Origin of the sequence: Micromonospora sp. CPCC 206060 (assembly GCF_036906895.1) — a bacterium.
GTDB lineage: Bacteria > Actinomycetota > Actinomycetes > Mycobacteriales > Micromonosporaceae > Micromonospora.
The window spans coordinates 114,295-171,804 of the sequence record NZ_JBAKHU010000004.1 but is presented as its reverse complement, the minus strand read 5'-3'; the positions used below and the strand labels follow the sequence as shown (position 1 = coordinate 171,804).

The following is a 57,510-nucleotide window of genomic DNA, read 5'->3' as shown; positions in this document are numbered from 1 at the left end:
GGATCGGACGGGTACGGCGGGGAGGAGCCGCCGGCTCGGCTGCACGGCGACCTCTGGCCGGGCAACGTGCTCTGGGGCCTCGCCGGGCAGGTCTGGCTGGTCGACCCGGCCGCCCACGGTGGCCACCGGGAGACCGACCTGGCCCAGCTCGCGCTCTTCGGCGGCCTGCCGCACCTGGACCGGGTACTCGCCGCCTACCAGGAGGTCCACCCGCTGGCCGACGGGTGGCGGGAGCGGGTACCGGTGCACCAACTGCACCTGATGCTGGTGCACACCGCGCTCTTCGGTGCCGCTTGGCGGGATGTGGTCGCCGCCACCGCCCGGTCCGCGCTCGGTACGCGCTAACGTCGAGCGGTGAACAGCGTCCCGATGGGTACCGGTCCCCTGGTCGACCGGTTCGGTCGGGTCGCCACCGACCTGCGGGTGTCACTGACCGACAAGTGCAACCTGCGCTGCACGTACTGCATGCCGGCGGAGGGCCTGCCCTGGCTGGCCGGGCCGGATCTGCTCAGTGACGACGAGGTGGTCCGGCTGGTCCGGGTCGCAGTCGAGCAGCTCGGGGTGACCGAGGTGCGGTTCACCGGCGGGGAGCCGTTGATCCGCCCCGGCCTGACGGGCATCGTGGCCGCCGCAGCCGCCCTGAGCCCACGCCCGCAGCTGTCCCTGACCACCAATGGCATCGGGCTGGACCGGTTGGCGGGTACGCTGCGCGCAGCCGGGCTGGACCGGGTGAACGTCTCCCTCGACACCCTCCAGCCGGACCGGTTCACCACGCTGACCCGGCGGCCCCGGCTCACCGACGTCCTGGCCGGGCTGGCCGCCGCGACGGTCGCCGGCCTCACCCCCGTGAAGATCAACTCGGTGCTGATGCGGGGGATCAACGACGACGAGGCGCCCGCCCTGCTCCGGTTCGCCCTCGACCACGGTTACGAGCTGCGGTTCATCGAGCAGATGCCGCTCGACGCCCAGCACGGCTGGGACCGGTCGACGATGGTCACCGCCGAGGAGATCCTCGCCACACTGCGACAGGAGTTCACCCTGCTCGACGACCCGGTCCAGCGCGGGGCGGCACCCGCCGAGACCTGGGTGGTGGCCGGTACCGAGCCGGCGGCCCGGGTCGGGGTGGTCGGCAGCGTCACCCGCCCGTTCTGCGGGAACTGCGACCGTACCCGGCTCACCGCCGACGGTCAGGTCCGCAACTGCCTCTTCGCCACCGAGGAGGCGGACCTGCGTACCGCGCTCCGGGCCGGCGCGGACGACGCGGAACTGGCCCGGCGCTGGCGTACCGCGATGTGGGGGAAGCGGGCCGGACACGGCATCGACGATCCGAACTTCCTCCAGCCGGCCCGCTCGATGTCGGCGATCGGAGGCTGAGGTGCAACCGACGACGGGTACGACGTTGACCGTGCGCTACTTCGCCGGGGCCCGGGCGGCGGCCGGCGTGGCCGAGGAGACCGTTCCCGCCGGGCCGGGACTGGACGAACTGCTCCGGGAGCTGGCCGGACGGCACGGCGCCGGCCTGGCCGCCGTGCTGCGGATCGCGAGTTACCTGGTCGACGGCGTGGCCTGGCATGATCGCGGGGCACCGTTGCCGGCCGGGTCGACGGTGGACGTACTGCCCCCCTTCGCGGGCGGCTGAGGAGGATCCTTGCTGGCGACCCTGGCGTTCGTGGCCACGATGGCCCTGATCACCGGTCTGATCCACCTCTACCTGTGGAAACGGCTGGTCAGGGACACCACCCACCCGGGCCGGTGGCGCCGCATCGGCGGGATCACCATGCTCGTGCTCGCCGTACTCGTGCCGGTGACCATGATGGGCACCAGAGCCCAGCTCTACTGGCTGGCCTGGCCGGGGTACCTCTGGCTCGCCCTGATGTTCTACATCCTGGTGCTCCTGGTGGCGTTGGAGATACCGATGCTGGTCGCGAAGCTGGTGCTGCGCCGCCGGGCGGTGGCGGCCGAGCCGACCACCGCCGCGCCGGAGCCGGCCCTGGTCGGCGCGGCCGGCACCGCCGACCCGCCGGCCGCCGCTGCGGTCGGCCAGGACGACCACGACCCCGGCCGTCGCCTGCTGCTGGCCCGGGGGGCGGCCATCTTCGCCGGGCTCACCGCCGCCGGGACCGTCGGGTACGGCGTCCGCACCGCCCTCGGCCCGCCGCAGCTCGACCGGGTGCAGATCCCGCTGGCGAAGCTGCCCCGGAGCATGGACGGCCTGCGCATCGCCACCGTCTCCGACATCCACCTCGGTCCGCTGCGCGGTCGGGCACACACCGAGCGGATCGTGGCCGCCATCAACCGGCTCGACGCCGACCTCGTGGCCGTGGTCGGTGACCTGGTCGACGGCTCGGTCGCCGAGCTGGGCGAGGCGGCGGCACCCCTGGGCGACATCCGGTCCCGGTACGGCAGCTTCTTCGTCACCGGCAACCACGAGTACTACTCGGGTGTCGATGAGTGGGTGCAGGAACTCGACCGGATCGGCCTGAACGTGCTCCAGAACGAGCGGCTGGAGATCCGTACCCCGCAGGGCGTCCTCGACCTGGCCGGGGTGAACGACCCGACGGCCGGCGGTACCGGGTTGGCCGCACCGCCGGACTACGCCGCCGCGCTGGGCGACCGGGACCGCAGCCGGCCGGTGGTGCTCCTGGCCCACCAGCCGGTGGCCGCCGTCGAGGCCGCGAAGTTCGGCGTCGACCTGCAACTCTCCGGGCACACCCACGGCGGCCAGATGGTGCCGTTCAACTACCTGGTCCGGTTGCAGCAGCCGGTCGTCGCCGGACTCGGCGAGGTCGACGGTACGAAGGTGTACGTCACCAACGGTGCCGGGTTCTGGGGGCCGCCGGTCCGGGTCGGGGCCCCGCCGCAGGTGACCCTGGTCGAGCTGCGCTCGGCGTAACCGCGACGGGCGGTGGCCCGTCGCACCCGCCCAGCCGGCATAGCGCAGCTCACCTTCGCGCGTGGCGCCGAGCGGGCCGGGACCCGGTCGTGACAGGATGCGGCGTGTCTCCGTTCAGCGTCGCACCCCCCGGCGGCTCCTCGCCGTTCGTCGCGGACCTGCACATCCACTCGAAGTACTCCCGGGCCTGTAGCCGCGACCTGACCCTGCCCAACCTGGCCTGGTGGGCCCGGCGCAAGGGCATCGGGCTGCTCGGCACCGGCGACTTCACCCACCCCGCCTGGTACGACCACCTCCGCGAGACGCTGCACCCGGCCGAGCCGGGGCTGTACCGGCTCAGCCCGGAGGCGGAACGGGACATCGCCCGGCGGCTGCCGCCCCGACTGGCCGACGCCGCCGAGGCCGATCCGGTGCGGTTCATGCTGAGCGTGGAGATCTCCACGATCTACAAGCGGGACGACCGTACCCGCAAGGTGCACCACCTGATCTACCTGCCCGACCTGGACGCGGTGGGCCGGTTCAACACCGCGCTGGCCCGGATCGGCAACATCGCCTCCGACGGGCGGCCCATCCTCGGGCTGGACTCCCGGGACCTGCTGGAGATCACGCTGGAGGCGAGCCCGGACGGCTACCTGGTGCCGGCACACATCTGGACGCCCTGGTTCTCCGCGCTCGGTTCCAAGTCCGGCTTCGACGCGATCGCCGACTGCTACGCCGACCTGGCGGGGCACATCTTCGCGGTGGAGACCGGTCTCTCCTCCGACCCGGAGATGAACTGGCGGGTCGCCAGTCTCGACGGGTACCGGCTGGTGTCCAACTCGGACGCACACTCGCCACCGGCGCTGGGCCGCGAGGCGACCGTCTTCACCGCCGCCCGGGACTACTTCGCGGTCCGCGAGGCGCTGCGCACCGGGGTCGGGCTGGGCGGGACCATCGAGTTCTTCCCCGAGGAGGGCAAGTACCACGCCGACGGGCACCGGCTCTGCGGGGTCAACTGGTCCCCGGAGCAGACCCGGGCGGCCGGTGGACGCTGCCCCGAGTGCGGGAAGCCGCTCACCGTCGGGGTGCTCGCCCGGGTCGAGGAGCTGGCCGACCGGCCCACCGGGTACCACCCGGAGGGTGCACCGGAGGTGACCCACCTCGTACCGCTCGCCGAGATCCTGGGTGAGATCAACCGGGTGGGCGCGAAGTCGAAGACGGTGGCCGGGCAGCTCAACGACCTGGTCGCCGCGCTCGGCCCGGAGCTGGAGATCCTCACCCGGGTTCCGGTGGACGCCGTCCGGCAGGCCGGTGGGGAGCTGCTCGCCGAGGCCATCGAACGGTTGCGTCGGGGTGAGGTGCGCCGGGTGCCCGGCTACGACGGCGAGTACGGCGTGATCACCCTCTTCGACCCGGCGGAGCTGCGCCGCTCCGGTGCGGGTGGGCAGGCGGAAACGCTGTTCGACGCGGCGGGGACGCTCTTCGACGTACCCGTGCCGAAGCAGCGCCCGCCCGCCGAGCCGGCAGCGAACCCGGCGGCCCGGCCGGCGGCGAAGGCCGAGCCGAAGCGCCGCCCGGCGCGGACGGCGAAGGCGCCCACCCCGGCACCGCCGATCGCCCCGCCGCCCTCCCCGCACGAACCGTTCGAACCGATGCTCGCCGGCATGGAGGAGGTCGGCACCGGGCTGCTGGACCGGCTGGACGCCATGCAGCGGGTGGCGGCGTCGGCACCGGGCGGGCCGCTGCTGATCGTGGCCGGGCCGGGTACCGGCAAGACCCGCACGCTGACCCACCGGATCGCCTACCTCTGCGCCGAGCTGAACGTCTTCCCGGAGCACTGCCTGGCGATCACGTTCACCCGGCGGGCCGCCGAGGAGCTGCGGCACCGGCTGGACGGGCTGCTCGGCCCGGTCGCCGACGACGTCACGGTCGGCACCTTCCACTCGCTGGGGCTGACCATCCTCCGGGAGAACGCCGGCGCGGTCGGGCTGCCGACGGACTTCCGGATCGCCGACGACACCGAGCGGACCGCCGCCCGCACCGAGGCCGGGGACGACGACACCCGGTACGCGGCGCTGCTGCGCAAGTCGAACCTGGTCGACCTGGACGAGCTGCTCACCCTGCCGGTACGCCTGCTCCGCGACGATCCGGCGCTGGTGCAGCGGTACCGGGACCGGTGGCGGTGGATCTTCGTCGACGAGTACCAGGACGTCGACGCCGTGCAGTACGAACTGCTGCGGCTGTTGAGCGCGGCGGACGGCAACCTCTGCGCGATCGGCGACCCGGACCAGGCGATCTACTCGTTCCGGGGCGCCGACGTGTCGTACTTCCTACGCTTCTCGCAGGACTTCGTGGACGCCCGGCTGGTCCGGTTGACCCGCAACTACCGGTCGTCGGCGCCGATCCTGGCCGCCGCCGTGCAGGCCATCGCGCCGTCGTCGCTGGTCCGGGGTCGGCGGCTGGACCCGGCCCGGCTGGACCCGGAGGCCCCGCTGGTCGGCCGGTACCCCGCCGCGTCCGTCGCCGACGAGGCCGACTTCGTGGTACGCACCGTCGACGACCTGGTCGGCGGCCTCTCGCACCGGTCGCTGGACTCCGGCCGGATCGACGGCCGCACGTCCACTGTCTCCTTCTCCGACATCGCGGTGCTGTACCGGACCGACGCGCAGGCCGCCCCGATCGCGGACGCGCTGCGCCGGGCCAACATCCCGGTGCAGAAGCGGTCCCACGACCGGCTGCGGGACCGGCCCGGGGTCGACGCGATTGCCCGGGAACTGCGGCACGCGAACGGGCTGAGTGGTTCCCTGCCGGCCCGGGTCCGACTCGCCGGGCAGGTGCTCGCCGATCGGTACTCGGCGCCGACCCTGGACTCGACCGGTCAGGTGGGGCCGGAGGACGTCCGCGCGGCGGTGGACCTGCTCACCCCGCTCGCCCAACGCTGCGGCGACGACCTGGGACTGTTCCTGTCCCAGCTCGCCACCGGCGCGGAGGTGGACGCGCTCGACCCGCGCGCCGAGGCGGTCACCCTGCTGACCCTGCACGCCGCGAAGGGCCTGGAGTTCCCGGTGGTGTTCCTGGTCGGCTGCGAGGACGGGCTGCTCCCGCTGCGCTGGCCGGGTACGACACCGGACGATGACGCGGTCGCCGAGGAACGCCGGTTGTTCTTCGTCGGGCTGACCCGGGCCCAGGACCGGCTCTACGTCAGCCATGCCGGGCGCCGTTCCCGGTACGGCAAGGAACGCGACTGCGTTCCCTCCCCGTTCCTCGACGCGATCGACCCGGGGCTGTTCGAACGGTTCGGCGACACCGGGCCACGCCGCCCGAAGGACCGCCAGCTCCGCCTGCTCTGAGGTGTAAGGAAGGGCCCCCTATTAACGTTTTCGGTAGAGGAAGGGCCCCTTATTAACACCTCAACTTGCATCACGACCTCAAAAACCGGGCAGCCGTCCAGCGCCACGAGGGCCAGGACGAGCGCGAGCGGCGCCGGCCCTCGTGGCGCGTCAGTCGTGATCGGGGAAATCTTGATCGTTTGTCGTTGAGTGGTGTGACACGCCGACCGAAGTGCAGCTGAGCTGCAAACGATCAAGGGCCGATGACGGCGGTCCGTCGCAATCACTGGAAGGTCGTCTCTGGCAGTTTGTCCCTGTCAGTTGGCGGCCGATGTAACCCCTGGGCGATCTCGGTGGGACGCGGCAGGTCAGAGTGACCGGCAACAGGACTGGCGCGGCCACCACCGCCCTATTACCGGGCGCGTGAGCAGTCTGGGCTGTCCGGCCGACCGTCAATGAGAACGATGAAAGTGGCGTCGTGTTCGGGGGTGCCGTCGGCCATGCTGCTCACCTCCAGCCGCGCAGTCATCCCGTTGATCGTCTTGCAGTACCGCAGGAAGGCCCCGCCGGGATTACCCCGGTGGATCACGAAATGCCAGCCAGCCGCCGTGACGCTCGGCCCGACGAGGGCGATGAGTTCGTCCGACGTGTATCCGCGCTCCACGGTGTACTGGCGCCAAACGGTCGCGAACTCTGGTCCTGCCGACTCTTCCCGTTCCCAAGAGCCCGGCCGATAGTCACAGGCGCGCGTCTTGGACATCTCCTCGAACAGCCGGCCGTTCGGCGGAGCCAGCAAGAATGCGGGGTCCTTCCGGTAGGCCGCTACTGCGGCGGCCTGGTCGCCGGGTGTGAAGTTGCAGCCCCACCAGCGGGTCGTCCGGACTGCCATGCCCGTCAGCGTCAGCAGCGTCGCAGCCACCAGAACTCGGACGACGATCCGGCGGCGGCGTGACGGGGCGCTTGGGTCGGCGTCGTTCTTCGCCGATTGATCGCCAGGTTGGGAAGCACGGGGGGCGGTTTCGTTCATCGGGATCTCCGAGGGGGGAGTCGCCATAAGTGTGTGGATGAGCGAGGTGGTGGCTGGACGATGCCGCTTCGCACTGTTGAGGTGACCAGGTCACCACTCCCGCTCACCGATGCTCAGGCGTCGAACGAACCGGCCTTGATGCTCCCAACGAAATCGGTCCATTGATCGGCCGTGAAGGACAGCACCGGCCCCTGCCGATCCTTACTGTCCCTCACCTGCGCATTGTGGTCGACGTACCGGGCCTCCACGCACTGGCCGTTACCGCCGCTGCGGGTGCTCTTGCGCCACTGGGCATCCATGGCGTGCCTCCCTCAATCGTGGTGCTCCGTCTCGCGGATCTTTCTGATCATCGCAGTCGAGTCCGTGGCCGAGAGGGCTGACGCCCGGAGGCTGTTGAAGACGACGGCACATCGACCCATGTCCTCACCCTCGGCGTAGAGGTCGCCGGTCAGACCCTCGATGTAGACCACACCCGGGCCTTCGTCGAGGTTCAGGATGGCGAAACTCGACAGCATCGAGGCGTAGGCACCCTCGCGGAACGGGATGACCTGGATGGTGACCTTCCACCGCTCCTGCGCGTCGAGCAGAGCGGTGAGCTGCTTGGCAATGACCTCCAGGCCACCGATCTGCCGGTGCAGGACTGCTTCGTCGAGGACAGCCACCATGCGGAGTCGACCCTCTGTGATGAGCTTCTGCCGTTCGACCCGTGCAGCAACCCGCTGCTGCACCCCTTCCGGGTAGGCCGGGTTGCCTCGCCACTCACGACAGCGCGGACGTAGTCCTGCGTCTGAAGGAGGCCGGGCACCACCACGGTCTCGAAGTTCTGGATCTCTGACGCCGCCGACTCCAGCCCGATGAACTGCCGGTACGAGTTCGGCAGGTCACCGTACTTCGCCCACCACCCCCGCTGCTTGCCACTACGGGCCATCGACAGCAACGTCTCGCGCAGCTCGGCATCGGTCGCGCCGTACCGGTCGAGCAACACGTTCAGCGCCGGTCGATCTTCGTCCAGCCAGCCGGACTGCGGTCCGTCCCGGAACCCACGGTGGCCGGGCGACCGGGGCAGAGAAACATCCGGGCGGCCGGGCCAGCCGTCAGCGGAGCAGAACGGCGAGCAGCGCGCCGGCCAGCAGCGCCGGCCCCAGGGGCAGTGGGGTGTCCCGACGCACCCGACCGGTCGCCAGCAGTACGAGCACCGCAGCGCCGTTGAGCAGGTGCGGCAGGACCAGCCCCAGCAGGACCGCGCGCCAGCCGTACCAGCCGAGCAGCAGCCCGAGCACGGCGGCGAGCTTCACGTCCCCGAAGCCGAGCCGGGAGCTGGGCAGCAGGGCCAGCAGCAGGTAGGCGGCGACGGTGAGCAGCGCACCGCCGAGCGCACCGGCCAGCCGGCGCGGGTCCCCGGCGGCCAGAGCCGCCACGGTCAGTCCGGTGCCGGCGAGCAGCGCGACCGACCCCACCAGCGGGTCGGGTAGCCGGAGACAGGCCAGGTCGACGGCGCCGAGTACCAGCCCCAGCGCTGCGGCGGCGAGCAGTGTCGGCAGCACCGGGTCGGTGCCGACGGAACCGGCGAGCCCGGTGAGGACCAGCGCGCCGAGGACGGTGGTGACCCGGGCCGACGGACCGAGTCTGGCCCGGCAACCCGGGCAGCGGTCACCGGGGCGTAGCCAACCGGCCGGCCCCGGATGGAAGGGACGCGCGCATCCGTCGCAGCCGGCCCGGCGCGGCAGACCCGGGGCGACCGAGAAGCGGTACGCGACCCGGGGCGTGACCAGGCCGGCAAGGGTACCGGCCAGCAGGGCGGCCAGGAGTACCGGAAGTGCGGGAAGTACCGGAAACACCTGGACCGGAAGTGCCGGAAGATCGGGCGGCATGGGGCGGGATGCTACCGCCGGTGGTCCGCCCGCTGGCGACGCTGCGTGGCCTGACCGGGGCGCTCGGTGGCAATGACCAGCGCCACCCCGAACACGATGACCGCGCCCCCGGCGATCACCTGGGCGGTCACCGGTTCGGCCGCCAGCAGGGCGCCGAGCGCGACCGCCACCGCCGGGTTGACGTAGGCGTACGTGGCGACCAGGGAGACCGGCGCGTGGTGCAGCAGCCACACGTACGCGGTGAAGGCGACCAGGGAGCCGGCGAGCACGAGGTACCCGAGGGCCAGCCAGGAACGCGCCGACACCGCAGCCGGATCGAACCGGGCAGGTTCACCCCGGAGCGCGGCGATCAGGGCGAGAGCGGCGGCACCGGCGAACATCTCGTAGACGGTGGCGACGAACGGGTCAGCGGGCATGCTGATCCGCCCGGACAGGAACGAGCCGAGCGCCCAGGAGGCGGCACCGGCGGTCACGGTCAGGGCACCGGCGACCGGTACCGCACCCGGTCCATCGGACGGCAGGACCAGCAGCACCAGGCCGAGCAGGCCGACCGCCACGCCGAGCAGGCTGAGCAGGCCGGGCCGGTCGCCGGTGACCATCCGGAGCAGCACGACGAGCAGGGGTACCCCGGCGACCAGGAGCGCGGCGATCCCGGACGGCACGGCGACCCCGGACGGCCCGGACTCGGCGAGCACCACCAGGCCGTTGCCGCCGGTCAGCAGGAGTACGCCCACCAGCGCCGCTCCGGCGAGTTGCCGACGGTCGACCCGCAGCGCGCCGGCGCCCCGGCGTACCCGGAGGATCACGGCGAGCACGATGGCGGCGGTCGAGAACCGCGCGGCGGCGGAGAGCAGCGGCGGCACGGTGTCGACAGTCACCTGGATGGCCAGGTAGGTGGACCCCCAGACCAGGTAGACCACCGCGAGGGCGGTCCAGATCAGGGCGGAGCGGGTGACCGGAACGGCGCCCGGAACCGTCTTGCCGGACGGGGCAGAATCCGGCGAAGTGGACGTCTGTGGTCCGGGGCTCGGTGTTCCGGTGGATGAGCTCATCAGTCAGCCACGCTACGGTGACCACGGCGTCGCCGTCCCACTTTGGTGGTCGGCCTCTCACCGATCGTGCCCAGGAGGGCCTGCATGGCTAACTACGGACCACCGGGCGGGCCGGAACCGTGGCCTGGCCGCCGCCCGAGCGATCCCTACCGGTCCCCGACCGACCCGTGGGGGACGGGGGAGCAGGCTGACGGCCCGGGGTGCCCGGAGCAGGGACAACCCCCGTACGGTCGGGAATCCGGCCGGCCACCGACCGGCCCGGAGTACGGCTCCCGGTGGGCGCCGGAGCACGGTGCGGCACCGTACGACCCTGGTTACGGTCCGCCACCTCGGGACGGCGGCTACGGCCACCCGGAGCCCGGCCCACCGCAGTACGGGCCGCCGGGATACGGGCCGCCGGGATACGGGCCGCCGGGATACGGGCCGCCGGGATACGGGCCGCCGGGATACGGGCCGCCGGGATACGGGCCGCCGGGATACGGGCCGCCGGGATACGGGCCGCCGGAGTACGACCGGCCGCGACCGGGGTACGGCCGGCCGGAGCACGGGCCACCGGAGTACAGCCGAACGGAGTACGAACCACCGGACTACGGGCCACCGGAGTACGCCCAGCCACGACCGGAGTACCGGCGGGAGGCCCACCCGTCAGCGGGTCACCCGTCCCCCGGGCAACGACCGGAGTTCGGGCCCCCGCCCGGCCACCCCGGGGCACCCGGGGACGGCGACTGGGCGGTTACGGCGCCCGGTCCGGGATCCCGGCGGGGCCGGGGGCCGTTGCTGGCCGTGCTCGTCACCCTGGCGGTACTGGTCAGCGGAGGTGCAGCGGCCATCTACTACCTGCGCGGCCAGGACGGGCCGACCCCCTCGACGGCGGCCACCAGTGCGGTACCGGACGCTCCGCCGACCGCGGCACCGCAGTCGAGCGCCGAGCCGGCATCGACCGAACCCACGGTCGAATCGTCGACCGACCCGCGGTTCGTCAAGGTGGGGCAGTGCGTCCGCAACGTAGGCCCGGCGGACGGGCAGCCGAAGCTGGTCATCGCCCCCTGCGGGGCCGGGACCTACCAGGTACTACGCCGCTTCGACGGCGCCACCAGTGGTGAGAAGGACGCCGAGGCCAAGTGCGCCAAGGTGGAGGGCTACACCAACTGGTACTTCTTCAACAGCCCTCTGGACACGCTCGACTTCGTGCTCTGCCTCAAGTCGCGCTGACTCCCGACCACCCCTTGGGGAGAGAATGACAACCTACGGATCACCCGGATCGGGCAACCCCGACGACCCGTACCACCGGCCACCCGTCACACCGTCCTCCGGGGGAGGTTATCCACCGCCGTACCAGGGTGGTGGCTACGAGCCGCCCGCGCCGCAGTGGGGGCCGCCGCCCGGCGGTCAGGAACCACCGAACGTGCCCTGGGGGCAGCAGCCCGATCCGGGGTATCCGGGGCAGCAGCCGGGCTTCGGTCACCCGGCGCCCGGGTCGGGCTATCCCCCGGCGCCCGGGTCGTACCCACCACCGGCCGGACCCGCCGCCTCCTACCCGCCCCCGTCCGGGTTCGGCAACGAGCCCCCGGCCGGACCGCAGTGGGGTGGCCCGCCGCCGGGTGTCCCCTACGGGGCACCGATGGCCCCACCGCCGAAGAGCAGCAACAGGGCGCTGCTGATCATCCTGCTGGTGCTGCTGCTCGTGGTCTGCCCGTGCCTCGGGTTCGGCGGCTGGGCCCTGATGAACGCCGGGGACGATGACGACCCGCAGGCCGGACCGACCGCGACGGCCGCGCCGAGCAGCCGGCCGAGCGAGCGGCCCAGCCCCAGCCCCAGCCCGAGCCCGTCGCCGTCCCGCACCAGCGGCAGCAGCGGATTCGTCAAGGGCGACTGCGTGGTCAACGACGGTACGGCGAACGACGCCGAGCTGCGCAAGGTGAAGTGTGCGCCGGGCACCTACAAGGTGCTGCTGCGCATCCCGTTCACCTCGGACGGCAAGCAGTGCGAGACCAAGGCTCCGAAGTCGACGGCGAACTACGTGCACGACAACTCGATCGACGCCCTGGACTACGTGCTCTGCCTCCAGAAGCTCTGACCAGCAGCTAACCGAAACTAGGGCTGTCTAGCGATATCGCTAGACAGCCCTAGTCTTCTGTCGAGACGCCGGGCGACCACCGGCGGCGACACGCCGGTACCGTCCTCTACCTGTTTCTAGCCAGGCAGCTAGACGGGCCGATACGGTGCGAGACGTGGACCCGGTGCGCAACCCGTACGCCCCCGGTGCCGGCCAGCGACCGCCCGAACTCGCCGGTCGGGGCCGGGAACTGGACGTCTTCGACATCGTGCTGGAGCGCATCGCCCGGGGGCGCCCCGAGCGCAGCCTGATGCTCACCGGGCTGCGCGGGGTCGGCAAGACCGTCCTGCTCAACACCCTGCGCTCGCAGGCCATCGGTCGGCTCTGGGGCACCGGGAAGATCGAGGCCCGGCCGGACCAGTCGCTGCGTCGTCCGGTGGCCGCCGCCCTGCACATGGCGATCCGCGAACTGGCCCCGCACCACCGGGCGCCCGAGCGGATCGACGCGTTCCTCGGCGTCCTCAAGGCGTTCGCCCAGCGGGCCACCCCGACCGGTCGCGGTTCGACCGCACCGAAACTCCGCGACCGCTGGCAGCCCGGCATCGACGTACCGGCGAGCAGCGGCCGGGCCGACTCCGGCGACATCGAGATCGACCTCGTCGAACTGCTCAGCGACGCGGCCAGCGTCGCCACCGACGTGGGAACCGGTATCGCGGTCTTCATCGACGAGATGCAGGACCTCGGTCCGGAGGACATCTCGGCGCTCTGCGCCGCCTGCCATGAGCTGTCGCAGCTCGGCGCGCCCCTGATCGTGGTCGGGGCCGGCCTGCCGCACCTGCCGGCCGTCCTCTCCGCCGCGAAGTCCTACTCGGAGCGGCTCTACCGCTACCAGCGGATCGACCGGCTCGACCGGCTCGCCGCCGATCAGGCACTCTGCGCGCCCGCCGGGCGCGAGGACGTCGAGTACGAGCCGAAGGCGCTCGACCTGCTCTACGAGAAGTCCGGTGGCTACCCCTACTTCGTCCAGGCGTACGGGAAGGCCACCTGGGACCACGCGCCCCGCTCGCCGATCACCGCAGCGGACGTCCGGGTCGCCGCCCCGGAGGCGGAAGCCGAACTGGCGGTCGGTTTCTTCGGCTCACGCTTCGAGCGGGCCACCCCTGCCGAGCGGGAGTACATGCGGGCGATGGCGACGCTCTCCCTGCCGGACGGCACCGACGGCACGGCGGCCCGGGACGACATGGATCTCGCCGTGCCGACCGCCGACATCGCCCGCTCCCTGGGCCGTAAACCGGCGAGTCTCTCCCCCGCCCGGGACGCCCTGATCAAGAAGGGACTCATCTACTCGGGGGAACGCGGCACGGTCGCCTTCACCGTGCCGCACTTCGGCCGGTACCTCCGGACCCAACCGGCCTGACCGGGCCCGGACCCGCGATCCGGCCGGACAGGATCGGGCCCACAGACCTGACCGGGCAGGCTCAGACCCGTGACCAGGTCGGCGGGAAGACGACTTCACCGCCAGGTGGCGCCGGGGCACCGGCCACCTCCGGCGGCAGGACCAGCGCCTGCCACGGGTCACCGAGCCCGGACCAGGGGCTGGTCAGCCGGAACCGGGCCGCCGGCTCGAAGCCGAACCGGTGGTAGAAGGCCGGGTCACCGAGGACCACCACGAGGCGCTCACCGAACTCGGTCGCCGCGTCGAGCACCGCCTGCACCACCGACGTACCGAGCCCGATGCCCTGCCGGTGCGGCGCCACCGCGACCGGCCCGAGGGTCAGCGCCGGCCAGCCGCCGGAGTCGATCCGGACCCGGCTGAGCAGGGCGTAACCCACCACCTCGCCGCCCCACTCGGCCACCATCGACAGGTCGGGGAGCCAGGCGTCACTGTCCCGGAGCGCGTCCACCAGCCCGACCTCGGGTGGCGCGCCGGCGTCCGGCCGGTCGTACGCCGCCGCGACCACGCGCCGGATCGGTTCCACGTCGGCCGTTTCCTCGGGACGTAACCGCAGTGTGGTCACCCGGGCACGCTACCGCCGACCGGCGCGTCGACCGGCCCATTCGGCCGGCGTGGCGCGGGACGACCTGCTTTCGGGGCACCACGCTGCGTACTTCAAGGCCGGCGCCTACACCCAGGCCACGTGCTGCACGGGGGCCGGGACGGTACCCGTACCGCTCCGGACCGGGCAGAACGGCGGATGCGGAGGTAAACCACCCGGCGACGGGGTATGACTGGTACATGAGACCCGTACGCAGCCTCGCCCGCGTCATGCTGAGCGGCATCTTCGTGATCTCCGGAGCCCGGGCCGTACGTGACCCGGCGCCGCTGCTGCCCCGGGCCCGGCGGATGACCGACCGGGTCGGTCCGCTCCTGGAGAAGGTCCATCCGCAACTGCCGACCGGGGCCGAGCAACTGGTACGGGTCAACGGGGCGGTTCAGCTCGCCGCCGGCCTGCTGCTCGCCACCGGACACCTCACCCGTCCGGCTGCCGCCACGCTCGCCGGGACACTGGTGCCGACCACCTTCGCCGGTCATCCCTTCTGGACCGTCGACGACCCGGGCGCGCGGGCCAACCACCAGGTCCACTTCATGAAGAACCTCGGTCTCCTCGGCGGGCTGCTGCTGGCCGCCGCCGACACCGAGGGGCGGCCCGGTCTGCGGTGGCGGGCCGGCCACCGCATCGGTCACAGCCGGCGATCGGTCCAGCGGGCGGTCCGCACCGCCCGGCGGGATGCGCGGATCGCCATGCGATCCGCCGCCACGGCCCGTCGACTGCCCGGCTGACCTGCGTCGGTCCCGCCCCACCCCCCACATTCGCCGGTCCTGCGCGGGCAGAGGCCACGAATTACCTGAACCCCCCGCCAGGCGTTAACGCGGTGGAAATGTCAAAAACTTATGTGGGATCGGACACGGTCGGATAACGCGGGAGGCATCGGGGTGAGGCGCCGTTCTAGGCTCCAGTCAGGAGCGGGACGGGCATTACGATCTTGGTACGGGGGTGGCCACACCATGCCGGCGACCGTCGGGAGACGGGTGGAACGCCTCGCCCCAGTCCGCCGCCTCACCCGTGGCATCGACCGCAGGACGGTCGTACGGATCGGCATCGTGGCCGCCGCCGCGTACGCCGCCTGGCTCGCCATCGGCGCGTTCGGCCGGCCGTACAACTTCTTCGACATGCGGATCTACCACGGTGCGATGGTCTGGTGGGCCGGTGGCGAGCCGCTCTACCAGTTCATCGCACCCAAGACCACGCTCGGGTTCACCTACCCACCCTTCGCCGGGCTGGCCATGCTGCCGATGGCGCACCTGCCGATGGCGGTCGCCGGCTGGCTCAACGTGATTGGCAGCATCGCCGCCCTCACCGTCGTCCTGGCCGCGCTGCTGCGACCGATCGTCGACCGGCTCGGCTGGCCGCTCTGGTTCACCGTCGGCATCGCGGTACCCCTCGCGGTCGCCACCGAGCCGGTCCGGGAGACCCTCGGCTACGGCCAGGTCAACCTGCTGCTCTTCGCGCTCATCATCGCCGACCTGGTCGCCCTGCGCTGGCGGGCCCGGCGGGGCACCCGACACCGGTCCGACGACGGCCCGCTGCGCCGGTTCGTCCTCAGTGGTGTCTGGGCGGGCGCGGGCATCGGGCTGGCCAGCTCGATCAAGCTCACCCCGGCACTGTTCATCGTGTACCTGATGCTCACCCGCCAGTGGCGGGCCGCGTTCACCGCCATCGGTACCGCTGCCGGGGTGACCCTGGGCACGTTCGCGGTCGCGGGGCGGGACTCGGCCACCTACTTCACCAGCGTGCTGTGGCAGACCGAGCGGGTCGGTGCGGCGGACATGACGCCCAACCAGTCCCTCGCCGGGGTGCTGGCCCGGCTCTACGACTCGATCGAGACGCCGGGGCTGCTCTGGCTGTCGTTCTCGGTGCTGATGCTCGCCCTCGGCCTCTCCCGGGCGATGAGCGCCCGCGCGGACGGCGACGAGCTGACCGCGTTCACCCTGGTCGGGCTGACCACCAACGTGATCAGTCCGATCTCCTGGTCGCACCACCTGGTCTGGGTCATCCCGGCCGTCGTCGTGCTCGCCGACGCGGCGGTACGCCGCCGGGACGCCAGCCGTGGCCTGCTCCTGCGGGCCGGGCACCTGGCCGGCAACAACACCCCGCCCGGCGTGACCGGGCTGCGGACGCCGATCTGGTTCCCGACCCTGACCGGTCTCCGGCACGCGGTGGCCGCCCTCGGGCTCTACCTGCTCTTCGTGATCTCGCCGATCTGGCCGTACGAGCACCAGCTTCCCGAGGTCTCGCACTACCAGGACGGCCTCTTCGGCGCCCTGATGGAGAACTCGCTGGCGCTGGCGCTGATCGTGCTGGTGGCCGCACTGCCCTGGCGGCCGGGTGCCGAGCCGGCCTTCTACGCCGACCGGCTGCACCGGGCCGGCCTGGCCCGCGCCGGCCGCTGACGCGCCGGCTGCTGACCCGACGCCCGACACCGGCAGACGGAGAACCTCCGGGTGCCGGCGGGCCGGCCCGGTCAGGGGCAGTTCACCCACTCCTCGGTGCCGTCCGCGAAGACCTGATGCTTCCAGATCGGCAGCCGCGCCTTCACCTCGTCGACCAGCCGGGCACAGGCCGCGAACGCGGCGGCCCGGTGGGCCGTACTGACCGCCGCCACCAGTGCGGCGTCGCCGATGGCGAGCGGACCGATCCGGTGGGACACGGCCACCGCGTAGACGTCCGGGTCGGCGGCCAGTTCGTCGGCCACCTCGCGCAGCACGTCCGCCGCGCTGGGATGGCCCTCGTACTCCAGCGAGACCACCGTACGGCCGTGGTCGTGGTCGCGGACCACGCCCTGGAAGGAGACCACCGCCCCGGCCCGGGGGTCGGCCACTGCGGCCTCGTGCGCGGCGAGGTCGAGCGGGGCCGAGGTCACCTCGGCGTACCTGACCTGGACGGCGTGACCGGACCGGGCGCCGGCCGGCGGGGTCACGCCCGCTCCCCGGGTAGCAGCGGCAGCGGTACCACGGGCACCCGGGAGCCGGGCTCCCCCACGGTGCCCGGCCGGATCACCGCGAAGCCGTCGGCGACCGACAGCCCCCGCAGCATCGCCGAGCCGACGTGCCGGACCGGGTGGGCGGTGCCGGCCGCGCGGTCCAACCGGACCAGGGCGAGATGGGTGTAGTCCCCCCGGCCGGGGATCCGCTCGGCCAGGGTGGCCTGCGGGAGCATCGGCATGGCCCGGCCCCGCATGCCGGCGAGCAGCGGCGCGACGAGCGAGACCATGGCCACGATGGCGGACTGTGGGTTGCCGGGCAGACCGGCGACGAAGCGGGGCCGCCCGTCGGGACCGACCAGCCGGGCCAGCAGCATCGGGAAACCGGGCCGGACCGCGACGGTGTTGACCACGTAGTCCGCGCCGAGCGCGTGCAGGGCGGGGTGCAGGTGGTCGACCGGCCCGTGCATGGTGCCACCGGTGGTGCAGACCAGGTCGGCGCCGGCCAGCGCCTCGGTCAGCGCCGCGACGTGGGCGGGGAGGGTGTCCGCGACCGGGCCGACCACGTCGGACGTGCGGACCGTGCAGCCGTACCGGCGTAGCCAGGCCGGCACCGCCGGGCCGAGTGCGTCCCGGACCCGCCCGACGCCGGGCGGACCGGCGGTGAGCAGCTCGTCGCCGAAGACCAGCAGGGCGGCGCGCGGCGGGCGGCGTACCTGGAGGGTGTCGTGGCCGCAGGAGGCGGCGAGCCCGATCACCGCCGGGTCGACCGGGGTACCGGCCGGCAGCAGTTCCTCACCGGCCTCCGCCTCCTCGCCGGGGAGCCGCCACTCCGGGTTGGGCCGGGGGGTGCCGGTGACCCGGCCGTCGTCGGTCCGGCTGGACTCCTCGATCCGGACGATCGCCGACGTCCCCTCGGGCACCATGGCACCGGTGGCGATCTCCACCGCAGTGCCGTCCTCGGCGAGCGCCGGGGGGCTCGCCCCGGCGAGTACCCGACCCACCACCCGCCACGGCGCCGGTCCGCGTACCGCCCAGCCATCGACACTGGAGGTGGGGAAGGCGGGCAGCGGGGTCCGGGGGGTCAACGGTTCGGCGAGGGTGTACCCGTCGGCGTCGGCGAGCGGCCGGGTGGTCTCGGGCAGCGCGGCGGCCAGGCCGACCGCGTAGACCCGGGAGCGGGCCTCCTCCCAGCCGGCCGGGGGCAGGGCGGCGGCGGACTCCTCGACGGCAGCCGTGTCTACGCTCACCTGCCTGAGCCTAGCGGGAGGGCTCAGATCCGTTTCAGTGGTCGCCACCACGCAACTGGTCGACGGTGTGCGCCAGGACCGGCCCGAGGACGGCGAGGCCGTCCCGCGCTCCGCCGGTCGACCCGGGCAGGTTGACCACGAGCATCCGGCCGGACACCCCGGCGAGGCCCCGGGACAGGACGGCGGCGGGTACCCGGTCCCGGCTGTACGCCCGGATCGCCTCGGCGATGCCGGGGATCTCGTAGTCCAGCAGGGCGCGGGTGACCTCCGGGGTCCGGTCGGTGGGCGTGACCCCGGTGCCCCCGCTGGTCACCACCACGTCCATCCCGTCGGCCCGGGCGGCGCGGACCGCCTCGGCGACGGGTTCACCGTCGGGCACCACGACCGGGTCGTCCACCTGGCAGCCCAGCTCGCGTAGCCCGGCGACCAGCAGCGGGCCGCTGGTGTCCGGGTACACCCCGGCGGCGGCCCGGTTGGAGGCGACGATGACCCGGGCCCGGATCACGGCCGGTCCACGGGTCGTACCCATTCGCCGTTCTTCCCGCCCTCCTTGCGGAGCACGCGTACCCCCTCGACGGAGGCCGCCGGGTCGACGGCCTTGACCATGTCGACCAGGGCGAGCCCGGCGGTGGCCACCGCTGTCAGTGCCTCCATCTCGACGCCCGTCCGGTCCGCGGTCCTGGTGGTCGCGGTGATCTCGACGGTCCGTTCACCCAGCTCCAGGTCGATGGTGACCCCGTGCAGCGCGATCGGGTGGCAGAGCGGGATCAGGTCGGGGGTGCGCTTGGCGCCCATGATGCCGGCGAGCCGGCCGACGGCGAGCGCGTCGCCCTTGGGCAGGCCGTCGCGGCGGAGCAGTTCGATCACCTCGGGCGTGGTGTGCAGCCGACCGGCCGCCACCGCCAGGCGACCGGTGACCGGTTTGGCGGTGACGTCGACCATGCGGGCGGCCCCGGCGGGGTCGACGTGGGTGAGCTGGACGGGATCGGTCACGGCGGGGAGCCTACCCCGACCTCCGGCCCCCATCGGGAATGCCATGGACCAACCTGAGCCGGCGGACAGCGGGGGACCTTATGAAAGGGAAAGTCGCGCCCGCTGGTACGCACTCGTGGTGCGGTACCGGACACGGCGGTAACAGACCCGGAATGCGGCTGGCGAGGAGCCGATGACGCTGCGGAGTACCGCCTATCTTCGGTTGCCGGAAGGGGCCCGTATGGCCCATCCTTCTTGCCGCGCCGACACACAGGTGTTCTGCTGACAAGTAGCCGTACGGGGACGACGTGACATCTCTCCGTACCACCTTCGGATGCGCTGGGTTTCGCTTCCGACGCGCCGGGTGACGAATCACCTAATAGTTACCTGATAGTGCGCATAAGGACATTTATGTGTTCTTATCCAGACATTCCTTCCTCTAGGCTCATCGACATCGAACGAGGCATCGGTGGTGCGGTTGCGGGGACGCACCCAGAGGCGAGGGAGAACGACATGCGTTCCAACGAGTGGGGCTGACGAAGCTGTTGCGCCGACGCAACCGGAAGTAGTCTTGCGACGCGCGCAGCGATCGGTGACGACGCAGGGACCATGGGTGGCTCGACAAGACCGACGAGATAACGGGACCGATCGGCGGCTGATGCCGCTAGTCGGTCTCGTCGTCGTTGCGGCCACCATTGCCGGCGGAATATCCCTTTACCGTTTTGTCGTCAATTTTCCGGGACCCGGCGAAACGCTCACCCTCGGAATAGCGATCACGTCTCTGGTTGCTGTCGGCTTCACGGTGAAGGTACGGGTACGTATCCGGGCCGGTCACCATTTAATCGCCTGGACCGAGACCGCGATTATGATCGGTCTCGCCGTCGCACCCGCGTCACTGGTCGTCCTCGCGACCGGTTGCGGACTGGCGATCGCCACCGTGCTGACCCGCATGCCACCGATCAAGGCGGTCTTCGGTACCGCGAAGAACATGCTGGTGGCCGGCGCGGCCGGGCTCACCCTGCACCTCGCCGGCTGGACGGAGCAGAGCGACGACGGCTCCTTCGTCGGCCCGCTCGCCCTGGCGTACTTCATCGCGGTGGTGCTCGACGAACTGATCACCATCCCGGTGATCGCGCTCGCCACCGGGACCGGACGGCGGGACCTGTTCCGGGCCGACTGGGATCTGCGGTTCGGTGCCGCAATAGCCCGGTTCGTGGTCATCGCCGGCACCGTGGCCATCCTGCGCAACGACAACGACAACCGGCTCCTGCTGGCCGTACCGGCGCTGGTGTTCAGCCTCCACCTGTTCCATTCCAACCGGGTCAACGCCCGCACCGAGCAGCAGGCCTGGCAGCGGCTGGCCCGGACCACCGACGCGCTCAACGTCGTCGACCTGGACAAGGTACTCACCACCGCCGTCACCCAGGCCACCGAACTCTTCTCCGCCGACGAGGTCGAGATCGAGCTGCGGGAGACCGGTCGACTTGTCCGGGGCAGCACCACGGTCAGCTACGACGGACCGCCCGGCGGCATCCCGAGCACCGTCCACGGCGCGGTCATCGTCGCCCCGTTGGAGGGCCACGACCATACCGCCGACATCGGCGTACTCCGGCTCCGCTTCCGGGGCCCGGTGAAGCTCTCCGAACGGGAGCGGTACACCCTGCGTACCTTCGCCTCCGCACTCTGCACCGCAGTCCGCAACGCCCAGGCGTACGCCGAGTTGGCCCGCGCCGCCGAACAGCACGCGTACGCCGCCGCACACGACGCGCTCACCGGCCTGGCCAACCGGCGGCAGCTACTCGACCAGGGAAACCTCCAGCTCAGCCACCGCCATGCGGACGGGGTGACCGCCCTGCTGCTGATCGACCTCAACCACTTCAAGGAGGTCAACGACACCCTCGGGCACGCCGCCGGGGACCGCGTCCTCATCCAGGTCGCGGAACGGCTGCGCGACGCCGCACACCCGGACGACCTGGTCGCCCGCCTCGGCGGTGACGAGTTCGCCGTACTCCTGCGCGGGCTGCCGGCACCCGCGATGGCCGCGCACCGGGCCGAGAGCCTGCTCAACGCGCTACACGAACCACTCGACCTGGACGGCATGCGGATCAGCATCGAGGCCAGTGGCGGGATCGCCGTCGCACCGAGCAGCGGCGGCATGGCCGAGTTGCTGCGCCGCGCCGACGTGGCGATGTACCAGGCCAAGCGGACCGGCCAGCGGACCGCCACGTACGCCCCGGCCCGGGACAGCGCGGACCTCGGCCGACTCACCCTCGGCGGCGACCTGCCCCGGGCCGTGGCCGACCACGAGTTCACCGTCAACTTCCAGCCCATCGTCGACCTCGGCACCGGCGAGGTGGTCTCCGCCGAGGCACTGGCCCGCTGGCACCACCCCGTCCACGGCACCATCGACCCGCTGCGCTTCCTGGAGGCCGTCGAGCGCTCCGGCCTGCTCCCCGCCTTCGCCGAGGCCGTCCTCGACCAGGCCCTGATCGCCGCCGGCAGTTGGCGGGAGGCCGGCTTCGACCTGCCGGTCGCGGTGAACGTCTCCCCGCGCAGCCTGCTCGATCCCCGCTTCCCCGGCTCCGTCCTGGCCCGGCTGCGCGCCCACGACCTCCCCCCGGACCGGCTGCACCTGGAGCTGACCGAGACGCTGACCCTCAGCCAACTGGAAGTGGTCGACCGGGTCCTCGGCAAGCTCCGCGACGAGGGGATCCGGCTCGCCCTGGACGACTTCGGCACCGGCTACTCGTCGCTGTCCCTGCTCTCCCGCATCCCGGTGCACGAGCTGAAGATCGACAGCACCTTCGTGACCACCATGGAGACCTCCACCGAGGCCGCCGCCGTCATCCGGTCCACCCTGGACCTCGGACGCAGCCTCAACCTGATGGTCGTTGCCGAGGGGGTGGAGAGCGAACCACAACGCCGGGCCCTCTGGGAGCTGGGCTGCACCGCCGGCCAGGGGCACCTCTTCGGCCGGCCGATGCCCGCCGGGCAGATGCTCGCCACCCTGCGCCGGGGGACGGGCGGCCGACCGGGCGCCCTGGCCCCGGCCCTGCACGACACCGGCGCGGTGATCCGGCTCGCCCCCGGACGACGCCCGAACGGCCGTGGCCGAGGGGACCGTCTGCCACACTTGCCGGCGTGATCCACGCCGATTCGCCACCCGCCCTCCGACCGGCGGCGGTCACCCCGAAGTCCCGCACCGACCGGGGCAGACGGGCCTGGCAGCGGCTGGACCGGGCCGGCGGAGGCCTCCACACCGACCTCGGCCTGTACACGCTCTCCGCGATCTTCGCTGCGGTCACCGCAACGACCTCCACCCTGCTCCCGCACCGCGCCTGGGGTGCCGTCGCCGCCTTCGGCTACCTGGTCGCCGCGCTCGCCGTCGCCGGCCAGGTGCTCGCCCGGCGCGCCAACCGGGACTCCCCGCTGGCGGGTACCGCCGCCCGGGGCTGGGTCACCGTCCTGACCTGGGTGACCACCGCACTGCTCCCGCTCGTCATGCAGAGCGTCCAGCGGGCCGCCGGGCGGGGCGACCGGGCACAGGAGGAGGTGGTCGTCATCGAGCAGGCCGGGATCCGGCTGCTCGACACCGGCACCCCGTACCTCAGCCGCGACCACATCGCCGCCCTCCCGGCCGGCGAACAGCTACTCGGGTACACCCCGTATCAGCCGGGCATGGCTCTGTTCGGCCTGCCCCGGGCCGCCGGAACCGCCTGGTGGACCGACGCCCGACTGATGTTCGCCCTGGTCACCGCAGTAACCCTGATCGTTGCCGTGGCCGTGCTACGACGACCGGCCCCCGGCACCCCGGCACCCCGACCCGCCGGGTCCACGCTGGTCCGGGCGGTTCAGGCCGCCACCGTACTGCCGGTCTGCGCGCTCACCCTCGCCACCGGTGGTGACGACCTGCCGGTACTCGCGCTCTGCCTGCTCGCCCTGGCCCTGGCCGCCACCGGACGCCCCGGCGGGGCCGGCCTGGCGGTCGGGCTCGCCGCCGCCCTGAAGCTCCTCGCCTGGCCGGTCGCCCTGGTGTTGATCGTCTGGGCGGCCACCCGGGGCCGGCGGGACGCCCTGCGGCTGGCCGCCGGCGCTGTCGGCCTGCCGGTCGCCGCCCTCGTGCCGGTGCAACTGGTCGACTCCTCGGCCCTGGTCGAGAACGTGCTCCGGTTCCCCCTCGGCCATGGGCTGGTCAGCAGCCCCGCCGCATCCCCGTTCCCCGGGTACCTGATCGCCCAGACGCTGCCCGCCGGCCGCGCGGTCGCCGCCGCCGCGCTGGTCGCCGCCGGACTGGCGATCGCCGTCCACCTCGCCCACCGACCGCCCCGCACAGCCGCAGCCAGCGCCGTCATCTGCGGGTACGGCCTGCTCGCGGCGATCCTGCTGATGCCCGCCACCCGGTTCGGCTACCTCCTCTACCCGGTCGCGTTCCTGGTCTGGGCACCCGCGCTGGCGCCCGACCGGCAGGCGCCGGAGCACCCCCGGGCCGGCACACCGTCCTCCGGGTCCGGCTGATGACCGGAGCGTCCGCGCGGGTGCCGGGGGACGTCGTCGCCGCCGTGGCGGTCGGTGGCGCGCTCGGCGCGGTGGCGCGGTACGGGCTCGCCGTTGCCTGGCCGACCGCACCCGGCGCCCTCCCCTGGGCGACCCTGGCCACCAACCTCGCCGGATGCGCCCTGCTCGGGGCGCTGATGCGGGTGATCGCCGGACAGATCGCCCCGCACCGGCTGATCCGCCCGTTCCTCGGCACCGGCCTACTCGGTGGTTTCACCACCTTCTCCACCTACGCCGTGGAGACCCGGGAACTGCTGTCCGCCGGGCGCCCCGGCCTCGCCCTGGGGTACGTCCTGGGCACCCTCGTCGGCGGACTGGCCGCCATCCTCCTGGGTGACCGCGTGGTGGCACGGGTGTGGCGGTGACCGTCCTCCTGGTCGTGCTCGGTGGCGCATTCGGCGCGGTGAGCCGTTTCCTGATCGACCGGGCGGTGACCGCACGCACCGTCGAGGGACAGCTGCCCACCGGCACCCTGCTGGTCAACCTGGCCGGTTCGCTCCTGCTCGGTCTGCTCGCGGGGGCCGGTAGCACCGTCCCCGGCTGGCTCGGACTGTTCGTCGGCACCGGGTTCTGCGGGGCGCTGACCACCTGGTCGACCTTCGGCTACGAGACGGTCCGCCTCGCCCGGTCCGGGCCGGCGGGCCGGCGTTGGGCGGTGGTCAACGTCGCCGTCACGCTCGGCGCCGGGCTGACCGCCGCCGCTGCCGGCTGGGCGGCCGGTAGCCGGCTCTGACCGCAGCCGGGGCCACCCGCGCCGGGCCGATGCGCGGGTTCGGCATCTGGGCCGAAGACCGGGTGCGCCGCCCGATGAGGGCGTACACCTGAAGCATGACGACCTATCACGATCGCGCACACGCCGGGGAGACCCTGGCGGGACTGCTCTCCGGACTGGCCGGGCGCCCGGACGTCACCGTGCTCGGGCTGGTCCGGGGTGGCGTACCGGTGGCCGAGGTGATCGCCGACCGGCTGCAGGCACCGCTGGACGTGCTGGTGGTCCGCAAGCTCGGCATGCCCCTGGCCCCCGAGGTGGCCTTCGGCGCGCTCGGCCCCGGAGGCGTCCAGGTGCGCAACGAGTCCCCGGCCGCCCAACTGCCTCCGGAGCAGGTAGCCGAGGTGGTCCGCACCGAACAGGCCGAACTGGACCGGCGGGAACAGCTCTACCGGGCCGGCCGGGCACCGCTGGACCTGGACGGGCGCACTGCGGTCATCGTGGACGACGGGCTGGCCACCGGGGCCACGGCACGGGCCGCCGTCGCGGTGGCCCGGCAGATGGGGGCGCAGCGGGTGGTGGTGGCGGTACCGGTCGGCTCCCCCGAGGCGTACGACATGCTCGCCGCCGAGGCCGACGAGGTGGTCTGTCCCGAGCGTCCCCCAGGTTTCGGCGCGGTGAGCCGGTACTACGACGACTTCCATGAGGTGTCCGACCGGGAGGTCACCGAGGTGCTACGAGCGGAAGGGTGAATCGACCGGGTACGGTCGAATGATGCATCTCACCTGTCCCAAGTGTCACGGAGACATGCGCCAGTACGAGCGCAGCGGCGTGACGGTCGACCAATGCACCGAGTGCCGGGGGATCTTCCTCGACCGTGGCGAGTTGGAGAAGCTCTTCGACGCGGAGGCCAACTGGAACCGTACGCAGGGCGCCCCGGCACCCGCCCCGCAGGCTGGCGGTTACGCCCCGCCACCACCGCCGCCACCCGCACCGGCCCCGCACCCGGGTTACGGAGCCGTGCCGCCGCCACCGCCCCCGGCACACGGTTACCCGCCGGCCCCGGCGTACGGCCACCAGCAGCAGCACCATCACCATGACTACCACGGGCACTACCAGCGGAAGCGGCAGAAGAGCTTCCTGAACGAGCTGTTCGACTAGGGTACGGCTATTGCGCGGTCGACCACGTCCATCCTCGCGTCGATCATGGAGTTGTGGTGGGGCTTTCCGCTCGATATGCGGCTTCTGCGGGGCACCATAACTCCATGATCGACGAGCGGTCGGTCAGACGATGGCCATGTCGACGAACCGGGACAGGTGCAGTTGGGCCGCGACCGTCACGGTGTCCGTCGGACCGTTTCGGTGCTTGGCGACGATGAAGTCCGCCTCGCCGGCCCGGGGTGACTCCTTGTCGTAGTAGTCATCCCGGTGCAGAAGAATGACAACGTCCGCATCCTGCTCAATCGAGTTGTGCGTAGCGATCCCATTGGCGATGAAATTATGCGTACCGAGCACTGTGGCGTCATACACCTCACGTTCACCCAACGATTCGATCGAGGTGATCTCGTCCCAGAAGACGTCATTGGTGGCATGAAGATCGAGATCAGCAGTGTCCAGGACGGCGGCGACACGGCTGAGGCGGGCTCGGCTCGGCGCACGCTTCCAGAGGGTGCTCCCGCAGAACTGCGTGCCGATCGCGTTCGCGAATTCGCGGTGACTCATTACTTGTGCGGTGAGGATCTCCCGGACCCGGCCCCATACTTCCTTCGGTATGGTGTCGACGTTGGTATTGCTGGTGAGCTGCTCCAGCACGGTACGGAGGCGCTCGCAACCGTCAGCACGCTCCCCGTGCACCCCGATTTCTCGGAGGAAGCGCAACTGATCGTCACGTCCGGATACGTCCAGCGTGTACTGAGGGCGATGACCGCGCACCGTCACCGCCCTGAGCCGGGCGATAATGCCGTAGCGAAGCAGCAGACGCGATATGTCTTCCAACAAACGGATGCTGGTCGAGGCGTAGTAGACCCGTCCACTCCTGCCGTTCTTGTTGACCGTCACCGAGCCGTCGGTGGCCCACAGGTGCCGGAGAAACAGCGTGATCTGATCCTTGGGCAGCGAGAAGACTCCCTTGGGAACAAACTTCTCGTGTGACCTCAGACCGAAGAGGCCCAGCTCATCGAGCCACTGGGCTATTGGATTACGGCGTCCGTGAGTCAATCGATACGGTGCGGGCAGACGGAGCGTGGTGACCCGCGCTGCGGCATACTCGTCCCGGACCGCGGTGATTCCGAAGTGCCGGGCCGATTCGGTGACTGCTGTGAGGTTCCGTTCATCGCGACTGGCGTACCTGATCGGCTGCCTGCGGACGAAAGAGCCATCGCCGATAAGGTGCGCGAGCATCACGATCTCCGCCTCTGCCCACCGCTCCACGTTCAACGGAGGCGGAATGTGACGCGGCGCGGCGACCCGTGACCCTACCGCCAGGTCGCCCAGGGGACGCCAGCCAGCAAAGGTGAGGAACGGATGGTTTGCGGTAGCGTCGATCTGCTTTCCGGACGCGAGGGTCATCCGGAAGATCTCCCGGGTGCCGCTCGGAAAGACATGGGTCATCGTACGTGGGCTGTACATCAGCCTCTCATCGAGCGCCCAGACCGGAATGTCCCTGGCTCCAGCGGCAAGCAGTTCACCGAGGGTCACCTCCGTATTGTCGTCCGCTCGGATCACCCTCGTCTCTGCCGTAAGGCAGCCTGACTCCCGCAGGTCGGACAATTGGGGTCGCTTGTCGGTGCGCTGCTCCGGACCACGGTTCAGCTGACTGACCGCGATCACCGGGCACTCGACCTCCTTGGCCAGCAGCTTGAGGCCACGGGACAGTTCGGCGACCTCCTGCTGCCGGCTCTCGGTCTTCTTCGGCGAACTCATCAGCTGGAGATAGTCGACCACGATCATCTTCAGGTCGTGTCGCTGCTTGAGCCGTCGCGCCTTGGCCCGGATCTCCATCAGGTTCATGTTCGGTGTGTCGTCGACGAAGAGTGGCGCCTCACTGATCTCACCCATGCAGCGGGCCAGCTTGGTCCAGTCGTCGTCGGAGAGCTGCCCGCTACGCAGTACGTGCAGCGGCACCCGGGCCTCCGCCGAGAGCAGTCGCATGACGATCTCGACCTTGCTCATTTCCAGGGAGAAGATGGCGCTGGCCTGGTTCGCCCGGATCGCGGCATTCCGCGCGAAGTCCATCGACGCGGTGCTGTTGTGGGTCGGGATCATCGACCGGCCGGCCAGATAGAGGTGGTCGTCGTTGTCGACGGTCACGCACCTGACCGGCACGCTCGGCACCGGCCGGACATCGACGATGTACCGCGAACCGGTCCGGGCACGGGAGGTCGCACGGCGGCGCAACCGGTGCGCCGCCCGCTTCCTCTCCAGCCGAAACACCTCGTCCACGGCGGAGAAGTTCAACGTGTACGCGGTCGACGACTCCGGGTTCCGTCCGCGTACCGGTCTGGTCGTGATGGTGCACCCGTACCCGAGACTGACCACCAACTCCCGGACATCCTCGGCCAGGTGTTTCGAGGTGGACGTGTACTGCACGTCCCCGGTCGGGGCCACCGTACCGTCGGTATCCAGCAGTCCGGCGAGCAACGCTCGACGCTGCCCCTCGCTCGCCCGCAGGTAGGCGCCCGGGATGTGCTTGTTGTTCAGGACGTTGAGTGAGCGCAGCATGCCCACAACCGATCCGAAGCGCGCATGGCACGGCGCACACCGTCGGCCGGAGGACCGGTTGAGGATCGCGGGCGTCAGCTCACCACACCTGGTACGGCCACAGGCCGGACACTCCCGCTCCGCCAGCACGGGCAGAGGTGGCGGAAGAATGGCGTAGGCCATCGGCCCGGACTGTCTGACCCGGAAGCCGTCGGCCTCGACTCCGTCGATGATGCCCGGATCGACCGTGGCGAACCTCGCGGCAGCGCTGTGCCCGTCGCCGAGCCAGACCCCGAGGGTGTACGGCGGTACAGGTAGTTCACGCTCCGGCAGGTCGAGAGGTGCGCAGTTCTCGACCGCGTGGTTCAACCGACGATCAGCAGTGTCCGTGCGTAGGGTTGCCGCGATCTGCTCGGTGGTCACCACTCCGTCGTGCACCCTCTTCGAATGCGCGTTCACCGGGCGCTCCGCCCGGTCGAGCAGCGTGGTGACCACCTGACCCGTGCGGTACACGAGCGGAACCGCGCCAGCTACCCGGCGCGTTCCCCGGGTTGCGTCAGGCGCGGGCCCGATCTCCCGCTCGACGGTCCTCAGTACGTGGCGGAACTCCGGGCCGACGACACCAACCCACTCATCCGACCAGGCCCGCCGGGATCCCTTCGCGGGTGCCTGCCGACGACTCGTCCTGGTGGTCGTCTTCCAGAGGTGTTCGGCATCAGCGACGATGACGGAGCCGTCGGAGAACTCGACCTCGTAGCATGGCCGCCCGTATCGCACCTCGAAGGCTGCGGTGACGGTGGTCGGGCGGCCGTCTGCACCGAGCAGACGGTCACCGACCTGGACCTCGCCCATGGTTGTCCAGCCGTCCGGAGTTGGCAGAGGCGTATCCAGAGCGAGTGCCTTACCCAGGCCCGGCCGGCCGGCCACGATAATCAACTGTCCGGCGTGCAGGCCGTTGAGCAGGCGGTCCAGGTCGGTGAAGCCGGTCGGCACCCCGGTCATCACCCCGCCCTGGGCGCCGACCGCCTCGATCTCGTCAAGCGTGGGTTGGAGCATGTCCGCCAGGACGGCGAAGTCCTCGCTCACCCGCCGTTCGGTGACCTCGTAGACGGCCTGCTGGGCGAGGTCGACAATGTCGTCCACATCCCGCCCGCCGCCACCGTTGGCGCCGTAACCGAGCTGGACGATGCGGGTGCCCGCCTCCACCAGCCGGCGCAGTACCGCCCGCTCGCCGACGATCCGCGCGTAGTAGGACGCGTTCGCGGCGGTCGGCACGGTCGAGATGAGGGTGTGCAGGTAGGGCGCGCCGCCGATCCGGACCAGGTCGCCGGAGTCGGCCAGGGCGGCGGCCACGGTGATGGAGTCGGCCGGTTCACCACGCCCGTAGAGGTCGAGGATCGCGTCGAAGATGGTGGCGTGCACCGGCCGGTAGAAGTCGTTCGACTTGAGGATCTCCACGACGTCGGCGATGGCGTCCTTGGAGAGCAGCATCCCGCCGAGCACGCACTGTTCGGCGGCGATGTCCTGCGGCGGCGTCTTCTCGTACTGGGCGTCGCGGGGCGCGGGAGCCGCCGAGGACGGTGATCCGTCGCTGGTGCGGGCCTCGGCCCGCCGGTCGTCGGTGACCGACACCGGGTCCCCCCTCCACTGCGTCGGCAAGCACTGCGCCGTCCCGGTCCGCGGTACGGCGATCCTGGCCGGCCCTGGCCAACCCCGTCGTCGGGGGTCATCGCGGGCTGCGCCGAGGGTCGAGCGGTAACCATACGGAACAGCAGGTCAGCACCTCAACCGACCCGGTGGACGAGTCTCTGGACAACCTGTGGACACCGAGGGGCAAGGGTGTGCGCAGCCTGTGCACAGGCTGTGGAAAACTGTGGGGGAAAGTTATCCACAGTCACTCTGAACTGGTCTTTTGCTATCCCCACCCTGTGGACAAGGATTTCCCCGGTGGATTGTCGGGCGGGCCTGGCGGGTCGGTGGCCATCGGCAGATTTGACTTGATGGCTGATTGCGCTTTCCGCTGGGTACGGTCACGCTCCGGCCGTGGACTACCGGGACCAGCCAGGCGGGGATCCGAGCCTGCGGGGCAGCCAGCCAGGCGGGCGCTGGGACCACGGCGCCCACGACCCGACCGACCACTACCGCGCCCACGACCCGGTCGACCACTACCGCGCCCACGACCCGGTCGACCACTACCGCGCCTACGATCCGACCGACCACCACCGCCCGCCGGTGACGGGCTACGGGACCCCAAGCCGCCGGCGCGCGGCGGAACGTGGTCAGCAGGTACCGGCCGACGGGTACCTGCCCTCCTGGGCGACCGGAGCCGGCACCGCCGGGCACCCTGCCGATCTCGGGCCGACCGCTCCTGGCGCCGACCGGACCGGTTTCACCGGGGGAAGCGGTCGGCACCGGCACGATCCGGGCCGGCCCGACGACCACTCGGTCCGACACGATCCGGGATGGCCCGACGGCCGCCCCGGCCCGGTCACCACCGAGACCACCAGCAGTTGGCGGAGGGCCACCGAGACCACCAGTTGGGGCGTGCCGGCCACAGCCGCCGGTGGTCGGCACGCCGACCACACCGCCGAGTGGCGGATCGACCGGTACGCCGGGCACGAACCGGCCGAAGATCGCCCGGCCTGGTCGGTGGCACCGTCCGCAGCGGATCCGGATAACGGGTACCCGGCATCGCCTGGCGGGTACGGCCACCACACCGGTCAGCTCCCGCCGTACCGCGCGGAACGTCCGGCGGAGGCCGGCCCGGACTGGTCGGCGGCGGGTGGGTGGGATGTCCCCACACCGGTCGACTGGCAGGACCGGACCAGCGGGGACGGCCGGTGGGACCGGCACGCAGGCACCGGTCCGTGGCACGACGGGAGCGCCCCGGCCGGGCGGCACGACGACACCGGCGACGGCCATCTGGCCCCCTGGAGCGACCGGAGGGACACCTTCCGGTCGGGGACCCGCCTGGCCGGCGACGACCCCCGGTGGATGGCGACACCGGCCTCGGCGCCCCGGTCCCCGGTGGTCAGTTGGCCGGTCTCGGACGACCGTCCCGCAGCGACGGCGGTACCCCGCGCGCCGGGCGGCGCCGGGCCCGTCGCTTCCCCGGACCGGTCCCCCCGACCGGGTTCGCAACGGGTGGCCGTCGCACCAGGCCAGGGACGGCGCAGTCTGCCGGATCCGGCAGCCGGCTCACCCGGGGGTGGCGGGCGGCGCAGTACGCCGGAGCCGCCCGAGGACGAGCAGGTCGGTGGAGCGATGGCGGCGGTGCTCTACACGGCCGCGTGCTACCTGGTGCCGGTGGTACTGCTCATCGGCTGGCTGTTCACCCTGGACGGTCGGGTACCGGCCGGTTGCGTGACGGATGTGACCGGCGGCGGCTGCATGTCCCCCCGGGCCTTCGCGCTGGAGTCCATGCTGGGTGGTACGCAGCGACTCGGGCTGGCTCTGGTCGCCAGTGTGCTGATGGCGGTGATGTTGCGCTGGTTGAGCAGCGGCTGGCGGGTGGGGAGCGTGGGACTGGCCGCAGCGGTGGTCGGCGGTGGCCTCTCCACGCTGCTGTACAGCGCGGTCAGCGGTCAGCCGCTGGGCTGACGCGGGCAGGGGCGGCAGGGGCGGCAGGAAAGGCAGCAGGGGCCGCACCGTCCGGTGCGACCCCTGCTGGTGGTACGGGTGTTACTTGCCCTGGACGACGTTCAGGTCGAACTTGGCGGTGACCTCCGGGTGCAGCTTGACGCGCACCGGGTGGGCACCGATCGCCTTGATGTGACCGGGCAGTTCCAGCCGGCGCCGGTCGAGAGCCGGACCGCCAGCGGCCTTCACCGCGTCGACGATCTCGGCCGGGGTGACCGAGCCGAAGAGCCGGCCACCCTCGCCGGCCCGGGCCTTCAGGCTGACCTTGAGGCCCTCAAGCTGGGTCTTGACCTCGTTGGCGTGGCCGAGGTCGCGGATCTCCCGGGCGGAACGCGCCCGCTTGATCAGCGTGACCTGCTTCTCGGCGCCCTTGGTCCAGGCGATCGCGAAGCCCTGCGGGAGCAGGTAGTTCCGGCCGTAACCGTTCTTGACCTCGACGATGTCGCCGGGGGCACCGAGACCGGATACTTCCTGAGTGAGGATGATCTTCATTCCGGTGCCTCCTCTCAGCGGGCCGTGGCCGTGTACGGCAGGAGCGCCATCTCACGGGCGTTCTTGACCGCGCGGGCAATCTGCCGCTGCTGCTGCGAGGTGACGCCGGTCACCCGCCGAGCGCGGATCTTGCCGCGGTCGGAGATGAACTTGCGCAGCAGCGCGGTGTCCTTGTAGTCGATGTAGGTGATCCCGTCCTTGTCGAGCGGGTTCACCTTCTTCTTCGGCTTGCGAAGTGCCGCAGCCTTTGCCATTGCTCTTGCTCCTGGTTTGCGATCTCGGGCGCTGGGTGCCATCAGAACGGGGGCTCTTCGTCGAAGTTTCCGCCGCCCGAACCGGACCGCGAGGAAGCCGGAGCCGCAGAGGCCCAGGGGTCGTCGAAGTTTCCTCCGCCGCCCTGGCCACCACCGCCGCCGCCGGAAGCACCGAAGCCGCCGCCACCGGAGCGCGACATCTTCTGCACCTTGGCCGTGGCGTAGCGCAGCGACGGGCCGATCTCGTCGACCTCGAGCTCGATGACGGTGCGCTTCTCACCCTCGCGGGTTTCGTAGGACCGCTGACGCAGCCGGCCGGACACGATCACCCGGGCGCCGCGTTGCAGCGACTCGGCAACGTGCTCGGCGGCCTGCCGCCACACGGTGCATGCAAGGAACAGCGGCTCGCCGTCCTTCCACTCACCGGAGGCCTTGTCCATGAACCGGGGTGTCGAAGCGACCCGGAACTTGGCGACTGCGGCGCCGGAGGGGGTGAACCGCAACTCGGGGTCATCGGTCAGGTTGCCGATGACCGTGATGGTGGTATCTCCTGCCATGACCATCTCCTCGCGCACTCATCAGTCTCTGCCGGTAAGGCTGCCAGAGCAGTACGACAGAGCTGACGAGGCTGATCCGGGCGTGCCGGGTAGGCGCGGTTAGCGCGTCTCCGGCCGGATGACCTTGGTGCGCAGCACCGACTCGTTGAGTCGCAGCTGACGGTCCAGCTCGGCCACCGCCGCAGGCGTGGCCTGCAGGTCGATGACGGCGTAGATGCCCTCGGCCTTCTTGTTGATCTCGAACGAGAGGCGCCGGCGGCCCCACACGTCGAGCTTCTCCACCGAGCCACCCGCGGTCCGGATCACGTTCAGGTACGTGTCGAGCGACGGGGCGACGGTGCGTTCCTCGAGACTGGGGTCGAGGATCACCATGATCTCGTAATGACGCAAGACGTTCTCACCTCCTATGGGCTGGCGGCCACGGTCCTTCCGTGGCAGGAGGTCGTGCGTCGTGGTCCGGCCGACCGTGGGGGAACCCAGGCGGACTCGGACAACCCGGCAAGGATACCCGGCGCAAACGATCACTCCCCGTCGGGCGGCCAAACCGGCCGGTACGCCTGGTCACGGCCGCCGGTCAACCATCACCAGGTACGACGGAGGGCTCCCGGCCCGCCGTGAGCGGGGCGCGGAAGCCCTCCGGTACCCGGAGCCGCGGGGCGTCCCGTCCGCATTCGTTGGGTGGGACCTGGGGAGGAACGACCACACCGATGAGGTTGGACCGGGGACGCCCCGCGGAGCTTATCGTGTTGTTATTTCACGCTACTACGAATCTGGGCGCAGTTAGGGCTAATCACCGGAATTGTCCATCCCGACCCGGTTCGGTCAGCCGGACCGTGGCGCAGGTGGTGCCCTCCGCCGTACCGGGCCGTACGGCGGAGGGTCGTCCGGGCTGACCGCCCGGATCCACCAGGACCATCCGCAGCCGGACCGTCGCGGCCGGGGGCTCCCCGGTCCCCGGTACCGCCGCCAGCGGCGCGTTCCCCCTGTCGAGCGCGGTGGAGCCGGCGCTGGCATGTCGTGGTGGCGACAGCGGCACGTCCGTCTCCCGGGCTCGGCGTTGATGGTCCCCTGTCGGCCTGTCGAGAGCAGGCCGTCGATCTCACCCGGGGTAACGACAGCCGGCCTCTCCGGTGACGCCTGCCGCGCGCCGGGCGTGCTCCGTACCTCCGATGGTCGGGCCGGGGACGTAGGCTCGCGGGCATGCGCATCGGAGCCCACGTCGATTCAGCCGACCCGCTCGCCGAGGCGTCAGCCAGAGCGGCGGACGCCGTGCAGTTCTTCCTCTCCGACCCGAAGGGCTGGAAGGCGCCGCAGCCGAGGGGCGACGCGGACCGGCTGCGTGCCGCCGAGGTCGATGTCTACGTGCACGCGCCGTACGTGATAAACGTGGCGACGCCCAACAACCGGATCCGGATCCCCAGCCGGAAGCTGCTGGTCAGCCATGCCGCAGCCGCTGCGGAGATCGGGGCACGGGGCGTGATCGTGCACGGCGGGCACGTGAACGCCGGCGACGACCTGGCGGTCGGGTTCGACAACTGGCGCAAGACGTTCGCCTACGCGGCGGAGTCGGGTGGCTTCGCCACGCCGGTGCTCATCGAGAACACCGCCGGCGGCGAGAACGCCTGCGCCCGCCGACTGGACGCACTGGCCCGGCTCTGGGACGTGGTCGGCGAGTACGGGGCCGGGTTCTGCCTGGACACCTGCCACGCGCACGCCGGCGGCGAGGAACTGCTGGACCTGGTTGACCGGGTCAAGGCGATCACGGGACGGATCGACCTGGTGCACGCGAACAACTCCCGGGACGGGTTCGGTTCCGGCGCGGACCGGCACGACAACCTGGGCAGCGGCACGATCGATCCGGAGTTGCTGCTGGCGGTCGTCCGCGCCGCCGACGCCCCGGTGATCGTGGAGACTCCGGGCGGGGCGTCCGGGCAGGCGGCCGACATCGCCTTCCTGCGCGGCCAGACCGGCATCGGGGACCGGCTGGCATGACCACCGAGGAGAAGCCGGCCAGCCGTGACCTGGCCAAGGCGATACCGACCAGTCGTGACCTGGCCGAGGAGATGCCGGCCAGCCCGGAGGAGACCGGCCCGGCACCCACCGGCGACGGGGCCACCAGGGACGAGACCAGCAAGGACGAGACCAGCAAGGACAAAGCCGCAAAGAACGCGGCCACCAAAGACGCAGCCACCAAAGACGAGGCCGGCGAGAACGAGGCCACTGGAGACAAGACCGCCGACGACGAGGCCGCAGAGAACGCAGCCGCAAAGGACACGGCCACCAAGGACGCAGCCACCGATGCGGACCCGTGGGCGGCGTTCGCGCCCGCCCCCGAGCCGGTTCCGACCCGGCCGCGACGGGTCGCCCGGGCCGTAGGCCGTTTCCTGATCCACGAGTGGACCCTCGCCGTCGTCGGTGCGTTGGTCCTTGCGGCGCTGATGACCTGGCCCACCCTGCGCTACCCGCTCTACACGATCCCGCAGGACTACTGGGACCCGACCCTCCAGGCGTGGCAGGTGGCCTGGTCGGGGCACATCCTGCTGACCGATCCCAACCAGCTCTGGCAGGCCAACACCTTCTATCCGGAGCGGTGGAGCTTCGCCTTCTCCGACACCCTCCTCGGGTACGCGCCGGCCGGCATGATCGGCACCGGGCCCGAGGCCGCCATCCTGCGCTACAACATCCTTTTCGTACTCGCCCACGCCCTGGCCACGCTCGGGGCGTACGCGCTGGCCCGGCAACTCGGCGCGGGCCGGATCGGCGGTGCGGTGGCCGGGGTCAGCTTCGCGTACGCACCCTGGCTGCTCGCCCAGGCCGGTCACCTGCACGTGCTGTCCAACGGGGGCATCCCGCTGGCGCTGGCCATGCTGGCCCGGGGCCACGGCTACTCGTTCCGGTACGGCTACCGCCCCGCCCGCCGGCACGCTGGCTGGGCACTCGCCGGTTGGCTGGTCGCCGCCTGGCAGCTCAGCCTCGGATTCGGTATCGGTCTGCCGTTCGCCTACGTGCTCGGGCTGCTCACCATCGCAGCGGCGGTCACCTGGTACGTCCGGCGGGCCTTCTTCTGGGCCGTCCGGCGGCCGTTCGGGGTCCGGCTGCTGCTGGCCGACCTCTTCGGCGGGCTGGTCTTCGCGGCGGCCGGGGTGCTGCTGGCCATCCCCTACTTCAAGGTCACCGAGTTGCACCCGTACGCCCGGCGGACCCTGGGGGACATCGACATCTTCTCGCCCCCGGCGAGCGGATTCCTCACCGCTCCCGGCGAGTCCCGGATCTGGGGGTCACTGCACGAGGGCGCCCGGGCCGGGCTGCCCTGGTCCCCGGAGATGACCCTGCTCCCCGGCTTCGCGCTCTTGGCACTGGCCGCCGGTGGGCTGTTCTTCTCGGTCTGGAAGCTGCGGCACCGGTTGCTCCTGCTGGCCGGGGTGCTGGTGACCGGGATCCTCGCCATGGGCACCCGGTTCTTCGGCGGCACCTTCACCTACGTGCCGCTCTTCGAGCACCTGCCCGGCTGGGACGGGCTGCGTACCCCGGGCCGGCTGATGCTCTGGACGACCCTGCTGCTCGGCCTGCTCGCCGCTGGTGCGCTCACCGCCTTCGCGATGCGGGTACGGGAACTCGCCGCCGAGCGGATCCCGCCGTGGCCCGGCCCGTGGCTGCGCCTGGCCACCCTGCTGCCGCTGATGCTGGTGCTGGTCGAGGGGCTGAACACCACGCCGCATCCGGTGGTGCCGCAGCAGCCGGCCGCCATGCGGTCGGTGGAGGGCCCGCTGCTGGTGCTGCCGAGCAACCAGAGCCTCGACCAGCCGGTGATGCTCTGGACCACCAGCCGGTTCCAGGACGTCGTCAACGGTGGCAGCGGTTTCACCCCGCAGCAGCTCAACGACGTCCGCCGGGTAACCCAGTCGTTCCCCGACCCGACCAGCATCGAGTACCTGCGGACGCTCGGCGTACGCAACGTGGTGCTGCTGCGCGAACACCTGGGCGGTACGCCGTGGGAGGCCACGGTCAACCTGCCGGTGGACGGGATGGGCATCTCCCGCGAGGAGATCGGCCAGGCCGTGGTCTACCGACTGATGCCGTAACGCAGGGGAGGCGGGACGGTCAGGCCGGCACAGCGGCCGTCCCGTCCGGCACTGCTGCCGAGCGTCTCCGGACCAGCCAGGGGGCGTCCGGGGCGCCGTCGAGCACGCCGCCGTCCGGGTCGTCGGAGTAGGTGGCGCGTACCGCGTCCTGCGCGGGGTGCAGGATCTCCCGGATGACCAGTACGCAGAGGATGACCACGGTGGTCAGCCGGAGTGTGGCGGCCAGCACGAAGACGCCCTCCGGGAAGACCGGTTTGCCGGTCCCGGCGCCGAGCAGTTCGCCGTAGAAGGCGACGAAGTAGCAGACCTCGGCGAACTGCCAGGCGAGGAAGGCACCCCACTTCGGCCGAGCCAGCACGATGAGCGGCAGCAGCCAGAGGTTGAACTGTTGGGACCACACCTTGCTGAAGATCAGGAACGCGGCGACCACCAGGAAGGCGAGCTGGGCCACGCGGGGGCGACGGGGGGCGAGCCAGGCCAGAGCGGCCACCCCGAGGCAGGCCAGCCCGAACAGCGCGTACGACAGGTAGTTGAGGGTGGGGTCGACGTGCCCGTCGAGCCACTGGAACGGGCCCTGACTGCCCGGTTCACCGAAAATGTTGATCTTTCCGTCCAGGTACCGGCCGATGTACCAGAGCGTGCCCCAGTCGATGGGCCGGGTGGTGTTCAGCTCGAAGAACCGGTCCCAGTTCTCCCGGTACGGCAGCGCCACCGGCAGGTTCACCAGCACCACCGTCGCCGCCGCGGTGGCGAGCGCGGTCAGGGCGGCCCGGAGCTTGTTGGCGCGTACCGCCAGCACGAGGATCGGGCCGAGGATGAACAGCGGCCACATCTTGGCCGCGCCGGCTATGCCGAGCAGGATGCCGGCGGCGGCCGGTCGTCGACGGGCCCAGGCGTAGAGGCCGAAGGCGGCGAACCCGATCGCCAGCAGGTCCCAGTTGACGGTGGCGGTGACCACGAGTGCCGGGGAGAGCGCGAAGAGCGCCGCATCCCAGGGGCGCCGTCGCCGCAGGGACAGGATCACCGCGACCGTCGCCACCGCCAGCGCGGAGAGCACCAGGGCGTTGAGGTTGTAGAACCACATGCCCTGGTTGAGTTCGGGGCGGGTCTCGCCGAGGCTGTGCACGGGCAGGCCGAGCGCGCCCATGAAGTAGCCGGTCACCACCGGGTACTCGACCGGGTGGTCCCGGTAGGGGACCTTGCCCTCGTTGAGTCCTTCGGCGTAGTAGAGCGCCAGCACGTCGGTGTAGCAGAACCGGGTGTACTGGACGTTGTTCTGCCAGGCACCGTCCTGGCAGGGTGACTTCTGCACCCAGTGCAGGGCGAGGGTGAGGCAGACCAGGGCCAGCACGATCCGACTGGCGGTCCAGAACCGGCTCTCCCGACCGGCGGGCCGGTCGATGCCGACCGCGTGGTCGCCGAGCGGACCGCCGATCAGCTCGGCGGCACCTCGGACGAATCCGTCGGAGCGCGACGGATGGTCGGTCTTGTCAACCTCGTCGATGCCGGACGACGACTGCACGCTCATGAACAGGCATCCTGCCGTACCCGACGGCCCCGCGTCAGCCCTTCGGTGACGTGTCGCGTACGCCGGGAAACGCCAGCGGCGGCCGGACAGAGGTCCGGCCGCCGCTGGGGTGGATTTTCGGTCGGGTCAGTCGTCCCGGGTCGTGGCGGTCGGGGACGGCAGGAGACCACCACCGTCCCGGGTGCCGCCACCCGGCCCACCGTTACCAGGGCCCGGGGGGTTGCCCGGGTTGGGTCCGCCCGGGTTCTGGCAGATCGGCAGCAGCGGGTTCGGGCAGCCGGGCGGAAGCGGAGCCGTGGTCGGCGGCGGCGGTGGCAGTTCGCCGTTGCCGGAGTTCGGGTCGCCGATGTTCGCGGCCGGCGGAAACTCCTCCTTCTTCATCCCCTTGTGGGCTTCCTCCATGAAGCGTTCCCAGATGTCACCGGGCAGGTTCCCGCCGCTGATCTTTCGGCCGTCCTTCAGCTTGATCGCCTTCTGGGCCTTCTCGTTGCCGACCCAGACGGCGGCGGCGATCTGCGGGGTGTAGCCGATCATCCAGGCGTGCGCGTTGTCATCGCTCTTGGCGTTCAGCTCCCAGGTGCCGGTCTTGCTGGCCGCCTCCCGGCTGTTGGCCAGGGTGTGGTTGACCTGGTTTGGGTACTTCTTCAGTACCGAGGTCACGTCGGCCACCACGTCGGCCTTGATCACCCGTTTCGACTTGAGCTGCTCACCGGCGACCGGCTTCCACTTACCGGTGCCGGCCTCCTGCTTCTCGATCTTGATGACGAAGTGGGCCTTGTTGTAGACGCCGTTGTTGGCGAAGGTGGCCACCCCGTTGGCGTGGTCAAGCACGGTGATCGGGTACTGGCCGTAGGCGACCGGGTAGTCGAACGGGTCCCGGGTGAGGTCCTTGGCGCTCTTGGTGACCAGGTCGTAGGGCTTCTCGTCGTTGCCCCACATGGTGGTGACGCCGGCCCGCTTGGCCACGTCGACCACCTTGTCCGCGCCGATGTCCATCGCCATGTAATAGAACGGCACGTTGTACGACTTCAGCGTCGAGTGCTCCAGGGTGCAGGAGTCACCGCACGCCGGGTTGTCGTTGCCGGCGTTGCTGACCTTGTAGGTCACGCCCTCCGGGGTGAACGCCTTGCCCTTCCACAGGGACTGCAGCGACTTGCCCTGCTCCAGACCGGCGGCCAGGGTGTAGATCTTGAAGCTGGAGCCCGGCGGGTGACCGCCGTAGACCTTGCCGGCCGGGTCGGTGTTCTTCCCGGCGAAGTCGGTACCGGTGCCGTCGTCACCGCCGTAGTAGGCGAGCACCTGGCCGTTCTTCGGATTGACCGCGACCAGCGCGGCCATCAGGTTCGGGGGCTGGTCGGAGAGCTCCGAACCCTTGCTCTTGCGCTGCACCGTCTTGATCGCGGCGTTCTGAATCTTCGGATCGATGGTGGTGGTGATCCGGTAACCACCGTCCTGCAACGCGGTCTTGCAGCTCGGCTTCTTCTCGGTGATCTTCGCCGGGTCGTCGGTGCAGACGCCCAACTGCTTCATCTCGGCCTTGACGTAGTTGATCACGTTGCCGTTGGGCGTCTTGATCCCGTAGTCGATGCCGATGCCGCTGCTGGACTTCCTCAGCGTCTTGGTGGGGTACTCGGCCTTGGCCCGCTCCGCCGGGTCCAGCCAGCCCTTCTCGACCATGCCGTTGAGGACGTAGTTCCACCGGTTCTGCGCCTCGGGCAGGTTGATCTCCGGGTCGTAACCCTGGTGGCCGCCCTTCTGCGGGACCGGCTGCTTGATCAGCGCGGCCAGCACGGCAGCCTCGGACGGGGTCACCGCGCTCACCGGCTTGCTGAAGTACGTCTGGGCCGCCGCCTCGATGCCGTACGCACCCCGACCGAAGTAGATGATGTTGAGGTAGTACTCCATGATCTGGTCTTTGGTGTACTCGTCGTTCAACTTGGAGGCGAAGATCGCCTCCTTCACCTTCCGGCCGTACGTGTCGTCGTTGAGGCTGTCGTACGCGTTGCGGGCGTACTGCTGGGTGATGGTCGAGGCACCCTGCTTGCTGCCGCCGGTGAAGTTGTTCCACGCGGCCCGGGCGATGCCCTTGTAGTCGACACCCGAGTGGTCGTAGAAGTTCCGGTCCTCGGCGGCGGCCACCGCGTACTGCATGACCTTGGGGATCTGGTTGATCGTGACCAGCGTGCGGTTCTGCTCGCCGAGCTTCGCCAGCAGGTACTTGCCGTCGTTGGCGAGCATCGTGGAGGCCAGCGGCGTCTTGAGCTTGTTCGGCAGTACCACGTTGGTCGAGTAGTAGGTGAAACCGACCACACCGATCCCGGCGAGCATGATGAACACCGCGAAGCTGGCGATCAGGAGGTTGATCCGCCGACGCTTCTTCGACCGGCGGACCGCGTCCGGGTCGCCGGCACCGCGGCTCCGCCGACCGGGTCCGGTCGGGCCACCGGGCCCATTCGGTCCGCCACCACCGGGCGCACCCGGCGACACCGGGGAGACTGCGGCCCGGCCTGCGGTGGCCCGACCCACCTGGGCCCGGCCGCCCACCGCAGCGCTGCCGACGGACGCGGCCCCGACGGTGGCGCGGCCGGCGGGAGCCCCGCCTACCGACGCCCGACCGGCCGAGCCACCCACCGAGGCCCGACCGGCCGGTGCGGCACCACCGGGTGCCGGGGAGACCGGTACGCTCGCGCGACCGACCCGGGCCCGACCGGCCGATGCCGAACCGGCGGCCGGACCGGACGGTGGCGAGGCGGAGCCGCGCGGTGCGGGTGCCGAGCCGCCCACCCGGGCCGAACCGACCGAGGCACGACCGCTGGGCGCGGCACCCGGGGGTGCCGCCGGACGCCGGTAGGCGTCGTCCGCCCCCGCGCCGGGGTCACCGTTCGATCCGGGGATCTGGGCCCGCCCACGCGGAGCACTGGGATCGCCGTACGAGTTCATTCCTCACACCCTGCCGGTCGCGGCGGGGCGCAGTCGCGCCACCACCGGTTTGCCGTGAGCCAGGCCACACTGGGCCTGCATCCGTTCAATCATGGGCCTGAACCAGAACAACTGAGTGAAACAGACTAATCCGGTCTACGCGCGGACGAACGCCCCGGCCTCTGGCACGGTTGCCGGTACCGGCCGAGCGGAGTCCTCTCACCGTTGCGCCTCTCGCCTTCGCCGGGCCTGCCGGCCGGTCGTCGCCCGCCCGCGACCACCGGCGCCCGGGGCAGCCGGGCCGCCGTTCACCGCTGCGCCCGAACCGGCCGGGTCTCCGGCACCGGCCTCGTGGTCAACGGGGTCACCGGGCCAGTCCCGGCCGAGCAGGTACTGCTCGACGAGATGGTTCCAGTTACAACTGCGGCACACCTCCACCACGAAGACCTGGAACTCACGCAGTGTCATCGCCAGGACGGCCAACTCGCTCAGTGCCCGGGCCTGTCCGGCGGACTGCTTGAGTTCGTCGCCGTAAATGTAGTGGACGTGAGTGAGGTTCTCCTGCCGGCAGATCGGGCAGCGCTCCTCGGTCGGCTCGCCGTGGAACCGGGCAGCGTTCTTCAGGTAGGGGGACGCGTCACAGACCTCGTACGTGCCGATCCGTCCGGACTGGACCTCACGCAGCACCGACCGCCTCTGTAGCGAGTAGTCGACCACCTGGCGCTGCGTCCGCATGCCGGAAAGGGTACGCGGTCCGCCGGATCGAGGCGACCGCCGTAACGGGCTGTGACCTGCCGATTCCGATTTGGGGGTTTGCCCTGCTCCCGTCGAGGTATTAACGTGCGATGTATCGGTCCGATACATCGAGGCCGGGTTACCGGCTCGCAGCCGGGGTAAGGAAGGGGATGCGGTGCTTGAGCTCGCGGTCCTCGGCCTTCTCCAGGAGTCCCCGATGCACGGCTACGAGCTGCGTAAAGAGCTTACGGCCAAGCTGGGGGCGATCCGGGCGGCGATCAGTTACGGCTCGCTCTATCCGACCCTGCGCCGCCTCCAGGCAGCAGGCTGGATCGTCGAGGCCGCTGAGACGCCCGCAACGGCGGAGGAGGTTCCCGCACTGACCAGCCGGCGTGGCCGGGTGGTCTACAAAATCACCGCAGAGGGCAAGGAACGCTTCGCCGAGCTGATCGCACAGGCCGGGCCGGAGACCTACGACGACACCGGTTTCGGGGTGCACTTCGCGTTCTTCGCCCGGACCGACCAGGCGACCCGCCTCCGGATCCTGGAGGGCCGCCGCCGCAAGATCGAGGAACGCCGCGAGGGACTACGGGACGTGTTGGGCCGGGCTGCGGAGCGCCTCGACGCGTACACCCTCGAACTACAGCGCCATGGGCTCGACGCCTGCGAGCGCGAGGTCCGCTGGCTGGAGGAGCTCATCGCCAACGAGCGCTCCGGCCGGGCCCCGACGGTCCCGCCAACCGGGACGGCCGGCGGCCGACGAGAAGACAACAGCCCGTCTCCGCCTGGAGAGTCCAGGGAAGAGCGGCCGTGATGAAGAAGAAGGAGGCAAACGCGATGGGCTCCGTCCGCGTCGCCATCGTCGGTGTGGGGAACTGCGCCTCGTCCCTCGTTCAGGGCGTGGAGTACTACCGGAACGCCGACCCGAACGACCGCGTCCCGGGTCTCATGCACGTCACCTTCGGCGACTACCACGTATCGGACGTGGATTTTGTCGCGGCGTTCGACGTGGACGCCAAGAAGGTGGGCATGGACCTCGCGGAGGCGATCGTCGCCAGCGAGAACAACACCATCAAGCTCTGCGACGTGCCGCCGACCGGCCTCACCGTGCAGCGCGGCCCGACCTTCGACGGGCTGGGCCAGTACTACCGCGAGATCGTCCAGGAGTCGGACGTGACGCCGGTGGACGTGGCGCAGGCGCTGCGCGATGCGCAGGTCGACGTGGTCGTCTCGTACCTGCCGGTAGGTTCGGAGCAGGCCGACAAGTTCTACGCCCAGGCCGCCATCGACGCGGGCTGCGCCTTCGTCAACGCGCTGCCGGTCTTCATCGCCTCCGACCCGGTCTGGGCCCAGAAGTTCACCGACGCCGGGCTGCCGATCGTCGGTGACGACATCAAGAGCCAGGTCGGCGCGACCATCGTGCACCGCGCGTTGGCGAAGCTGTTCGAGGACCGCGGGGTCGAGCTGCTGCGCACGTACCAGCTCAACTTCGGCGGCAACATGGACTTCATGAACATGCTGGAGCGCAACCGGCTGGTCTCGAAGAAGATCTCGAAGACCCAGTCGGTCACCTCCCAGGTGCCGCACGAGATGGCCAAGAGCGACGTGCACATCGGCCCGTCGGACCACGTGCCGTGGCTCGACGACCGCAAGTGGGCGTACATCCGCCTGGAGGGCCGCTCCTTCGGCGACACCCCGCTGAACGCGGAGCTGAAGCTGGAGGTCTGGGACTCGCCGAACTCGGCCGGCGTCATCATCGACGCGGTCCGGGCCGCGAAGATCGCGCTGGACCGTAAGATCGGCGGCCCGATCCTGTCGGCCTCGTCGTACTTCATGAAGTCCCCGCCGGTGCAGTACGCCGACCACGACGCCCACCAGGCCGTGGAGGAGTTCATCAAGGGCGACATCGACCGCTGACGCGGTCACCACCAGCACCGCCGAGGGCCGGGTCCGCAGGGACCCGGCCCTTCGCGTCACATCACCACCCGCCGGTACGGCGACAGTCCGCCCCGCTGACCGTCACGGCTCTCAGTCGCCGCCGATGACCGTCGCGGCTCTCAGTCGCCACCGCCATGGAAGTCGCCGCCTGATCCGCCGGAGTCGCCACCGAGGTCCAGCAGTTCCGCGACATCCTCGACGTCCGGAGCGTCGCGCCGCTCTCCCGTGTCCCTGGCGCGTTGCTCGTCGCGGCTGGTGGGCAGGGGACGTGAGGGCTGCCGGGTCGCCTCCGACCAGCCCCGGATGTCGCGCACCGCGCGCAGCGAGGTCAGGACGACCAGGCCGGCCACGCCGGTCAGGCCGATCCAGAACAGTGTCCTGCGTAGTACCGGGTTCCGCGTGTCCGGATCGGACGAGCGGAACCAGTCGTGTGGATCAGTCCGGACCCGGACCTCGTCGCCGACGCGCAGGTCCCGATCGACCGTCACACGCAGCAGCCCCAGATCCTCGTCGGTCGCCGCCTCGCGGGCCCGGATCCACTGGTCGGTGCCCGGCACGTAGTTGCGGTCGCGGTCCTCCGTCACGGCCCCGACGACGACCTTCCCGAACCGCTCCTCGTACAGCGTCGGCAACCCGACCAGCAACGGAACGACGATGGCGAACAGGCAACCGACCAGCGGCACCATCCACCTCGGCTCCCCGGCCTCGTCCGGGCCCTCGCGGCACGACCACACAATCGACGGAATGGTGAAGACGGGAAGGAAGAGAACCGAGCCGAGGATCGGTGCCCAGAGCCGCTCGTGACCGAAGAGCACCCCCAGCAGGCCGCCCACGGCCAGACCGGCCGCCAGGGTCGCGACCAGCAGCAGGAACTGCTGCAACACCAGCCAGACAGGTCGCGCGTACCGCCTCATCGCGCCAGCGTAGGGATCCACCGCAATATCGAAGCATGTCATCGCATGTGGCAGTGCCGGGCCCGCACCGGGCGCTCCCGGGGCCCATCAGTCCGCAGTCACGACCAGGCACGTTGCAGGGCGACCCGGGCCTCCAGCTCCAGTAGCTGCACCTTGCGGGGCAGACCACCACCGAAGCCGACCAGTTTCCCGCCGGCCCCGACGATCCGGTGGCACGGCACGATCACCGGGATCGGGTTGCGGTTGCAGGCCACCCCGACCGCCCGGGCCGCCCCGGGGTCACCGACCGCCTTCGCCACGTCGCCGTAGGTGCGGGTCTCGCCGTACGGAATCAGGGTCATCTGCCGCCAGACGGCCCGCTCGAAGTCCGACCCCCGGCGGACCGAGAGCGGCACGGTGAAGTCGGTCAGCTCGCCCGCGAAGTACGCCCGCAGCTCGGCGAGGACGGCTACCAGCCGGGGGTCGTCCACGACGTCAGCGGCGTCGACGGCCGCGTCGACCGCACCGAAGTGCACCCCGCAGACCCCGACATCGTCCACGCCGACAGAGAGATCACCGATCGGGGAGTCGACCACGGTCCAGCGCATCGCCCCATTCTTCCCCAGCCACGTCCCGCCTCTCTTCGGCCAGTACGTCGAGCAGGTCACTGGTCTACCCCGGCGCCAACTGGACGGCCTTCCTCGCCGGCATGCGGCAGGGCCGGTTCACCCCGCCCGCCTGACCTGGCGCTGCCGCGAGCCGAGCGCGACCCGGATCTCGGCCAGTACGCCGTCGAAGTCCTCGGCGAGCCGTGTCGAGGTGACGTGCAGGATGATCCAGTCCTCGCCGAGCAGCCGGTTGAGCCGTCGCCGGTCCCGGTGGAACTGCTCGGGGTCACGGTGCCACAGGCCGTCGTACTCGACTGCCACCTTGTAGTCGGGCCACGCCAGATCGAGCCGGGCAACGAACCGGCCGTCCCGCTCCACGACGTGCTGGGTCACCGGCCTCGGCAGTCCGCCCTGCACCAGCCGTACCCGAAGCCGGGACTCCTGCGGCGACTCGGCGCCGGCATCAGCGAGGTCCACCGCGCGAAGCATGAGCCGCCAGCCCCGCTGACCGGCCCGGCTCAACGCGTAGTCCCGCAGCGCCTTTCGGGTGGTCACCCGGCGGGCGAGCATCGCGTCGATCACCACGACCGCCTCCACCACGTCGAGCCACCGGGCCAGATCCCAGCAGGTCCGGGCCGGTGAGGTGACTGGTATGCCGTTGTGGTCAATTAGGTCACCGGGGGCCACCTCCGCGGTGTGTACCCGCAGTCCCTTCGTGGGGCTGAGGCGCGTGTCGGCGGGAACCAGCACCTCGATCGGTTCCTGAGGGTCAGCCCGGACCACGCCGTAGCGGGCTGCCGCCGTACGACCCGCGATGGCGGCCCCGGGTGGCAGCAGCCATCGGGCGACGGCAGCGCACCGGGTCAGGTGGGTGATGGTCACCTGCACGTCGGCGTAGATGTCCTGGAAGAGGCGCTGCCATGCGGAGCTGCGCAGCTCGTCGCGGGTGAGTAGTCCATGCGCGACGGCCCATGAGCCACGAAAGACGCGACCACGCAGCTCATCCGGTCGTCGAGGAGGCAGTGGCATGCCCCGCAGCATGTGCGATGAGCAGCGCTCCGGTAACCCCCTGTGGATAACTTCGGCTTCAAGATCACGCTACTTACCGGAAGTAGGGGCCTGGGATCGACCATGACTGCCCTACTTACGCGAAGTAGCGCGATCTTGGTTCAGAGCAGCGCAATCGCGTACCTGTCAACCGCCGGCCGGAACATGATCCCGGCCAGCCACCCGGCCCGGGCGGAAGCGCTGGTCGGGCGAGTTCCGACGTTGCCGGGGGACGATACGGTGCAGGCGTGGCTACGGGGACGCTGATCTTCCTCATCATCGGCGGGGTGGGTGTCGTGGTGCTCACCCTCGCCCTGCTCGGCGCCGAGTTGCTCCACTTCGCCCATCCGGACGCCGACGGACCGGTCCCGCTGGAGGTGGCGGCCGGGTTCACCGGCGCGTTAGGGTTCGGCGCGGCGATCGCCAACGAACTGATCGGTGGCGGCAGCCCGGGCAGCATCGCCCTGGCTGCCGGCATCGGGGTGCTCGCCGCCGTGCCGACGGCCTGGCTCGCCGCGAAGCTGAGCCGGGCCGCCCGGGACATGCGTACCGACCCCACCCCCACCCGTAGCGACCTGGTCGGCTCGCTCGGCGTGGTGGTCACCCCGATCCCTGCCAACGGCTACGGCGAGGTGCGGGTACGCGTCGCCGGCCAGCCGGTGAAGCTCAACGCCCGCGCCGACCGGCCCATCCCGACCGGCACGCAGGTGTTCGTCGTCGACGCCCCCAGCGACACCAGCGTGCACGTCGAGACGTACTGACCAACTACTACAAGAAAACCGGAAACGGGGTCACATGCCACTGCTCATCGCCATCGGCGGCGCGGTACTCCTCCTGATCATCCTGGTCATGTTCGTGCTCTCCCGGATCAAGGTCGCCGGGCCGAACGAGGCGTTCATCGTCACCGGCCGCAAGGGGCGTACCACCCAGACCGCCGAGGGGATCCGCTCCACCGACACGTCCGGCCAGAAGGTCGTTCTCGGCGCGTCCGTCTTCGTCCTGCCGGTGGTGCAGAAACTTCAGACCCTCGACCTGTCCAGCCGTCGGATCCACGTCGAGATCCAGGGCGCGGTGAGCAAGCAGGGCATCCGGGCGAAGCTCCAGGGCGTCGCGATCGTCAAGGTCGGTGGCACCGAGGACGCGATCCGGGCCGCCGCCCAGCGCTTCCTGCACCAGCAGGCCGAGATCGACGAGTTCACCCGGGAGGTGCTGGCCGGTGCGCTTCGCTCGATCGTCGGCCGGCTCACCATCGAGGAGATCATCCGGGACCGGGCGGCCTTCGCCAGCGCGGTCGCCGAGGAGGCCGAGCACTCGATGACCAACCAGGGGCTGGTGCTCGACACCTTCCAGCTCCAGGACATCATTGCCGAGGGGTCGTACCTCCAGGACCTCGGCCGGCCCGAGGCGGCCCGGGTGGTCAAGGACGCGGCGATCGCCGAGGCCCGCGCCCGGCAGGCCGCCGAGCAGGAACGACTGCTCGCCGAGGAGAAGATCGCCGAGGCAAACCGCAACCTCGCCCTCAAGCAGGCCGGCATCCAGGCCGAGATCGACGCCGCGAAGGCCAAGTCGGCGGCGGCCGGTCCGCTCGCCCAGGCCGAACGGGACCAGGCGATCCTCACCGAGCAGCAGAAGGTGGCCGAGCGCAACGCCGAACTCAAGCAGCGCCAGCTCGACACCGAGGTCCGCAAGCCGGCCGACGCGGCCCGGTACAAGGTGGAGCAGGAGGCCGAGGCGGCCCGTAACGCGGCCGTGCTGAACGCCGACGCGCAGCGGCAGGCCACCATCGCCGCCGCGCAGGCCGCCGCCGAGCAGGCGCGGCTCACCGGTGAGGGCGAGCGGGCCCGGCGGGCGGCGCTGGCCGAGGCGAACGCGATCGAGGGTGCCAAGGAGGGTGAGGCCGAGCAGCGTCGGCGTACCGCGATCGCGGATGCTGTCGAGCGCGAAGGTCAGGCGGAGGCCGCCGCGATCCTGGCCCGGGGGCAGGCCGAGGCGGAGGCGATGGCCCGCAAGGCCGAGGCGTTCGCCGCGTACGGCGAGGCGGCCGTGCTCGACCTGCTGGTGAAGGTGCTGCCGCAGGTGGTCGAGGCGGCCAGTGCGCCGATGAGCGCGATCGACAAGATGACCGTCATCTCCACCGACGGCGCGTCGTCGCTGACGAAGTCGGTGGCGAGCAACGTCGCGCAGGGGCTCCAGCTCGGTACCGACCTGACCGGGATCGACCTGCCCGCCCTGTTGGCCCGGCTCGGTGGCGCAACCGCGGTGAACAGCTCCGACAACGGTAGGTCGGCTGCGGAGATCACCAAGTAGCAGAAGCAGAAACGCAGAAGCGCCGCCCCGGTCGACCGGGGCGGCGCTTCTGCTTGTCCGTCAGTTGACGATGCCCTCGGCTCGGGCCCAGCGCAGCAGCTCGGCCTCCGCCTCGTCCCGGTCCAGCGGGCCACGCTCCAGGCGTACGTCCTTGAGGTGTTTCCAGGCCCGGCCGACGATCGGTCCGGGCGGTACGCCGAGCAGCTCCATGATCGCGTTGCCGTCCAGGTCCGGGCGGACCCGGGCCAGGTCCTCCTCGGCGGCGATCCGGGAGATCCGCTGCTCCAGCGCGTCGTAGTCGGCCGCGAGCGCGGCGGCCTTACGCCGGTTACGGGTGGTGCAGTCCGACCGGGTCAGCTTGTGCAGCCGGGAAAGCAGGTCACCGGCGTCGGTGACGTACCGCCGCACCGCCGAGTCGGTCCACTCGCCCCGGCCGTACCCGTAGAACCGCAGGTGCAGCCCGACCAGCGCGACCACCTGCGAGGTGACGTCCTTGGGGAAACGCATCGCCTTCATCCGCTGCTTGGTCAGCCGGGCACCGACCACCTCGTGGTGGTGGAAGCTGACCCGCCCGTCGGAGCCGACCGCCTTGGTCGCGGGCTTGCCCACGTCGTGCATCAGCGCGGCCATCCGGAGGATGAAGTCGGGGCCGTTCTCCTCCATCGAGACCGCGTTGCTGACCACGGTGAGGGTGTGCTCGTAGACGTCCTTATGCTGGGCGTGCTCGTCGATCTCCAGCTTGAGTCCGGAGAGTTCGGGCAGGAACCGGTCGGCGAGGCCGGTGTCGACCAGCAGCCGCAGCCCGGTGATCGGGTCCGCGCCGCAGAGCAGCTTGGTGAACTCGTCGCGGATCCGCTCGGCGGTGATCCGGTCCAGGTCGGCGGCCATCCGTTCCATCGCCGCCCGGACGTCCGGGTGCACGGCGAAGCGGAGCTGGGCGGCGAACCGGGCCGCACGGAGCATCCGCAACGGGTCGTCGCCGAAGGACTCCCGGGGGGTGCCCGGGGTACGGATCAACCGGGCGGCCAGGTCGGCCAGCCCGCCGTACGGGTCGGTGAACCGGTGGTCGGGAAGGCTGACCGCCATCGCGTTGACGGTGAAGTCGCGGCGCTTCAGATCGTCGGTCAGGTTGGTGCCGTACTCGACGACCGGGTTCCGGCTGACCTGGTCGTACGCCTCGGCACGGAAGGTGGTGATCTCCAGCCGGAGCCCGTCGCGCAGGGCCCCGATGGTGCCGAACTCCCGCCCGGTCTCCCAGATCGACTCGGCCCAGCCCTTGATGATCCGAAGGGTCTGGTCGGGATGGGCGTCGGTACAGAAGTCGAGGTCGTCACCGAGTCGACCAAGCAGGGCGTCGCGTACCGAACCGCCCACGAGGTGCAGTTCGTGGCCGGCGCGGGCGAACCGGCGGCCCAGTTCGCCGGCGACCGGTGAGACGCGGAGCAGTTCGGCGACGGCGTTGCGCTGCGCGGCGGTGAGTTCGCGGCGGCTCGACGACAGCGAACTGTCGGCGGCGCTGGGCGTGGAGGCTTCGGACATGGGAACGCCAGACTATCTGGCCACCCGGGGCCCCGGCCGGGCGGGCAGGTAGGCGGAGGTTGACTAAGGTCTCCAGATGTGCGGGCCGGGTTCCGGCCCGGGTGTACCCCTTGGGAGGCTCGATGGGCGGCGGCCTGTACCGCAGCGCGAACGCGCAGGGCGGCGGCGAGCCGCCCCGGGACGGGGCGACCTACATCTCCGCCGAGCCGCCGCATCGGCAGCCGGGAGCGGAAGCCGGCTACCCGGCGGACGGCAGGTTCATCGCGGCGGAACCGCTCAACCAGCCCGCGATGGAGTCGACGGCGCCGCCACAGGAGCAGGTCGCGGAGGGCAGCGCCGCCGCGAACAGCGCGGTCATGGCGATCGGCAGCCTGGTCAGCCGGGGTACCGGCTTCCTGCGTACGTTGATGCTCACCGCCGCCCTGGGTGGTCTGCTGGTCGGTGACGCGTACACCACCGCGCAGATCCTGCCGGGGATGGTCTACGAGTTCCTGCTCGGCGGTGTCCTGACCAGCGTGCTGATCCCGGTGCTGGTCCGCCGCCGCAAGACCGACCCGGACCGGGGCCAGGCGTACACGCAGCGGCTGCTCACCCTGGCGGTGCTCACCCTCGCCGCCGCCGCCCTGCTCGCGGTGGCCGCCGCCGTGCCGCTGACCTGGCTGTACGCCAGTGACGACTCCAGTGCCACATACCAGGAGCTGGTCACCAAGCTTTCCTACCTGATGCTGCCGATGATCTTCTTCACCGGCCTCAGTGCGCTGGTCAGCGCGGTGCTGAACACCCGGGGACACTTCGCCGCCCCGATGTGGGCGCCGATCCTGAACAACCTGGTGGTGATCGGCACCGCCGGGCTCTACATCGCGATCTTCGGCGCGAAGATCGTCCCGCCGGAGGAGATGACCACCGGCCGGATCCTGCTGATCGGTGGCGGCACGCTGCTCGGGGTGGCGATCCAGGCCGCCGGTCTGCTGCCGGCGTTGCGCAAGGTCGGGTTCCGGTGGCGGTTCCGCTTCGACTTCGGCCAGCTCGGCCTGGCCGAGCTGGCCCGGCTCGGCGGCTGGATGTTCTGCTACGTCGCGGTCAGCCAGCTCGGCCTGATCGTGCTGTTCAACCTGCTGAACCGGGCCGGCAAGGAGAACGCCGCCGGACCGCTGATCTACAACAACGTCTTCCTGCTGCTGATGATGGCGCACGGCATCATCGCGGTGTCGATCATCACGGCGCTGATGCCCCGGATGAGCGCCGCCGCCGCCGACGGCCGGTACGCCGACGTCGCCGCCGACCTGTCCCGGGGTACCCGGATGGTCACGGCGGTGCTCGCCCCGATCGCGGTCTGCTACGCGGTCCTCGCCGGCCCGCTCTCGGTGGTCCTGTTCAAGTACGGCGCATTCACCGAGGAGAACGCGCTGTCCACCTCGCTGGTACTGCTGGCCGCCGCGATCGGTCTGGTGCCCTTCGCGATCAGCCAGCTCTTCACGTTCGCCTTCTACGCCCTACCGGACACCCGGACCCCGGCGCTGATCAACATTCCGGTGGTCGGCTTGCGGGTACTGGTGCAGATCGGTCTCTTCGCCGCCTTCTCCGCGACCTTCGCCGCCTCCGGCATGATGATCGGCAACGCGGTCTCCTACGTCGCCGCCGCCGTCCTCTCCGCCTGGCTGCTACGCGGTCGGGTGGGCCGGATCGGTCTCGGTCAGATCATGGCGACCATGGGCAAGGTGCTCCTCGCCGCGTTCGGCGCCGCGCTGGTCGGCCTGCTGGTGGTGAACCTGCTCCCCGGTGACGCCACACCGGGCCGGTTGGAGGCGATCGTCCGGCTGGTGGTCGGTGGGGCGGCGATCGGCGGGACCTACCTCGGGCTGGCGATGCTGCTGCGGATCCGGGAGATCACCGAGGTGGTCGGGATGGTCCGGCGCAAGCTCGGCCGCTGAGTGGTGACCCCGGCGCCGCCGGTACGGCCGGTGGGAGTCGACGCCGGTACCGGTCGTGGTCGGTAACCCCCGGCCGGTGGCCTCGTTTGTTCCTGACGGAAGCCCGCTCCGAACGCCCGGTGGGTCGCCGACCCGTTCGTCACCGAGGCCGCCCGGCACCCGGCAGCCACCCCGAGCTGCGGTGATGACCACCGGCGACGACTCCGGCACCCTGGGGATCGACCTGTGGATAACCCGTCGATCCGGCTGCTCAGTAGGGTTTCCACCTGTGGATAACCGGTGTGGTGACCGCGGATGACCGGGCCGGTGACGCAGGCATGATCCGCCCGTCCGGGGGAACCCGCGCCGGGAGACGAACCGACCGGCACCGACGGCACCTGTCACCGAGGAAGGCACGAACCGGGGGGCGGGTCCTCCGACAGTTACTTGATTCCAACCTCTAGATTGGCTAGCGCTCGGACCGGCGACGCGACTGACACCAGGCGCATCCGGAGCGTGACCCAGATCCGGCAGCGGGTCCGGGTCAGGCAGCAAGATGACATGTCGGGGATTCGTCCCACCCGGGTAAGGTCGCTCTCGACGGATCCAACGAGCGCTTACGCTGTGGGTCGGCATCCAGGGGCCGGTTCCTTCGACGGCAGAGCGGGAAGCCAATGCACAGCAGCGCGGCTCCATCGATTGACACGATCACCGAGGGAGGACTGGTGACCCAGGTCGGCGAAGGTCAGGAGGCGGAAGAAAGTGCTCCGCCGGTCATGACCTTCGGTGCTCCCAAGGTCGGTGAGATCCTCGCCGAACGGTACGAGCTGGCTGAGCACATCAACGACGACAGCGCCGGCCGACAGGTCTGGCGGGGGGTCGACGTCGTACTGCGCCGTCCGGTGGCGGTGGTGCTGCGCTATCCCGGTGGTGACTCGGCCACCGAGATGTTGCAGGCAGCCGTCGCCGCCAGCCGGGTGATCCACCCGAACCTGGTCGGCGTCTACGACGCGATCGACGAAAGTGAGCGGGCCTACGTGGTCCGCGAGTGGATCGACGGTCGGTCGCTGCGCGAGGTGGTGGCCGTGGAGGGCGCACTCGACCCGGCCCGAGCCACTGCGGTCGGGCACGCGGTGGCCGGGGCGCTCGCCGCCGTACACGCCACCGGGATGGTGCACGGCAACGTGCACCCGGGCACCGTCATGATCAGCGACGAGGGCCGGGTGGTCCTTGCGGACGCCCGTTCGGACGGCGCGGACACCCCCGAGACCGACATCCGGGCGGTCGGCGGCGTGCTCTACTTCGCGTTGACCGGGCACTGGCCGCACGCCGAGGCGCCGATGCTGGGGGCCACCGCCGGGCAGGGCCGGGCCGCCCTCAGCGACGCGGTCCGGGACGCGAGCGGAGCGATCGCCGCACCCCGGCAGGTCCGGGCAGGTGTGCCGGCCTACCTGGACGACCTGACCATGGACCTGCTCGACGGTCAGCTTCCGCTGCCGTCGTCCGACGTACTCGCCGCCGAGCTGGGCCGGCTCGACGTGCCGGCCGAGGAGCAGTATCTCGACAACACCGGGCCGCTTCGGTTCGCCGCCGCCCCGGACGACGAGGGTTCACCGCTGGTCCCCGCCGTCGGTGGCCGGAAGGTGGCCATCGGCATCGCCGGGCTGCTCACCGTCGCGCTGGTCGGTCTGCTGATCGGGATCAGCGTGCTGCGCGGTGGTGACGACGACCAGCAGCAGGTTCCGGCAGCCCAGCCCGGGGTCACTGCGTCGCCGACCGGGGCCGCCGCGCCGGCCGCCGGTGCGGTGAAGAAGATCGAGATCGGCCCCGACCAGGTACGGGTGATCGACCCGGACGGCAAGAAGCGGGACGAGTTCGGCGGTATCGAGAAGGTCGTCGACGGGAACACCGACGAGGGCTGGGACACCGACGGATACACCCGGGCCAACTTCGGCAACCTGAAGCGCGGCATGGGGATCCTGATCGATCTCAAGGAGCCCCGTACGGTCAAGTCGGTGACGGTCGCGCTCAACACGTCCGGTGCCTCGGCGCAGCTGATGGCGGGCAGCATCAACCCGCCGCCCACGTCGGCCGGTGACAAGCAGCTCCTCACCGAGTTCAGCAAGAACCCGATCGGCGAGCCGTACGAGAAGGCCGGCAGCACGATCGTCTTCGACGCCTTCCAGGTCGACCAGAAGTACCAGTACCTGCTGTTGTGGATCACCGAGCTGCCCGCCGTCGACTCGGGCAAGTACAAGATCGGGGTCCAGGAGATCACGGTCCAGGGGCAGTGAACGGACGTCGCCCGGGTACCAGCCGCCGCGCTGCGGAGGCACGGTCGTGACCGGGCGCGGCGAGGACCTGGTGGTCGATCCGGCGGGTACCGCGGCAGCGGGCCCGCCGGATCCCGTCAACGGGGCAGCTCCGGGCCCCACCGGCGCCGGGCGTACCGACGCCGAACTGCTGCACGCCCACGTGGCCGGCGACCGGGACGCCTTCGCGGAACTCTTCCACCGGCACCGGGACCGGCTCTGGGCGGTGGCCATCCGCACCATCGGGGACCGCGAGGATGCGGCCGACGCGCTCCAGGACGCCCTGCTCTCCGCGCACCGGGCCGCCGCCCGGTTCCGGGGCGAGTCGGCGGTGACCACCTGGCTGCACCGGATCGTGGTGAACGCCTGCCTGGACCGGATCCGGCGCCGCCAGGCGCACCCGACGGTGCCGTTGCCGGACGGCCGGCGCACTGACGAGCCGGGCCCCTGGACGGGGGGAACCGAGCCGGCGGCACCCGCGCCGGACCATGACACCGCCCTGGTCGTCCGCCAGGCCCTCGCCGAGCTGCCGGTGGAGCAGCGGGCCGCGTTGATCCTGGTGGACGTGCAGGGATACCCCGTGGCCGAGGCCGCCCGGATCCTCGACGTGGCCGAGGGCACGGTCAAGAGCCGGTGTGCCCGGGGGCGCGCCCGCCTCGCCCTGCGGCTGGGACACCTACGTGGCCGGCCGGACCAACCGACCGGCACCACAGGGCCGGACACGTCCGGCAGCCGGTCCGGGGTGCCGCCGGTCACCCGGGGGAACCGGTCCGGCCCGGACGGCGTCGGATCAGCGTCGGGACAGCCCGGCCATGATCCGTACCGACATGACACCACCGAGGAGCAACCGTGACCACCGGCCCGTTCGGGGAGGTCGACTTCGACCTGCTCGCCGACTACGTCGGCGGGGCGCTGGACGGTACCCCGGAGGAGGCGACCGTGGCCCGGCTGGTTCGCGACGACCCGGCCTGGACGGCGGCGTACGACCTGCTGGTGCCGGCCGTGGGTGAGGTCCGCGCGGACCTGGCCGGGCTGGGTGGGCTACCCGCCCCGATGCCCGTCGAGGTGACGGACCGGTTGAGCGCCGTACTCGCCACGGCCGGACCGCCGACGGCCGGACCGGCTACGGACGAGCGGGTCGGCAGCGGTCCGACCAGGCCGATCGGCGAGCGGACGCTGCCAGTCACCGGTGTGCCCCGGCCGTCCCGGGTGCCGGTCCAGGCCGCCGGCGGTACGGCGCGTCCGACGAATCCGGCACCCACCGGGCGGCCCCGACGACGCTGGTCCCGGCTGGCCGGACCGGTGGCCGTGGTGACCGCGGTACTCGGCCTGGGCGGCCTCGGGCTCAGCCAACTGGTCGGCAGCGATTTCGGGGCGACCGTTGCCGACTCGTCGGCCGGCAACGCCCGCGATCAGGGCCCCGAGGCGGCCGGTCAGCCCCAGCCGCAGGTCGCCGGCCGGCCGCGCGCGATGCTCGCCCCGGCTGCCGCGCAGCCGCTGACCTCCGGCACCGACTACACCCCGCAGAGCCTCACCGCGAGCCGGCCCGCGACGAATGGTCCGGGCGCCGGCCCGTCCACGGGTACGGGCCCGGACTCCGTCGACGGGCGGATCAGGTACCCGGTCGGCCTGGCCCGGCTCGCCGACCCGACGGCCCTACAGCTCTGCCTGGATGAGATCGCCGGGGAGCACGGGCGGCCGGCCGTCACGGTGACCTTCGTCGACTACGCCTCCTTCAACGGCCAGCCCGCCCTGGTGGTACGGCTCACCGACGGCCCCGGGGAGCGCTGGGTCTGGGTGGCCGGGCCGGAGTGCGGTGTGCCCGGATCCGGCGCCGACACCCGCTTCCGCAGCCGGGTAGGGTGATTTCACGGTCACCGGCTGTTTGGCCGTTCGCGTGACGTGACCCACCGGATGACCGGCTCGGGAATCCCCGGTTCGTACCATGACGTTCTGCAGTGCAGTCGTCGGCGCCAACTGGTGCCGGCCTCGGACCGGCATCGGTGCGCGCGCCGGTGGCGGAATTACACAATCGGGAGACGGCAGTGGACGAGGTCCGCAACCTGATCATCATCGGCTCCGGGCCGGCCGGTTACACGGCGGCGGTCTACGCCGCGCGCGCCAACCTCAAGCCCCTGGTCATCGAGGGTGTTCAGTCCGGCGGCGCGTTGATGACCACCACCGAGGTGGAGAACTTCCCCGGTTTTGCGGACGGGATCCTCGGGCCGGAGCTGATGGACGCCATGCGCAAGCAGGCGGAGCGGTTCGGTGCCGAGTTCATCACCGACGACGTGACCCGGGTCGAGCTGGTCGACACCGGTACCCCGGGCAGCGGTGCGGCCAGCACCGTCTGGGTGGGCGAGACGGCGTACCGGG

Annotated in this window: 51 protein-coding genes and 1 pseudogene (2 of these 52 cut by a window edge); 28 read left to right on the top strand and 24 right to left on the bottom strand. The window is 71.1% G+C overall.

The features are described from left to right. The 5 genes from V6U90_RS06165 to V6U90_RS06145 all read left to right on the top strand — a co-directional run. A protein-coding gene (locus tag V6U90_RS06165; RefSeq protein WP_334431916.1) for a fructosamine kinase family protein crosses the window boundary here: on the top strand, positions 1–345 show its 3' portion. The gene continues 549 nt to the left of window position 1, outside the view; only the last 345 of its 894 coding nucleotides appear in the window; its start codon lies off the left edge, out of view; the stop codon is at positions 343–345. A gap of 24 nt (positions 346–369) precedes the next feature. Further along, positions 370–1,374: a GTP 3',8-cyclase MoaA gene (moaA, locus tag V6U90_RS06160; protein ID WP_334432067.1), complete on the top strand. Its 1,005-nt coding sequence runs from the start codon at positions 370–372 to the stop codon at positions 1,372–1,374. 1 nt (position 1,375) lies between these two features. Next, positions 1,376–1,639: a MoaD/ThiS family protein gene (locus tag V6U90_RS06155; RefSeq protein ID WP_334431914.1), complete on the top strand. Its 264-nt coding sequence runs from the start codon at positions 1,376–1,378 to the stop codon at positions 1,637–1,639. Positions 1,640–1,648: 9 nt separating this feature from the next. Then, positions 1,649–2,893 carry a metallophosphoesterase gene (locus V6U90_RS06150; RefSeq protein WP_334431912.1) on the top strand — a complete coding sequence of 415 codons (1,245 nt, stop codon included), beginning with the start codon at positions 1,649–1,651 and terminating at the stop codon, positions 2,891–2,893. Between the two features lie 104 nt (positions 2,894–2,997). Beyond that, a complete protein-coding gene (locus V6U90_RS06145) occupies positions 2,998–6,222 on the top strand; it encodes a UvrD-helicase domain-containing protein (protein ID WP_334431909.1) in 3,225 nt (1,074 codons plus the stop codon). A 391-nt stretch (positions 6,223–6,613) separates the two neighbouring features. Here the strand turns inward: V6U90_RS06145 and V6U90_RS06140 are convergent, their stop codons facing one another. From V6U90_RS06140 to V6U90_RS06120, 6 genes and pseudogenes are all read right to left on the bottom strand, one after another. Beyond that, complete coding sequence (locus V6U90_RS06140) at positions 6,614–7,228, bottom strand: hypothetical protein (protein ID WP_334431907.1); 615 nt, start codon at positions 7,226–7,228, stop codon at positions 6,614–6,616. A gap of 113 nt (positions 7,229–7,341) precedes the next feature. Next, entirely contained in the window at positions 7,342–7,527 is a 186-nt protein-coding gene (locus V6U90_RS06135) for a DUF397 domain-containing protein (RefSeq protein ID WP_334431904.1), read from the bottom strand. A gap of 12 nt (positions 7,528–7,539) precedes the next feature. Further along, positions 7,540–7,956, bottom strand: coding sequence for a DUF5753 domain-containing protein (locus V6U90_RS06130; RefSeq protein WP_334431902.1), 417 nt, complete (start codon positions 7,954–7,956; stop codon positions 7,540–7,542). A 26-nt stretch (positions 7,957–7,982) separates the two neighbouring features. Continuing rightward, positions 7,983–8,156 (bottom strand): annotated as a pseudogene (locus V6U90_RS33900) (Scr1 family TA system antitoxin-like transcriptional regulator); the annotation flags it as partial. Between the two features lie 166 nt (positions 8,157–8,322). Next, positions 8,323–9,099 carry a prepilin peptidase gene (locus V6U90_RS06125; protein WP_334431900.1) on the bottom strand — a complete coding sequence of 259 codons (777 nt, stop codon included), beginning with the start codon at positions 9,097–9,099 and terminating at the stop codon, positions 8,323–8,325. An 11-nt stretch (positions 9,100–9,110) separates the two neighbouring features. Then, entirely contained in the window at positions 9,111–10,151 is a 1,041-nt protein-coding gene (locus tag V6U90_RS06120; RefSeq protein WP_334431898.1) for an EamA family transporter, read from the bottom strand. 783 nt (positions 10,152–10,934) lie between these two features. Here V6U90_RS06120 and V6U90_RS06115 point away from each other — a divergent pair. From V6U90_RS06115 to V6U90_RS06105, 3 genes are all read left to right on the top strand, one after another. Beyond that, a complete protein-coding gene (locus V6U90_RS06115) occupies positions 10,935–11,363 on the top strand; it encodes an LppU/SCO3897 family protein (protein WP_334431896.1) in 429 nt (142 codons plus the stop codon). Between the two features lie 445 nt (positions 11,364–11,808). Then, positions 11,809–12,228, top strand: coding sequence for an LppU/SCO3897 family protein (locus tag V6U90_RS06110; RefSeq protein WP_334432065.1), 420 nt, complete (start codon positions 11,809–11,811; stop codon positions 12,226–12,228). Positions 12,229–12,382: 154 nt separating this feature from the next. Further along, positions 12,383–13,624: an ATP-binding protein gene (locus V6U90_RS06105; RefSeq protein ID WP_334431894.1), complete on the top strand. Its 1,242-nt coding sequence runs from the start codon at positions 12,383–12,385 to the stop codon at positions 13,622–13,624. 61 nt (positions 13,625–13,685) lie between these two features. Here the strand turns inward: V6U90_RS06105 and V6U90_RS06100 are convergent, their stop codons facing one another. Next, positions 13,686–14,225, bottom strand: a complete 540-nt coding sequence (locus tag V6U90_RS06100; protein ID WP_334431892.1) for a GNAT family N-acetyltransferase — start codon at positions 14,223–14,225, stop codon at positions 13,686–13,688. 218 nt (positions 14,226–14,443) lie between these two features. Between V6U90_RS06100 and V6U90_RS06095 the strand changes: the two genes are divergently transcribed. Then, positions 14,444–14,989 carry a DoxX family protein gene (locus V6U90_RS06095; RefSeq protein ID WP_334431890.1) on the top strand — a complete coding sequence of 182 codons (546 nt, stop codon included), beginning with the start codon at positions 14,444–14,446 and terminating at the stop codon, positions 14,987–14,989. A gap of 225 nt (positions 14,990–15,214) precedes the next feature. Continuing rightward, the gene (locus V6U90_RS06090; RefSeq protein ID WP_334431888.1) at positions 15,215–16,660 is read left to right on the top strand and encodes a glycosyltransferase 87 family protein; all 1,446 of its coding nucleotides are present in this window, start codon (positions 15,215–15,217) and stop codon (positions 16,658–16,660) included. A 71-nt stretch (positions 16,661–16,731) separates the two neighbouring features. Here the strand turns inward: V6U90_RS06090 and V6U90_RS06085 are convergent, their stop codons facing one another. The 4 genes from V6U90_RS06085 to moaC are packed head-to-tail and all read right to left on the bottom strand — an operon-like array spanning position 16,732 to position 19,433. Next, entirely contained in the window at positions 16,732–17,187 is a 456-nt protein-coding gene (locus V6U90_RS06085; RefSeq protein ID WP_334431886.1) for a molybdenum cofactor biosynthesis protein MoaE, read from the bottom strand. Beyond that, the gene (locus V6U90_RS06080; RefSeq protein WP_334431884.1) at positions 17,184–18,440 is read right to left on the bottom strand and encodes a molybdopterin molybdotransferase MoeA; all 1,257 of its coding nucleotides are present in this window, start codon (positions 18,438–18,440) and stop codon (positions 17,184–17,186) included. The genes V6U90_RS06085 and V6U90_RS06080 overlap by 4 nt, the downstream gene beginning before the upstream one ends. 34 nt (positions 18,441–18,474) lie before the next feature. Next, a complete protein-coding gene (locus V6U90_RS06075) occupies positions 18,475–18,969 on the bottom strand; it encodes a MogA/MoaB family molybdenum cofactor biosynthesis protein (protein ID WP_334431882.1) in 495 nt (164 codons plus the stop codon). Beyond that, positions 18,942–19,433 carry a cyclic pyranopterin monophosphate synthase MoaC gene (gene moaC, locus V6U90_RS06070; RefSeq protein WP_334431880.1) on the bottom strand — a complete coding sequence of 164 codons (492 nt, stop codon included), beginning with the start codon at positions 19,431–19,433 and terminating at the stop codon, positions 18,942–18,944. Before moaC ends, V6U90_RS06075 begins: the two co-directional genes overlap by 28 nt. A gap of 637 nt (positions 19,434–20,070) precedes the next feature. On the opposite strand from moaC, the gene V6U90_RS06065 reads away from it, so the two are divergent. The 6 genes from V6U90_RS06065 (at position 20,071) to V6U90_RS06040 (ending at position 25,836) form a co-directional block, all read left to right on the top strand. Next, positions 20,071–22,557, top strand: a complete 2,487-nt coding sequence (locus tag V6U90_RS06065; protein ID WP_334432063.1) for a putative bifunctional diguanylate cyclase/phosphodiesterase — start codon at positions 20,071–20,073, stop codon at positions 22,555–22,557. Between the two features lie 86 nt (positions 22,558–22,643). Next, entirely contained in the window at positions 22,644–23,927 is a 1,284-nt protein-coding gene (locus V6U90_RS06060; protein WP_334432061.1) for a glycosyltransferase 87 family protein, read from the top strand. Beyond that, complete coding sequence (gene crcB / locus V6U90_RS06055) at positions 23,927–24,331, top strand: fluoride efflux transporter CrcB (protein ID WP_334431879.1); 405 nt, start codon at positions 23,927–23,929, stop codon at positions 24,329–24,331. Before V6U90_RS06060 ends, crcB (V6U90_RS06055) begins: the two co-directional genes overlap by 1 nt. Further along, positions 24,328–24,699: a fluoride efflux transporter CrcB gene (gene crcB, locus V6U90_RS06050; protein ID WP_334431877.1), complete on the top strand. Its 372-nt coding sequence runs from the start codon at positions 24,328–24,330 to the stop codon at positions 24,697–24,699. Before crcB (V6U90_RS06055) ends, crcB (V6U90_RS06050) begins: the two co-directional genes overlap by 4 nt. 95 nt (positions 24,700–24,794) lie before the next feature. Next, on the top strand, positions 24,795–25,427 hold the full coding sequence (locus V6U90_RS06045) for a phosphoribosyltransferase (RefSeq protein WP_334431874.1): 633 nt from the start codon (positions 24,795–24,797) through the stop codon (positions 25,425–25,427). A gap of 19 nt (positions 25,428–25,446) precedes the next feature. Next, complete coding sequence (locus V6U90_RS06040; RefSeq protein WP_334431872.1) at positions 25,447–25,836, top strand: TFIIB-type zinc ribbon-containing protein; 390 nt, start codon at positions 25,447–25,449, stop codon at positions 25,834–25,836. 123 nt (positions 25,837–25,959) lie between these two features. On the opposite strand, the gene V6U90_RS06035 is transcribed toward V6U90_RS06040, so the two are convergent. Continuing rightward, a complete protein-coding gene (locus V6U90_RS06035) occupies positions 25,960–30,006 on the bottom strand; it encodes a replicative DNA helicase (RefSeq protein ID WP_334431870.1) in 4,047 nt (1,348 codons plus the stop codon). A 411-nt stretch (positions 30,007–30,417) separates the two neighbouring features. Between V6U90_RS06035 and V6U90_RS06030 the strand changes: the two genes are divergently transcribed. After that, positions 30,418–31,974, top strand: coding sequence for a hypothetical protein (locus V6U90_RS06030; protein ID WP_334431868.1), 1,557 nt, complete (start codon positions 30,418–30,420; stop codon positions 31,972–31,974). An 81-nt stretch (positions 31,975–32,055) separates the two neighbouring features. Here the strand turns inward: V6U90_RS06030 and rplI are convergent, their stop codons facing one another. From rplI to V6U90_RS06005, 5 genes are all read right to left on the bottom strand, one after another. Next, the gene (rplI, locus tag V6U90_RS06025) at positions 32,056–32,505 is read right to left on the bottom strand and encodes a 50S ribosomal protein L9 (protein ID WP_334431866.1); all 450 of its coding nucleotides are present in this window, start codon (positions 32,503–32,505) and stop codon (positions 32,056–32,058) included. A gap of 14 nt (positions 32,506–32,519) precedes the next feature. Next, entirely contained in the window at positions 32,520–32,759 is a 240-nt protein-coding gene (rpsR, locus tag V6U90_RS06020) for a 30S ribosomal protein S18 (protein ID WP_007073789.1), read from the bottom strand. Positions 32,760–32,800: 41 nt separating this feature from the next. Continuing rightward, on the bottom strand, positions 32,801–33,334 hold the full coding sequence (locus tag V6U90_RS06015) for a single-stranded DNA-binding protein (RefSeq protein ID WP_334431776.1): 534 nt from the start codon (positions 33,332–33,334) through the stop codon (positions 32,801–32,803). Positions 33,335–33,415: 81 nt separating this feature from the next. Then, complete coding sequence (gene rpsF, locus V6U90_RS06010; protein ID WP_208810571.1) at positions 33,416–33,706, bottom strand: 30S ribosomal protein S6; 291 nt, start codon at positions 33,704–33,706, stop codon at positions 33,416–33,418. Between the two features lie 400 nt (positions 33,707–34,106). Beyond that, positions 34,107–34,352 carry a hypothetical protein gene (locus tag V6U90_RS06005; protein WP_334431773.1) on the bottom strand — a complete coding sequence of 82 codons (246 nt, stop codon included), beginning with the start codon at positions 34,350–34,352 and terminating at the stop codon, positions 34,107–34,109. A gap of 164 nt (positions 34,353–34,516) precedes the next feature. On the opposite strand from V6U90_RS06005, the gene V6U90_RS06000 reads away from it, so the two are divergent. Both V6U90_RS06000 and V6U90_RS05995 read left to right on the top strand, forming a co-directional pair. Beyond that, the gene (locus tag V6U90_RS06000; RefSeq protein WP_334431770.1) at positions 34,517–35,308 is read left to right on the top strand and encodes a deoxyribonuclease IV; all 792 of its coding nucleotides are present in this window, start codon (positions 34,517–34,519) and stop codon (positions 35,306–35,308) included. After that, a complete protein-coding gene (locus V6U90_RS05995; RefSeq protein WP_334431768.1) occupies positions 35,305–37,398 on the top strand; it encodes a hypothetical protein in 2,094 nt (697 codons plus the stop codon). Before V6U90_RS06000 ends, V6U90_RS05995 begins: the two co-directional genes overlap by 4 nt. Before the next feature lie 19 nt (positions 37,399–37,417). Here the strand turns inward: V6U90_RS05995 and V6U90_RS05990 are convergent, their stop codons facing one another. From V6U90_RS05990 to V6U90_RS05980, 3 genes are all read right to left on the bottom strand, one after another. Continuing rightward, complete coding sequence (locus V6U90_RS05990) at positions 37,418–38,926, bottom strand: glycosyltransferase family 87 protein (RefSeq protein WP_334431764.1); 1,509 nt, start codon at positions 38,924–38,926, stop codon at positions 37,418–37,420. A 126-nt stretch (positions 38,927–39,052) separates the two neighbouring features. Further along, positions 39,053–41,866, bottom strand: a complete 2,814-nt coding sequence (locus tag V6U90_RS05985; protein WP_334431762.1) for a transglycosylase domain-containing protein — start codon at positions 41,864–41,866, stop codon at positions 39,053–39,055. Between the two features lie 198 nt (positions 41,867–42,064). Then, positions 42,065–42,580: a DUF5318 domain-containing protein gene (locus V6U90_RS05980; protein WP_334431760.1), complete on the bottom strand. Its 516-nt coding sequence runs from the start codon at positions 42,578–42,580 to the stop codon at positions 42,065–42,067. Positions 42,581–42,755: 175 nt separating this feature from the next. On the opposite strand from V6U90_RS05980, the gene V6U90_RS05975 reads away from it, so the two are divergent. Beyond that, on the top strand, positions 42,756–43,394 hold the full coding sequence (locus tag V6U90_RS05975) for a PadR family transcriptional regulator (RefSeq protein ID WP_334431758.1): 639 nt from the start codon (positions 42,756–42,758) through the stop codon (positions 43,392–43,394). A 23-nt stretch (positions 43,395–43,417) separates the two neighbouring features. Next, entirely contained in the window at positions 43,418–44,497 is a 1,080-nt protein-coding gene (locus V6U90_RS05970) for an inositol-3-phosphate synthase (protein ID WP_334431756.1), read from the top strand. Positions 44,498–44,637: 140 nt separating this feature from the next. Here V6U90_RS05970 and V6U90_RS05965 read toward each other — a convergent pair whose 3' ends face one another. The 3 genes from V6U90_RS05965 to V6U90_RS05955 form a co-directional block, all read right to left on the bottom strand. Next, positions 44,638–45,432: a hypothetical protein gene (locus tag V6U90_RS05965; protein ID WP_334431754.1), complete on the bottom strand. Its 795-nt coding sequence runs from the start codon at positions 45,430–45,432 to the stop codon at positions 44,638–44,640. Between the two features lie 98 nt (positions 45,433–45,530). After that, positions 45,531–46,019 carry a methylated-DNA--[protein]-cysteine S-methyltransferase gene (locus V6U90_RS05960; RefSeq protein WP_334431752.1) on the bottom strand — a complete coding sequence of 163 codons (489 nt, stop codon included), beginning with the start codon at positions 46,017–46,019 and terminating at the stop codon, positions 45,531–45,533. Positions 46,020–46,136: 117 nt separating this feature from the next. Beyond that, positions 46,137–47,048 carry an endonuclease domain-containing protein gene (locus tag V6U90_RS05955; protein ID WP_334431750.1) on the bottom strand — a complete coding sequence of 304 codons (912 nt, stop codon included), beginning with the start codon at positions 47,046–47,048 and terminating at the stop codon, positions 46,137–46,139. Positions 47,049–47,314: 266 nt separating this feature from the next. Here V6U90_RS05955 and V6U90_RS05950 point away from each other — a divergent pair, with 266 nt between their 5' ends. Both V6U90_RS05950 and V6U90_RS05945 read left to right on the top strand, forming a co-directional pair. Further along, positions 47,315–47,827, top strand: coding sequence for an NfeD family protein (locus V6U90_RS05950; protein WP_334431748.1), 513 nt, complete (start codon positions 47,315–47,317; stop codon positions 47,825–47,827). A 34-nt stretch (positions 47,828–47,861) separates the two neighbouring features. Next, a complete protein-coding gene (locus V6U90_RS05945; protein ID WP_334431746.1) occupies positions 47,862–49,373 on the top strand; it encodes a flotillin family protein in 1,512 nt (503 codons plus the stop codon). 60 nt (positions 49,374–49,433) lie between these two features. On the opposite strand, the gene V6U90_RS05940 is transcribed toward V6U90_RS05945, so the two are convergent. After that, entirely contained in the window at positions 49,434–50,912 is a 1,479-nt protein-coding gene (locus V6U90_RS05940; protein WP_334431744.1) for a CCA tRNA nucleotidyltransferase, read from the bottom strand. Positions 50,913–51,034: 122 nt separating this feature from the next. Between V6U90_RS05940 and murJ the strand changes: the two genes are divergently transcribed. From murJ to trxB, 5 genes are all read left to right on the top strand, one after another. After that, positions 51,035–52,843, top strand: a complete 1,809-nt coding sequence (gene murJ, locus V6U90_RS05935) for a murein biosynthesis integral membrane protein MurJ (RefSeq protein WP_334431741.1) — start codon at positions 51,035–51,037, stop codon at positions 52,841–52,843. Between the two features lie 653 nt (positions 52,844–53,496). Then, complete coding sequence (locus tag V6U90_RS05930; RefSeq protein ID WP_334431739.1) at positions 53,497–55,116, top strand: protein kinase family protein; 1,620 nt, start codon at positions 53,497–53,499, stop codon at positions 55,114–55,116. 67 nt (positions 55,117–55,183) lie between these two features. Then, entirely contained in the window at positions 55,184–55,987 is an 804-nt protein-coding gene (gene sigM / locus V6U90_RS05925) for an RNA polymerase sigma factor SigM (RefSeq protein ID WP_442933538.1), read from the top strand. Continuing rightward, entirely contained in the window at positions 55,984–57,000 is a 1,017-nt protein-coding gene (locus V6U90_RS05920; protein WP_334431735.1) for a hypothetical protein, read from the top strand. The genes sigM and V6U90_RS05920 overlap by 4 nt, the downstream gene beginning before the upstream one ends. 179 nt (positions 57,001–57,179) lie before the next feature. Further along, positions 57,180–57,510: the 5' portion of a thioredoxin-disulfide reductase gene (gene trxB / locus V6U90_RS05915; protein ID WP_334431732.1), read on the top strand. It continues 623 nt past the right edge of the window; the window shows 331 of its 954 coding nt (coding positions 1–331); it begins with the start codon at positions 57,180–57,182; its stop codon lies off the right edge, out of view.

What these genes read in the sequence shown, in the direction of transcription:
- V6U90_RS05955 (WP_334431750.1), bottom strand. Translation starts at nt 47,048, where the DNA reads ATGCCACTGCCTCCTCGACGACCGGATGAGCTGCGTGGTCGCGTCTTT.
- V6U90_RS06135 (WP_334431904.1), bottom strand. Translation starts at nt 7,527, where the DNA reads ATGGATGCCCAGTGGCGCAAGAGCACCCGCAGCGGCGGTAACGGCCAG.
- V6U90_RS06140 (WP_334431907.1), bottom strand. Translation starts at nt 7,228, where the DNA reads ATGAACGAAACCGCCCCCCGTGCTTCCCAACCTGGCGATCAATCGGCG.
- rpsR (WP_007073789.1), bottom strand. Translation starts at nt 32,759, where the DNA reads ATGGCAAAGGCTGCGGCACTTCGCAAGCCGAAGAAGAAGGTGAACCCG.
- V6U90_RS06045 (WP_334431874.1), top strand. Translation starts at nt 24,795, where the DNA reads ATGACGACCTATCACGATCGCGCACACGCCGGGGAGACCCTGGCGGGA.
- V6U90_RS05960 (WP_334431752.1), bottom strand. Translation starts at nt 46,019, where the DNA reads ATGCGCTGGACCGTGGTCGACTCCCCGATCGGTGATCTCTCTGTCGGC.
- V6U90_RS05990 (WP_334431764.1), bottom strand. Translation starts at nt 38,926, where the DNA reads ATGAGCGTGCAGTCGTCGTCCGGCATCGACGAGGTTGACAAGACCGAC.
- V6U90_RS05940 (WP_334431744.1), bottom strand. Translation starts at nt 50,912, where the DNA reads ATGTCCGAAGCCTCCACGCCCAGCGCCGCCGACAGTTCGCTGTCGTCG.
- V6U90_RS06040 (WP_334431872.1), top strand. Translation starts at nt 25,447, where the DNA reads ATGATGCATCTCACCTGTCCCAAGTGTCACGGAGACATGCGCCAGTAC.
- V6U90_RS05970 (WP_334431756.1), top strand. Translation starts at nt 43,418, where the DNA reads ATGGGCTCCGTCCGCGTCGCCATCGTCGGTGTGGGGAACTGCGCCTCG.
- V6U90_RS06065 (WP_334432063.1), top strand. Translation starts at nt 20,071, where the DNA reads ATGCCGCTAGTCGGTCTCGTCGTCGTTGCGGCCACCATTGCCGGCGGA.
- V6U90_RS06095 (WP_334431890.1), top strand. Translation starts at nt 14,444, where the DNA reads ATGAGACCCGTACGCAGCCTCGCCCGCGTCATGCTGAGCGGCATCTTC.
- murJ (WP_334431741.1), top strand. Translation starts at nt 51,035, where the DNA reads ATGGGCGGCGGCCTGTACCGCAGCGCGAACGCGCAGGGCGGCGGCGAG.
- V6U90_RS05980 (WP_334431760.1), bottom strand. Translation starts at nt 42,580, where the DNA reads ATGCGGACGCAGCGCCAGGTGGTCGACTACTCGCTACAGAGGCGGTCG.
- rplI (WP_334431866.1), bottom strand. Translation starts at nt 32,505, where the DNA reads ATGAAGATCATCCTCACTCAGGAAGTATCCGGTCTCGGTGCCCCCGGC.
- V6U90_RS06075 (WP_334431882.1), bottom strand. Translation starts at nt 18,969, where the DNA reads ATGGGTACGACCCGTGGACCGGCCGTGATCCGGGCCCGGGTCATCGTC.
- V6U90_RS05945 (WP_334431746.1), top strand. Translation starts at nt 47,862, where the DNA reads ATGCCACTGCTCATCGCCATCGGCGGCGCGGTACTCCTCCTGATCATC.
- V6U90_RS06000 (WP_334431770.1), top strand. Translation starts at nt 34,517, where the DNA reads ATGCGCATCGGAGCCCACGTCGATTCAGCCGACCCGCTCGCCGAGGCG.
- V6U90_RS06090 (WP_334431888.1), top strand. Translation starts at nt 15,215, where the DNA reads ATGCCGGCGACCGTCGGGAGACGGGTGGAACGCCTCGCCCCAGTCCGC.
- moaA (WP_334432067.1), top strand. Translation starts at nt 370, where the DNA reads ATGGGTACCGGTCCCCTGGTCGACCGGTTCGGTCGGGTCGCCACCGAC.
- V6U90_RS05930 (WP_334431739.1), top strand. Translation starts at nt 53,497, where the DNA reads ATGCACAGCAGCGCGGCTCCATCGATTGACACGATCACCGAGGGAGGA.
- V6U90_RS05965 (WP_334431754.1), bottom strand. Translation starts at nt 45,432, where the DNA reads ATGAGGCGGTACGCGCGACCTGTCTGGCTGGTGTTGCAGCAGTTCCTG.
- V6U90_RS06125 (WP_334431900.1), bottom strand. Translation starts at nt 9,099, where the DNA reads ATGCCGCCCGATCTTCCGGCACTTCCGGTCCAGGTGTTTCCGGTACTT.
- V6U90_RS05995 (WP_334431768.1), top strand. Translation starts at nt 35,305, where the DNA reads ATGACCACCGAGGAGAAGCCGGCCAGCCGTGACCTGGCCAAGGCGATA.
- V6U90_RS05985 (WP_334431762.1), bottom strand. Translation starts at nt 41,866, where the DNA reads ATGAACTCGTACGGCGATCCCAGTGCTCCGCGTGGGCGGGCCCAGATC.
- V6U90_RS06120 (WP_334431898.1), bottom strand. Translation starts at nt 10,151, where the DNA reads ATGAGCTCATCCACCGGAACACCGAGCCCCGGACCACAGACGTCCACT.
- crcB (WP_334431879.1), top strand. Translation starts at nt 23,927, where the DNA reads ATGACCGGAGCGTCCGCGCGGGTGCCGGGGGACGTCGTCGCCGCCGTG.